This window comes from Natrinema versiforme JCM 10478, assembly GCF_000337195.1.
In the GTDB taxonomy this organism is placed as follows: Archaea; Halobacteriota; Halobacteria; order Halobacteriales; family Natrialbaceae; genus Natrinema; species Natrinema versiforme.
In genome coordinates this window covers 1-56,385 of the sequence record NZ_AOID01000011.1, presented here as the reverse complement: position 1 = coordinate 56,385, position 56,385 = coordinate 1, and the positions used below count along the sequence as shown (strand labels likewise).

The following is a 56,385-nucleotide window of genomic DNA, read 5'->3' as shown; positions in this document are numbered from 1 at the left end:
CTCGCGCAGCGCCTCGAGTGCCTCCTCGACGGCCGCGTCGTCCCGATCGGCTTTCACGTCCTCGAGTCGCCCGAGCTGGCGCTCGGCCGTGGTCTCGTCGATCTGGAGGATGTCCGGACTGGTGTCCTCCTCGAGCGTGTACTCGTTGACGCCGACGACCACCTCTTCGCCCCGTTCGACGCGTTCCTGGTACTCGTAGGAGGCGTCCTGGATCTCCCGGAGGAAGAAGCCGTCCTCGATGCCCGCCAGAATGCCGTCGCGGACCGAANTAGGAGGCGTCCTGGATCTCCCGGAGGAAGAAGCCGTCCTCGATGCCCGCCAGAATGCCGTCGCGGACCGAACCGTCGCCCATCTCCCGGATTTCCTCGATATAGCGCATCGTCCGCTCCTCGATCTCGTTGGTGAGCGTCTCGACCGCGAAGGAGCCGCCCATGGGGTCGACGATGTCGGCCGCGCCGGACTCCTCGGCGATGATCTGCTGGGTCCGCAAGGCAACCCTGACCGCCTTCTCGCCCGGCAGTGCCAGCGCCTCGTCGAAGCTGTTGGTGTGCAGCGACTGGGTCCCGCCGATGACGCCGGCGAGCGCTTGGATCGTCACCCGAGCGACGTTGTTCAGGGGCTGTTGGGCCGTCAGCGATTGGCCCGCGGTCTGGGTGTGGAACTTGAGCCGTTTCGACTCGTCGGCCTCGGCACCGTACCACTCGTCCATCACCCGGGCGTAGATCCGGCGAGCCGCCCGGAACTTCGCGATCTCCTCGAAGAAGGAGTTGTGACAGTTGAAGAAAAAGGAGAGCCGCGGCGCGAACTCGTCGACCTCGAGCCCCCGATCCATCGCGTCTTCGACGTAGCCGAAGCCGTCCGCGAGGGTGAAGGCGAGCTCTTGGACCGCCGTCGAGCCCGCCTCGCGGATGTGATAGCCCGAGACCGAGATCGGGTGGAATTTCGGCGTTTCGGCCGTGCTGAACTCGAGGACGTCCGTCACGAGATCCAGCGAGGGTTCGGGTGGAATTACCCACTCCTTCTGGGCGATGAACTCCTTGAACATGTCGTTCTGGAGGGTCCCGCGCAGCTTCTCGCGGTCGACGCCCCGCCGGTCGGCCAGCGCGACGTACATCGCGTAGATCACCGGCGCAGAGGGGTTGATCGTAAACGAGGTCGAAATTTCCTCGAGATCGATCCCGTCGAAGAGGATCTCCATGTCCCGGAGCGTGTCGACCGCGACGCCCTCCTTGCCGATCTCGCCCTCGCTCATGGGGTCGTCCGAGTCCAGTCCCATCAGCGAGGGCATGTCGAAGGCCACCGAAAGCCCGGTCTGGCCCTCGTCGATCAGGTAGTGAAACCGCTCGTTGGTCTCCTCCGCGGTGCCGAAGCCGGCGAACTGCCGCATCGTCCACGTCCGCCCGCGGTACATCGTGGGGTACGGCCCACGGGTGTACGGCTCCTCGCCCGGGAAGCCGAGATCTTCGAGGTAGTCGAGATCCGAGACGTCGTCGGGGGTATAGAGGCGGTCGACTTCGTGGTTCGACACGGTTGCGAACCGGTCCCGACGCTCGCCGTGACGGTCGAGGGCCGGCTCAAGGCGCTCGGCCTCCCACTGCTCGCCGGCCTCCCGGATCTCCTCGAGGTCCTCGTCGTCGTACATGGTCGTAATATTTGCCGACAGCCAATGAAGGTTCGGGGGGCGTTCAATCGTCTGCAAACGGGGCGCGAACGCCCGTTAGCGTACCTCAGATCCGGCTTCGCTCGCGGGGGACCGTAAGCGAGTCGTCGGCCCAGTCGATGTCGATGAGGCGTTTCGGCGTCCCGGAGAGCCCGTCACGGCTGACGATTTCGATCGTCCGATTGCGCGCGTCGGGCGTGAACGGCGACGCGGCCATGATCCGCGCCACGTCGGCTCGCGGAATCGCCCCCGAGACGGAATCGCCGCCTTCACCCACGAGCACCTCACCGCTCGGCGGGGCGTTCGTGAGTTTTCCGGGGCGAACGATCGTGTATCCGACCCCCGCCCGGCGCAGCGAGGTCTCGGCGTCGCGTTTGGCCCGCAGCGAGCCCCGGATCACGAGCCGCGCCGGCAGCGACAGTCCCGCCCTCGAGTTTCCGACGCCGATCGCGCTCTCGAAGACGAAATAGGAGACCTCCGCCGCCACGGCGGCGGTGATAAGGTTGATCACGCCGGTCCGGTCGACCAATTTGCCGCCGGTCGCGTGTCGCAGACACGGCGGCGTCCCAAGCGCACAGTAGACGATGTCACAGCCCTCGACCGCTCGCACGGCATCGGCAGACTCGAAGAAATCGGCGATGATTACCTCGTCGGCCCCGTGTCGCTCGAGCGTGTCCGCGGCCGCGTACGACCGCGTGGTCGCGCGAACGGTCAGTTCGGTCGGTCGAAGGACAGACAGTAGTTCGTGTCCGGTGTCGCCGCTGGCACCGGCGATGAGAACGCGATCGGGTGTGCGAGGTTCAGCCATCGAGCGAGGTACTGCGCCGACACGGAAAACGCTCACCAGCGGTCGGTCCGACTGACTATCCGCTCTCGCCGACTATGAGAACCCAGCCCACAATTTGCCCACGCCCTACTCGTCTCCCTCTCCGTCGTCTCCGCCGTCGGACTGGAGTCGCTTGGTCGTCTGGACCAACGGGTGGCGCGCGTAATCGACGACCTCGATATCATCGATCCGCTCTAAGTTCTCCTTCTCGGCGGTGCGTGCCATCCCCAGTTCGATCTCGTGATCGATGACGATGACGTAGGCGTCCATCTCGTCGATCGAGAGCTGATCCGCTGCGAGCACGCGGTGATGGCCGTCTGCCAGCAACAGCGTGCCGCCGTTGTCGATGACGACCAGCGGTTCGGCGAGCCCGCGCTCGAGTTCGTATCGCCGCCCCTCGAGTTCGTCGGCGTAGACCCGGCCCTGCGTCGGGGTGAGTTCCGAGAGCGGGACGGTCCGACGTTCCTCGGTCAGGTCGATCTCGTGGATCTGCTCTAAGGTCCGCATCAGTTTGCCCACCTTTTCCGGGGTCGCACGCTCGATCTGGCTGCGGATGACGTCGGCGTTCGAGATGATCCCGACGAGATTGCCCGCGTCGTCGACGACCGGGAGCTTCTGGATGCCCGAGCGGAGGATGACGCGCGCGGCATCGTTTACCTTCATATCGGGGTGGGCGACCAGCAGATCGGTCGCCATGACCTTGAAAATCGGGTCGTCGTCCTCGGCGAGCAGCAGGTCGCGGGCGCTGATAAAGCCCTCGACGCGCCGTCGATCCGTGACGGGAAACCCGCTGTGTTCCTCGCTCTCGGCGATCCGCGTCGCGACCTCGCCGACGGTTTCGTCGGGCGACACCGTCGCCACGTCCCGCGTCATGTAGTCCTTGACCTTGGGCTTCGTCCGGCCCGACACGACCTCCATACCCGGTCACACGGGAGCCGCGCGCAAAAGTACTGTTACTGACGATCGCGTTCGTCTCCTCGCCCTCGAGTTTCACGCGGACTCGCCGTCTTCGGGCTCGCCCCGCTGGGTGAACAGCCACTCGCTGGTCTGGGTGTAGGCTCCGACTGGGACTCCCGGCCGCGTCTCAATCGCCTCGAAAAAGCGGTTCGTGATGACCTCCTCGACGACGCTGACGATCGACTCGACTTCCTCCTCGTCGTCGGCGCTGCCCAGAATGCCGATCTCGAGTTGCGCGCCGGCCATGTCGGCGTGACCGCCGGCGCTCCCGATCCGGTCGAACGCGTCCCGCAGGGTCTCCCCCAAGTCGACGTCGGCGGCCCGCGACCGAGCCGAGAGGTAGACCATCTCGTCGTTGAACCCGAAGACGAGCGTCGTGTCGACGCCCTCCATCGCGAGCAACTGATCGGCCGCTTGGGGCAGCGCGTCCCGATCGCTGATCCGACCGACGCTGGCGACGGCGACCGACTCGCGTTGCACCCGGTTCTTGATCGCCCGCGCGATCGTCTCGAGGGTATCGCCCTCGAGCGAGGGTTGTTCGATCTGGCGCAAGAGCGACGTGTCGACGTGGGGCCACAGCCGCGATGCCGCCCGGAAGTCGGCGGGCGACACCTCCCGCGTGAAGTCGTTCGTGTCGACCCGAATGCCGTACAGCAGCGCCGTGGCTATCGCCGAATCGAAGTCGAGGTCGAACCGCTCGATGTACTCGGTCAGGACGGTACTGGTCGCGCCCGCTCCCTGCCGGAGGTCGACGAACTCGCCGGGGACCGGCCCGCGGGGCGGATGGTGGTCGATGACGATATCGACGTGGAGGTCCGACGGGAGCTGATCGTTGACGCCGGGTCGGGAGTGATCGACCAGCGCGAACGCCGCGTACTCCGAGATCGGCTGGTCGCGGTCTAAGTTCCGCAGATTCAGTCCGAGCAAGTTGACCATCGCGCGGTTCTCTTGATGGGATATCTCGCCGAAATAACAGGCGTCGGCGTCGACGCCGACGGACTCGGCGACGGCGACCAGCGCGACCGCGCTCGCGATCGCGTCCGGATCGGGATTGTCGTGTGCGAGGACCGCCAGCCGACCGTCGATCCCCGCGAGGTGCTCTCGGAGTTCGATCGCCGCTTCGGCCGACGCGCTCGCCGCGCCGTCGAGGACCCGATCGGCCATGACGCTCGACGGATCGACGACGGCATCCGCTAACGCATCGAACCGATCGCGGTCCGCTGCGGTCGCGTTCCCGCCCAGATACGCCACGATCGAGGCCTCGGGGAACCGCTCTCGCGCCGCCTCGAGTGCGGCCCGGTTGGTATCGGTGCGGTCGCTCCCGACGAAAATCACGTCCGGCGGATCGACGTTCGCAATCGCGTCGGGGTCGGCCGGATCGGCGCTGCGGGCCGGCACGCTCTCGTCGCGCAGCGTTTCGACGACGCTCTCGTCATCGGTGATCGCGAGCAGTCGGTCGCCGTCGTGCTCGGACAGTCGCTCCGTGACCTGTCGGCAGACGGTCCCGCAGCCGAGCACGAGCCGGAAAACCATTTGTCGCGGCTTGCGACCCCGACGGGTAAAAGCTACCGGGTCGTCGCTCGATTCAGGCGACGACGGCGGCGGCCGCCTCGAGCGCGGCGTCGGCGACCGGCCCGAACGCGGGCAGGACGACGACCGTGAGGACGGCCGCGGCGATGATCGCCGCGTAGAGCCCGGTCGGCTGGGCGAGGCGGTCCCGTTCGAGGATCGGCTCCTCGATCCAGAGCGCCTTGACCAGTCGCGAGTAGTAGTACAGCGAGAGCGCGCTGTTGACCACGAGCGCGGCGGCGAGGACTAAGAGGATCGTGTTGTCCGCGGCCGCGTTGATCGTCTGGGTGTAGAGCAGATACTTGCTCCAGAAGCCGCCGAACGGCGGGACTCCCGCGAGGCTGAACATGAACACGGCCATCGCGGCGCAGGCGAACGGCGCTTGCTTCGAGAGACCGTTGTAGTCCTCGAAGGTCCGGCCGACGCCCCAGTACTCCGCGAGGGCGACGAACAGGAACGCGCCCGTGTTCATGAAGCCGTAGACCAGCAGGTGCATCATGGCCGCGCCCATGACGAGTTCGCCGCCCTCGGCCGAGAGGGCCGCGAGCCCGATCAGCACGTAGCCGGCGTGGCCGATCGAGGAGTAGGCGAGCATCCGTTTGACGTTCTCCTGGGTCGCCGCCGCGAAGTTCCCGACCGTCATCGTCACGATCGCGAGGATGACGAAGGCAAGCGTCCAGTCGACGCCGATGACCTCCGTCGTCGCGGCGACCGGGAACGCCGTCGTGAACACGCGGAAGGCGAGCACGAAGCCGGCGGCCTTCGAGGCCGACGAGAGGAACGCCGAGATCGGCGCGGGCGCGCCCTCGTAGGCCTCGGGGGCCCAGAAGTGGAACGGCACGCTCGCGGTCTTGAACGCGATGCCGCCGATCAGCATTAAGATGCCAAGCCCGAGCAGGCCGCCCATCTCGCCGGCGACATCGAGGTTCGTTGCGATATCCTCGAGTTGCAGGGAGCCGGTCGCGCCGTAGACCAGCGAGACGCCGTAGACGAAGATCGCCGAGGACAGCGCCCCGATCAGGAAGTACTTCAGCCCGGCCTCGACGCTGCCGCGGTTGTCCTTGAGGATCGCGACCAGCGCGTACGACGGCAGGCTCGTCAGCTCGAGTGCGATGAAGATCGTCACGAGGCTGTTCGAGGCGGCCATCATCGACATCCCGGTCGCCGCGAGGAGGATCAGCGAGTAGTACTCGGCCTGATAGGTGTGATCCCGCAGGTAGTCGTGGCTCGCGACCGTGACGAGGGCGGTGACGATCGCGATGATGATCATGAAGTACAGCGCGAGCTGATCGACGATGAACTGACCGCCCATCAGGTCGATGACGCCGTAGTTCTCGATCCCCGTCGCGCCGACGCCGGCGGCGGTAAACCAGACGGCGACGGCGAGCGACGACAGCGAGCCGAGGACGGCGACGCCGGCGAACAGCGTGCGGTTCGTCGAGCGCGGGTTGATGCTATCGAGCAGGAACAACACGAGCGCCGTCCCCGCAAGGAGCAGTGCCGGCGCGAGTGCCATCCACTCCGGAAGCTCGAGGACCGCCATCAGAGGTCACCTCCGTACTGGATGATCGGGTCGATTGCGTCAGTTATCATGTCGAAGATCAGGTCGGGGGCCACGCCCAGCAGGATGATGAGTCCCAGCAACACGACCATCGGTGCGATGTCGTGGAGTGGCGCACGGCCCACCTCGTAGTCGGTTTCGAGTCGATACGGGCCGAACACCGTCCGCTGGAGCGCAAAGAGCAGGTAGCCCGCGACGATGACGATGCCGAACATCGCCGCCGCGGTAAACAGCGGCGAGTAGTCGAGCAGGTCGGAGCCGAAGGCTCCAAAGAAGATCGTGAACTCGCCGTAGAACCCGCTCATCAGGGGCAGTCCCATGTAGCCGAACGCACCGGCGATGAGAATGCCGACCGCGATCGGCATTCGATCGGCCAGCCCGGACATGTCGGTGACCATCCGGGTGTGGGTGGCGTTGTAGATGACGCCGACGGCCATGAACATCAGCCCGGAGATCAGGCCGTGAGAGACCATCTGGAAGGTCGCACCGCCGACACCGAACTGGGTGTAGGCGACCAGTCCGAGGATGACATAGCCCATCGACGAGACCGACGAGTAGGCGACGATCCGTTTGAGGTCGGTCTGGGCGAGCGCCAGCATCGCGCCGTAGATGACGCTGATAACGGCGATCGCCGCGATCGGAACCGCATACATTTCGACCTGTTCCGGGAACATCGTGAAGTTGAACCGGAGCAGCGCGTAGGTCCCCATCTTCAGCAGGACCCCCGCCAGCAGCACCGACGCCGGCGTCGGGGCTTCGACGTGAGCGTCCGGAAGCCACGTGTGGAACGGGACGATAGGCACCTTCACCGCGAACCCGAGGAACATCGCGACGAAGACGACCGACGCGAGCGTCGTCCCCTCGAGGCCGAAGAAGCCTTCCGGGCCGCCGTCGAGCATCGCACCCGCGATTTCGGGCAGCGCAAAGGAGGTGACCGAGTCACCGAGCCCGAAGACGAGCGCGATGAAGGCACCGAACATCACGAGCGACGCGACGTTCGTGTAGACGAAGAACTTGATCGCGGCGTACTTGCGGCGCGGGCCGCCCCAGATCCCGATCAGCAGATACATCGGGATCAGAACCGCCTCCCAGAAGACGAACCAGAGGAAGAAATCGAGCGCCGAGAAGACGCCGATCAGGTTCGCCTCGATGAAGAGGATCAGGCCGTAGAACTGGGACTCGCGCTCGTCGATCGGCGTCCACGAGCTCACGATCGCCAGCGTACAGAGGATCGTCGTCAGGACCACCAGCGGCAGGCTGATCCCGTCGAGGCCGACGAACCACGAGATCGAGTACTCGCCGATCTCGATCCACGCGGCCTGCGATTCGAACGCCAGTTCGCCGCCGCGCAAGGCGTTGCCGCTGCCGTCGAAGGCGGCGAACAGCCACAGCGACAGCGCCGCCGGCACGAGGCTGATCGCGAACGCGAGTTTCCCGGCGATTCGGTTCGGCGCGACGAACGTCACCAGCGCGCCGAGCAGTGCGACCGCGATAAGCGCTTCTATCATCATGCGAACCACCCTCCGATATAGCCGAGGACGAGTAGCAAGCCGATGAACCCGCCCACCAACAGCGCCGCGTAGTTAGTTACGATACCCGTCTGCAGCCGTTTGACCGCGTTACTGCCGGACAGACTGATCCGCGAGGTGCCGTTGACGACCCCGTCGATCACCGTCTGGTCGAACCGATCGGCGGCTCGAGCCAGCGGCAGCGTCAGGCCCTCCGCGAGCCAGACCTGGTACTCGTCCTGGTAGTAGTTACGCTTCAGGACGCGGTACGCGCCGCCGAGCTTCCGCGTGTGCCGGGCCGGTTCGGGCACGTTGTACAGCGTGTGCGCCGTGAACGCGCCGGCCAGCGCGAGCCCGAGCGACAGGCCCGCACTCAGCAGCATCGTCGTCGTCTCCGAACCGATATAGCCCTCTTCGAAGGCCACGGTCTCGTGGTACGCGTGGTAGGTCAGCCCCTCGACGTAGCCGTACTCGCCGTCGAGCCAGAACTCGAGGAAGGTGATGTCGGCCCCGAGCAGGTTGGCGACGGGCGCGAGGTTCGCGAAGCCGGCGACGGCCGCGAGCGTCCCGAGCGCGATCAGCGGGACCTTAACCGCCCAGCCGACCGCGTGGGGCTCCTCGGCCGTCTCGGAGCGGGGTTCGCCGTGGAAGGTCAGGAAGACCATCCGGAAGGTGTAGAACCCGGTGAAGAAGACGGCGATCAGTCCCATCGCGTAGGCCGCGAGGATGACCGGCTGTTCCAGACCGACGGCCAGGGCATCGAACAGCACCTCGTCTTTCGACCAGAAGCCGGAGAACGGAACGATCCCCGCGAGCGCGAGCGCGCCGGCGAGGAACGTGTAGTAGACGACGGGCGCTTTGTCCTTCAGCCCGCCCATCTTCCACATGTCCTGCTCGTGGTGCATCAGGATGATGACGGCCCCGGCACCGAGGAACAGGAGCGCCTTGAAGAAGGCGTGGTTCATCAGGTGGAAGACGCCGGCGACGTAGCCGCCGACGCCGAGGCCGAGCATCATGTAGCCGTACTGGCTGATCGTCGAGTACGCCAGCACCTGTTTGATGTCGTCTTTGACGACGGCCATCGTTGCGGCAAAGAGTGCGGTGAACCCACCGACAAAGGCGATGATCGCCAGCGCGGTCGGGCTCAGTGCGTAGTAGCCGAACATCCGCGCGACCAGATAGACGCCGGCCGCGACCATCGTCGCGGCGTGAATCAGCGCGGAAACGGTGGTCGGACCTTCCATGGCGTCGGGCAGCCACGTGTGGAAGGGGAACTGCGCGGACTTGCCGAGCACGCCGCCCAGCACGAGCAAACCGGTAATCGTCACCCACGTCTCGGCGTCGAAGCCGAACAGGGTCGTGCCGTTGTCAATCGCCGTCTCGGCGGCAGTGACGAACGACTCCTCGCCGGCGAAGCCGACGGTGCCGAACGTCGCCGCGATGGCGACGACCCCGACGAGGAAGAAATAGTCACCGAAGCGGGTGACCAAAAAGGCCTTCTTCGCGGCCGAGGGGGCCGATTTCGTGCGGAACCAGAACCCGATCAGCAGGTACGAACACAGCCCGACGAGTTCGAAGAACATGAACGCCATCAGCAGGTTGTCCGCGAAGACGAAGGCGAGCATGCTGAACGTAAAGAGGCCGAGTTCGGCGTAGTACCGCGGGAGCCCCGTTTCGCCTTCGGCGTTCATGTAGCCGAGACTGAACACGTGGACGAGCAGGGCCACGGTCGAGACGATCACCAGCATGAGCGCCGAGAGGGGATCGATGAGGACCCCGAAGGAGAACGAAATCGTCTCCGCGCCCGTCTCGCTCATCGCCGCGCCGGCCGTCCACTCGTACAGTTCCGTGTGATGTGCGTTGCCGCCCGCGACCGCCGCGACCATCACGAGCGAGACGAGAAGCGACCCCGCCGTCGCGATGATACCCGGGAGCGCGCCTTTCTTCGGCAGGTGTCTCCCGAACAGCAGCGTGATCACGAACGCCACGAGCGGGAACACTGCGATCGCCGGTGCGAATCCGAACGGTCCTGTTGCTGTTGCTGCCATCTTACCACCTCATCGTCGTCGGTACCGTGACGTCGACGTCACGGAAGTTGCGGTACAGCACCAGAATGATCCCGAGTCCGACCGCGACCTCCGCGGCAGCCAGCGCCATCGTAAACAGCGCGAACAACTGCCCGGTGAGGTTGCCGTGATAGAACGCGAACGCGATCAGATTGATATTCGCCGCGTTCAGCATTAGCTCGACGGACATCAGGAACAACAGTGCGTTGCGACGCGTCAGCACGCCGAAGAGCCCGATACAGAACACCGCCATCGACAGCAGCACGTAGTACTGCACGTCGACGGTCATCGGTTCTCACCACCGGCGTCTGCGGACTGGTCGGCCGTCTCGGCGCTCCCGCCGTCGGCGACGGCCGGCGCTGCACCCTCACTGCTACTCGAGGAGTCGCCGGTGCTCGAGAGCGCGGCGACGGGTTCGCCGCCCTCCTCGCGTTTCGCGAGGACGAGCGAGGCGTCGAGTGCAGCGTCGAGTGCGATCGCGACGAGCAAGACGGCGGCGAGGAACGGTTCGGTGCCGCCGATCTGCTGGAGCGAGTCGAAGCCGAACAGCGCGTAGCCGAGTTCGGCTGTGATCGAGATGTCGTCTGGGAAGCCGGCTCCGGCGGCCGCGGTCATCGGCTCGAAAGAGGCGTTCAGCGTGATGAGCGCCATCACGGCGAACAGTCCGACGGCGAGAAGCCCCGGAACCAACGTCTTGCCGAGTCGGAGTTTCGGACCGGTCGTCATGCCTGTACCACCTCGTCTGCGTCGGCGTCGGTCTCGTCGCGCTGGGTCAGCATGACGGCGAACGTGATGAGGACGAGGACCCCGCCGACGTAGACGAGGACCTGCATCATGGCGACGAATTCGGCCGCCAACATCACGTAGTGGGCCGCGACGCTGAGCAGCGCCACACCGAGCAGGAGCGCGGAATGCCACGGGTCCTGCATGAGCACGACGCCCACCGCGCTGGAAAGCGTCACGGCGGCGAACAGCGCGAACGCGATCAGCTCGTAGTTCATGTTTGTTGAGAGTGCCCGTTTGCGGGACGGGCGGACCCGTTACTGGTAGTCAACCTCTCCGTCGCCTTCGCCGACCCACGCACCCCGGTCGGGTTCGCGGGCGGCGAGCGGATCGATATCCTTGTACCACGGTACCGCTTTCAACTGCTCTTTGTTGTAGACGAAATCGTGTTTCGTGTCCGCGGTGAACTCGAAGTTCTCGGTGAGCAGGATGGCGTCGACGGGGCAGACCTCCTCGCAGAGCCGGCAGTAGATACACTGGCCGATGTGGAGGTTGTACTGCTCGCCCTGCCGCTGATCGTTCGTGACGATCTGGATCGTGTCGTTCGGACAGACGTTTTCACACTGGCGACACCAGATACACCGCTCCTGACTGAACTTGTGGACGCCGCGGAATCGCGGCGACACGTCGGGTGCGGTCTCCGGGTACTCCACCGTGAAGGTAGAGCCGTCCAGTGCGTGTTTCATCGTCGTTGCCATCGATTTGAGTATCCCGATCATGCTATCAGCCCCACGATTACCGCGGTCAAGATGAGATTGGCGAAGGCCAGCACGAGCAGTCCCTTCCAGCCGATCTCGATCAGTTGGTCGATTCGAACGCGCGGCACGGCCGAGCGCAGCCACTGCGTCGCGAAGAACACCGCCCAGATCTTGATGATGAACCAGACGATGCCGGGCAGGACGGGGCCGGCCGGGCCGCCGAGGAAGATCGTCGCGATGATCGCACCGCCGAGGAAGATGTGGAGGAACTCCCCGAGGTAGATCAGAACGAAGTAGACCGAGGAGTACTCGGTCTGGTAGCCCGCGACGATTTCGGTCGGTGCCTCCGGCGTGTCGAAGGGGTTGCGGCCGACCTCCGCGAAGTTCGCCACCAAAAAGAGGACAAAGGCGAAGGGGTTGACCAGCGCGTACCACGACGGAATCGAGATTCCTGCGATCGTGACGAATGGTTCTGCCTGCGCCGAAACGATCTCACCCATCTGGAGGGTGCCGGCGAAGATCACGACCGACATCCCGGTGACGACTAGCGGAATCTCGTAGGCGACGTTCTGTGCGACCGCGCGGAGTCCGCCGAGCAGCGAGTACTTGTTCGCCGACGCGTAGCCGGCCATCACCAGTCCGAGGCTCGCGATCCCCGAGACGGCAAAAACGTATGCCAGTCCGACTTCGGGGTCTGCGAGATGGATCCCGTTGCCCATCGGGATGACGGCGAACCCTAAAAGCGCCGACGACGCGACGACGATCGGCGCGAGGTCGTAGGCCGGTCGGTCCGCGTTCTCGGGCACGACCAGTTCCTTCGACAGGAGCCGCACCGCGTCGGCGATAATGATGAACAGTCCGGCCGGACCGAGTCGGTTGACCGCGATCCGGTCCGTGAACGCGGCCGTGATCTTCCGCTTCGCCCACGGCCCCGCGACGCCGGTCATCGCGAGCATCAGGTTGCCGATGAGGAAGGCGGCGAGGAAGGTCGCGAGCAACTCGCCGCCGAGCCCGAACCCGTCGAGACCGGTCAGTTCGCCGATCCGCTCGGGGAGTAAGACCGTCTCCTGCAACGGTACCGCCGGAAACGCGGCCGTCCCGGCGGTCGCGCCTGCGATCTGGCCGGGCATACTACCGGTCCACCTCTCCGAGCACGATATCGAGGCTGCCCAGCGACGCGATCAGGTCCGGTACGTACTCCCCTTCGGACATCTCGGGCAGCGCCGAGAGGTTGTGGAAGCACGGACTCCGGATCTTGAACCGGCCCGGCTTGTCGGTGCCGTCCGAGCGGATGTAAATGCCGAGTTCGCCCTTCGCACCTTCGACGGCGCGGTAGATCTCCGTGTCCGCGTCCGGCTTGAGCGTCCGCGGCACGTTGCTCTGGACCGTGCGCTCGTCTTCGGGCCAGTCCTCGAGCAAGTCGAGACACTGCTCGATGATCTTCGCGGATTCCTCGACCTCCTGCATGCGCACGAGGACGCGGCTGTAGTTGTCACAGCCGTCCTCGGTGACGACGTCCCACTCGAGGTTGTCGTAGTAGCCGTAGGGGTCGTCACGACGGAGGTCGTAGTCGATGCCGGAGCCGCGTGCGACGGGCCCGGTACAGCCGTACTGTTTGGCGACCTCGGGCTCTAAGATCCCGGTGTCGTGGGTCCGGATCTGGAAGATCTCGTTGCCGGTCAGCAGGTCGTTGTATTCGTCGACCTTCGCGGGGAGTTCGTCGAGGAAGTCCCGCGTCTTCTCGATGAACTCCTCGCGGGGTTCGGGCAGGTCCCACGCGACGCCGCCGAGTCGGAAGTAATTGAACATGAGCCGCTGGCCGGTCAGATCCTCCAAGATGTCCTGGACGACCTCGCGGTCGCGCATGCCGTATTGGAAGATGGCGGTGAAGTCGCCGTAGACGTCCAGCGCGAACGTCGCCAGCGCGAGCATGTGGGAGGCGATCCGGCAGAGCTCTGCGCCCATTGTCCGGATGACCTGTGCGTACTCGGGGACCTCGATGTCCGCGAGGTCCTCGGCCGTTCGCGCGTAGGCCCACTCGTTCAACAGGCCCGCCGAGACGTAGTCCCAGCGGTCCGGGTACGGCATGATCTGGTGTCGGTAGGTTCCCTGCTGGCACATCTGCTCCTCGCAGCGGTGCAGGTAGCCGATGTCGGGATCGACGTCAACGACCGTCTCGCCGTCCAGTACCGTCTCGATGTGGAGCACGCCGTGGGTCGCCGGATGGTGGGGACCGATGTTCAGGAACATCGTGTCCGACTCGTCGTCGTGGTGGTCCGGCTGGACCGGGTTGGCGTGTTCGGTCAGGGTCACCAGCTGCGGTTTCTCCTGATCGTAGCCCCGCGAGAGCGGGTGGCCCTGCCACGTTTCGGGCAGGAGGATTCGTCGCGGATCAGGGTGGCCCTCGTAGTCGATGCCGACGAGGTCGAAGGCCTCCCGCTCGTGCCAGTCGGCGGTCCGGAAGACCGGTTCGGCGCTCTGGCTGACCGGGTCGTCGGTCGTCGTCGGCACGACGACCGACACCTCTTGGGTCGGATCGTCGTACTTCCGGAGGTGGTAGATCGATTCGTACCGGTCGGCGTACTCCTGTGCCGTGAGGTTCGCGAGGTGATCGAACCCGGCCTCGTCGCGCAGGTCCGTGAGGACCGATTGGACGTCGTCCGGTCGGATGACGAACCCGGGTGCGTTCATGTGATCGTCGCGTGCGAGCGCGCGATCACCGATCAGCGCCTCGAGGTCGTCTTCCGTGACTTCGATCGGCGGCTGGCCGCCGCGTTCGAGTCCCGTGCTCATGGCGAATCAGCCCAGTTATAGCGCATGACCAGATCCTCCTCGTCGATGTCGTCCGCGAGCTTCTGGACGAGTTCGTCCTGTGGCAGGTCGCCGAACTCCTCGAGTTCGTACGGTTTGACGACGACGGGCGTCGACTCGCCGTTGCGGATCCGCTCCTGGAGTTTGGCGATGCCGTAGACCAGCGCTTCCGGCCGCGGCGGGCAGCCGGGAACGTGGATGTCGATGGGAATTATCTCCTCGGCTCCCTTGACGACGTTGTAGCCCTCTTGGAAGGGGCCGCCGGAGATCGTACACGACCCCATGCCGACGACGAACTTGGGTTCGGGCATCTGGTCGTAGACGCGCTTCATGCGGGGGCCGAACTTGGAGACGATCGTCCCGGGGACGATCATCACGTCGGCCTGTCGCGGTGAGGCCCGCGGGACCCCGGCCCCGAAGCGGTCGAGGTCGTGTTTGATCGCGTACGTGTGCATCATCTCGATGCTGCAACACGCGATCCCGAACTGGAGCATGAACATGGAGTTGCCCCGCACCCAGTTCATGAACTTGTCGAACTTCGTGAGGATGAACGGCGTCGAGCCGAACGCCTCTCGAAGCTTGGAGTTGAAGCGGTCGTCGGCACCCTCACCGATTCGCGAGTCCCGGGTGTCCGTCGACGGTGCGGTGCTGTCGTAGATTTGCTGGCGTGGTTGTTCGCTACTCATGATCTATCCGTTTCCAGCTGACGCGATGTCTGTGCCCACTGTACTGCACCCGTACGCCACGCCCACGCGAGTCCGACGAGCAGGATGGCGACGAACAGCAACATTGGCCCGAGTGCGCTAACGAGCGAGATTTCGTCCGCCGCGAGCGCATCCTGATAGGCGACCGCCCACGGAAACAAGAGGACGGTCTCGATATCGAAGACGACGAACAGCAGCGCAACCATGTAATACTGAATATTGAACCGGATGCGCGTCCCGCCGGTCGGAATCTCGCCACTCTCGTAGGTGGCGCGTTTGCTCGTTTCGGGCACGGTGGGTCGCAGGAGATACGATACCGCCATCATCCCGAACGGTATCAGTACTCCGACGAGCGCCAGCGCCCCGATGGCGATCCAATCATTCATCTCGGTAACGTCCGAGGCTTCAAACCGCACGCACATAAGGGTTGATTCTTCATTTTTCGGGGAAGCACGGGCCGAGGCGCGACTTCTGTGGAAACGACTCTCGTGAATAATCACGAGAAATCACCCCCGATCGCGGCGGCCGCGGACGGAGCGGTAACACGGGATTATCGGCGCCCGATATCAGACGAGAGGAGGGCTGCAAGCGACCGATAGGTTTTGCCGAACCAGTTCGACAGGGGAGAGGGTACTGTGACGGAAACCGGTCTGAGTCCGTGTCCGGTCATGTGAAAACAAAGGGGAAGCCCACTGCGATCGCGGCGAATCCGAGACGCCGTTAGCCGTTACCGATCGCGGTCTCGGAACGCCGGCGTGCCGTCGTCGTGGAGTTCTCGAGAGACGTCCCCGACGCCGTCGCGCAGGTCCTCGTGGTACGCGACCAGTCGGTCACGGACTTCCTCGTGCTGGCGGGCGAGAATCTGGGCCGCCGACAGCGCCGCGTTAAACGACTTCCCGGCGTCGACCGCGACCAGCGGCGCGCCCGTCGGCATGCCGATGACGCTGTCGACGGATTTCTCCTGGACCGGCACGCCGATGACCGGCAGCGGGTACGCGATCGACGCGGTCATGTTCGGGAGGTCCGCGGACTTCCCGCCCGCGCCGGCGATGATGACCTCGAGGCCGCGTTCCTCGGCGGTCTCGGCGTAAGCCGTCATTAAGTCGGGGGTGCGATGAGCCGAGGTGACGTAGGTCTCGAACGTGAACTGGGCGTCGGGCGCGCTCTCGTAGTCGGTCTGTTCGGCGAAGCCGAGTTCGTCCACGAAGGCGTCGTACGCGCCGCGGCGTTTCCCGCCGGTCATCATCGTCTCGAGGTCGGAGTCGCTGCCCATGACGATCCCCACGTCGGGCGTCTCCGCGGGCGGCCGATCCTGTGCGGCCTCGTCGTGCAAACGGTCGATCAGGTCGGAAACGCTGTCGCTCATGGGTGACTGTGATCGGGCGGGCGACTTGAAACGGTGGCAAACGGGCCGGACGCGAGCGCCCGTCTCGCTATTCGTCCGTTCGGAACGTCACAGAACGCTCGAGGTCGCGCGCACGTTCGAGCAGGTCCTCGACCGACGCGTCCTCGTCGCCCGCCGAGAGCGTCACGTGGCCCAACTTCCGCAGGGGGCGGGCCTGCCGTTTGCCGTACCAGTGGAGGTTCGCACCGGGGGTCTCGAGGATGCGGTCGATGTCACCGAGTTCGGCCTCGCGTTCCTCGTCGACGTCGCCGAGCAGGTTCGTCATCACGGTCGGCGAGCGGAGTTTCGTCGACCCGAGCGGCCAGCCGAGCACGGCTCGAGCGTGCTGTTCGAACTGGGAACTCGCGGCCCCCTCGATCGTCCAGTGGCCGGAGTTGTGCGGGCGCGGCGCGATCTCGTTGAGCAGGATCTCGCCCTCGCGCGTTTCAAACAACTCGATTCCGTACACGCCGCGTCCCTCCATCACTTCGAGCACGTCGCGTGCGACCGCGTGGGCGCGATCGGTAACGGTCTCGCTCGAGCGCGCGGGAACGATCGTTTCGCGGAGGATCTCGTCCTCGTGGACGTTCTCGCCGATGGGGAACGTCGCGGTCTCGTCATCATCGCGAGGAGTATCCTCGCGATTCGCCGAACTTCGTTCGGCGGCTCCCTTGACGGCGATGACCGAGACCTCGCGCTCGAAGTCGACGAACGACTCGACCATCGCGGGGCCGGCGACCGACTCGAGGGCGTCCGCGGCGTCGGCTTTCGACTCGACGGGGACGTTGCCCCGGCCGTCGTAGCCGCCGGTGCGCGCTTTGAGCATCACCGGCGCGCCGTAGTCGTCGATGGCCGCGCGGACGTCGTCGGCGTCCTCGACCCCGCGGAACGGCGGCACCGGAACCCCGGCGGCCTCGAGTTCCCGCTTCTGGACGATTTTGTCGTGAATCGTCTCGAGCGTCGACGGCTTCGGGTGAACGGGCGTGCCCGTCTCCTCGCTTACGCGCTCCATCACGTCCTGGTCCGCGAGTTCGATTTCGAACGTGAGCACGTCGGCGCGCGCGGCGAGTTCGCGGATCCCCGCCTCGTCGTCGAACTCGGCGACGATCTGGTCGCGGGCCACGAGCGCCGCCGGGCAGTCCGGCGTCGGATCGAGCACGACCACTTCGATGCCCAGCGGCGCGGCCGCCTCCGCGAGCATCCGCCCGAGCTGTCCCCCGCCGACCACGCCGATCGTCGGTCCCGGCGTCCGTAGCGTCGTCATTGCGCGGCGGTTCTCGTCGGCCGCGCTTAAGAATTCGCAAATTGGCCGTCGCTCAAGGCCAGAGCCAATCACGATTCGCACGTTCCGGCCGAGTCGGGCGAGGCTGCTTTTCCCATAAAAATCTTCGTCCCGAGAACCCGCGTCGGAAACCGGCCGCCGGTCTATAGGACGCTGGCAGCCGACGGCTACGATATGCGATCAGACGTTTCGCGACGCCGGCTGCTCGGCGGGGGTGCCCTCGGTGCGCTCGCGTCGCTCGCCGGCTGTCTCGCCACCGGACGGGGGGAAACGGAGACGGCGACGGAGACGTACGACTCGGACGACATCAGTGCGGTCTCGCTCGCGGCCGAGAACGGCGCGGTCACCGTCGATGGGACTGGGAACGGCGCGCTCGAGGTTCGCGGCCACAAAGCGGCCCCGACGGAGGGCTCCCTCGAGTCGCTGTCCCTCGAGACCGATCGCGACGACGACCACCTCGAGGTCGAGACCGATCAGGAAGACGTGTCGTTCCTGTTCGGTCCCGATCCGAAACTGGACCTCGAGGCCACGGTTCCCGGAGACATTCANCGACGACCACCTCGAGGTCGAGACCGATCAGGAAGACGTGTCGTTCCTGTTCGGTCCCGATCCGAAACTGGACCTCGAGGCCACGGTTCCCGGAGACATTCGGGTGGACCATGTGGCGACGGAAAACGGCGATATCGATGTCCACGACGCGACCGGCCCGTTGGAAGCCGACACGGCGAACGGCGAGATCGACGCGCGAGGCGTTGACGGGGACGTGGTCGCCGAGAGTACCAACGGCGCAGTCTCCGTCGCCGGAGCGAGCGGTGACGTGCGCGCGGAGACGACCAACGGCAGTATCGATATCACGGCTGCCGCCGGCGGCGATCTGACCGCCGAGAGCACGAACGGCACGGTGACCGTCCGCGCACCGCCGACGCTCGACGCCGAACTCACGCTCTCGACGACGAACGGTGAGGTGTCCCTCAAGGGGTTCGGTGACGCGGACGCCACGAGCGAGGACTCGATCGAGGTCACCCTCGGCGACGGCTCCCGACGCATCCGGGCCGAAACGACCAACGGCACCGTCACGGTTCGCAGCGAAACCGGGGAGTGAGCGCGCTACTCGGCCAGCGAGTCGGACCGCACTCGAGAGGGCGCTCGGCCGATCCGCCGACAGCGGCTCGGCGTGTGGCCACCGGAGAACGGTACCTCTTTTACCTGTCCTCCCTACCGCTCGCGTATGACCACGCTCGGACTGGTGGTCGCGGAATTCAACCGTCCGATCACCGAGCAGATGGAGCAGGAAGCGCTCGAGGCGGCCACCGCCGCGGGCGCGGCGGTGTCCGAGACGGTCCGCGTTCCGGGGGCGTACGACGCGCCGCTGGCGGCGGACCGGCTCGCACGCTGTGACGATGTCGACGCCGTGGCCGTCATCGGAACCGTCATCACCGGTGACACGGACCACGATCAGGTGATCACCGACGCCACCGCCCAGCGGCTCTCCGACGTGAGTCTCGAGCGCGACACGCCCGTGACACTCGGCGTCACCGGCCCCGGCATGTCGGCCGCCGAAGCGCGCGAGCGCGTCGAAAACGCGGCGAAGGCCGTCGACGGTGCGCTCGATCTCGTCGACGAACTACCCGACCCCAGTCTCGCTGCCGATTCCGACTAGATCCAGATCCACAATGACGATGGAATTCACCGACCGCGTCAGCCGAGTCGAACCGTCCGCAACGCTCGCCATTTCCGCGCTCGCCACCGAACTCGAGGCCGAGGGCGCAGACGTCGTCGACCTGAGCGTCGGCGAACCCGACTTCCCCACGCCCGAGAACATCGTCGAGGCGGGCCAGGACGCGATGGACGCCGGCCACACCGGCTACACCACCTCCGCGGGCATCCTCGAACTCCGCGAGGCCATCGCCGATAAACTCGCCGACGACGGCCTCGATCACAGCACGGACGAGATCATCGTCACGCCCGGCGCGAAGCAGGCGCTGTACGAGATCGTCCAGGCGCTCGTCGAGGACGGCGACGAGGTCGCCCTCCTCGACCCCGCGTGGGTCTCCTACGAGGCGATGGTCAAGATGGCCGGCGGCGACCTGACCCGCGTCGACCTCTCCGAGACCGACTTCCAGCTCGAGCCCGCCCTCGACGACCTCGCCGACGCGGTGTCGGACGAGACCGAACTACTGATCGTCAACTCGCCGTCGAACCCCACCGGCGCGGTCTACTCCGACGACGCGCTCGAGGGCGTCCGCGATCTGGCCGTCGAACACGACATCACCGTCATCTCCGACGAGATCTACAAGGAAATTACCTACGGCGTCGAGCCCACGAGCCTCGGCACGCTCGAGGGGATGGCCGACCGCACCGTCACCGTCAACGGGTTCTCGAAGGCCTACTCGATGACCGGCTGGCGGCTGGGTTACTTCGCCGGCCCTGAGGACCTGATCGATCAGGCCGGCAAGCTTCACAGCCACTCCGTCTCCTCGGCCGTCAACTTCGTCCAGCACGCCGGCCTCGAGGCCCTCGAGACCGAAACCGCCGTCACCGAAATGGTCGACGCCTTCGAAGAGCGCCGCGATCTGGTCGTCGACCTGCTCGCCGACCACGGCGTCGACGTCGCCGTCCCCGAGGGCGCGTTCTATATGATGCTCCCCGTTGATGACGACGATCAGGCGTGGTGTGAGGGCGCGATCGAGGACGCCCACGTCGCGACCGTCCCCGGCAGCGCGTTCGGCACGCCCGGCTACGCCCGCATCTCGTATGCGGCGAGTGAGGAACGACTCGAGGAAGGGATCGAACGGCTGGCCGAAGAAGGCTACCTGTAGTCGGTTTCTCGCAGGGAGTCTCCCGCAAGCGGTCTCGTTCGTCTTCTTTCCGGTACTGAGCGCAGCATCTCGTCGCCCTTGTGAGCGGCCTCGAGTTTATACCCGATAACGAGACCAGTCACCGCATGGACTGCCCGACGTGTGGCAAATCGCTCTCGACGGAGCAGGGCATGCGACAACACCATACCAAAGTCCACGGTGATCCGCTGCCGAACCGCACCTGCAGCGGGTGTGGCACCGAGTTCTACGACCCGAAGGCCCGCCTCGAGTTCTGCGACGAGTGCAACCCAAACGGCGGGACACACAACGGGAACTGGAAGGGCGGGAAGGAGACTGCATCGTGTACGTGCTGTGGCGCTCGGTTCGAATACTATCCGTCGGACAAACAGGGCGTTTACTGTTCGGACTGCATCGACGATGCGCAGGGATTGCTACCCGATAATCCGTCAACGAAAGGAGAACGGGTCGTCGTCGGCTGCGAAGCCTGCGGTGCCGATCTCGAGGTGCGCCCGGCGAGACTCGACGAACAGGAACGGGGGTTCTTCTGTACGCTCGACTGCTACGGCGACTGGCTGTCAGAGCACGTCGTCGGGCCGGCCCACCACCAGTGGGACGGCGGCCCGATCGACTACGGCCGCACGTGGTGGCGGATTCGGCGGCAAGCCCTCGAGCGAGACGAGTACGAGTGTCAACACTGCGGGGCGGAGAAAGCAACTCTCGGTCGGAATCCGGACGTACATCACGTCCGTCCCGTTCGGTCGTTCGACGACCCCGAGGCGGCCCATACGATGGCAAACGTCGTTACGCTCTGTCGGCCCTGTCATCGACGCGCCGAGGACGGACAGATAGCCGTTTCTCCTCGAGACGAAAAGTAACACTATTGTGCCGCCGTCCGCTATCTCGAAGCACGAAGTCCCGTGATGGTGAGCAGTTCCGCTGGAACTGCAACCGGCATGTGGCTTCGAGCGAAGTGAGAAGTCCCGTGGTGTAGTGGCCAATCATATGGGCCTTTGGACGTGTCCGGTTCATGCCGTCACGGAAGTGAGCCCATGACGGCGGTTCGAATCCGCCCGGGACTATTTTTACGGTAGCGCACCTCTGTGGCCTGGATTTTGCCGCTACGGCGAGAACAGAGCACGGGTGACGTCGACAACCCGTAAGGCGAAACCGTCCAGAACTCCCGTACCGAGTTCTCATCCGCGGATCGGACGAAACGTCGCGACCCTACAGCCTCGAGACTCGGTCCCATCGCCAGTATCGACCACGGCTCCCAGTCGCCGGGAATGCGGGGCAGTCTTAGGAGCGCGCTCGAGCAAGCAGTCGTATGGCGCTCTCGTCCGACCGGCAGTCACGATTGCAGCGGCCGCCGTCGACGGTCACCGATCGCGAGGGGCGAACGGTGACGGTCAGTGCGTACGCGGGCGATTCCGAGCCGCTCGTGGAGATGTACGCCCACTTCGACGACGAATCGCGGTCCCAGGGACTGCCACCGCGCGGGGAGTCCCGGCAACGCGAGTGGCTCGAGGGCCTCCTCGAGGACGGACTGAACGTCGTCGTCCGGCATCAAGGTGACGTGGTCGGACACGCGGTGTTGATTCCCTACGACGACACTGCAGAGTTGGCGATTTTCGTCCGCCCGGACTATCAGTTGGCGGGTATCGGGACGGAACTCATTCGATGCTTGCTCGGTCACGGACAGGAACACGGGCTGGAGCACGTCTGGCTGACCGTCGCTCGAACCAATCGGATCGCGATGAACCTCTACCGATCGGCCGGATTCGAAACGACGGCGCACAAACGCGGCGAACACGAGATGGAACGGGACCTGTAACTCCCGACCGGTCGCGAGGCGCACCCATTCGGGTGACTCGACACGCCTCGAGACCACGCTTGCTGGATTCTGACTCGTGTGCCGTTCTCGCGGATATCTCCGACCTTCGTCGACCCACCAACTAGCAGTGGGTTTCGTCTCGGTTGCGCGGCGGTAGTCCGAACTCTCGAGTTCGCTCCTGAAGCGTGGAGAGAATCTCATCGCGACGATCGGACCGAGAACCGACTGTACCGGATTGGGTGACCGAACACGGTGGTCAATCACTCCGGACTACCGCCTCGAGCGCGTCGGACTGGCAGACGTCGCCATCGAGTACGCGCCGGGCGGCGTCTCCCGGACGGCAAACGAGCAGGTCGATTTCGGACGCCGTCGGGTCGACTTGGCTCGAGGTGTGCTGCTTGCCGTTCCAGCCATCACGTGCGGGGACGAGTGATTTCATTACGCCATCCTTTCGCTGTTCGGCGGTTTACTATACGGACGTAAAACCGTTGTAGCTGCTGCAATCGTCCGCGATGACGATCGAACGCCGGTCTGAGACGTGACTCGAGGTTCCCCGGTCCGCCGCCGAGATAGGCGGAGCGAAGTGTGCAGCAAACGGCCCTGGTATCAGGAATTTGATACAATCGCTGAGTTCACGGATACGGCTCGGCCCCCGGCTCAGGCGTCCGGCGCTCGAGGAACTCGAGGACGGGTTCAGTCGCGGCCAGTCGAATCCCGAGCCGCGTGAGTCGGTCCCGGACCGCGGCGGGGACGAGCGTCCCGTACAGCGAGCCCAGCAGCGGCACCGGGCCGACGCGGTAGTGCGTGTCGGGATTCCGGGCGGTCGCGGCCTCGCGGATCGTCGCGGCGACTCGGTCGGGGTCGTTGATCAGCGGGCCGCCGCCGTCGACGGCACGGAGTCGTCGGAGAACGCGGTAGAGGTCGGTGTAGTCCGACGGCCTGACGACGGTCGAACGCGCCGCCGAGGCACCCGCCGCGTCGGTGTCCGAACCGCCGCCGAGGGCTCGAGACGGGGACTGTGCGCTCGCGGCCGCGTCGTCGACCGCCGCGACGGCGCGGTCGTAGAACGGCGTTCGAACGATTCCGGGTTGCACGACGACGACCTCGACGCCGGAGCCGACCAGTTCCTGTCGGAGCGCGTCGCTGAGGCTCGCGATCGCCCACTTCGATGCGGTATACCCGCCGATCCCGGCAAGCGCGAGGCGGTCCGCGGCGCTGGTGACAGTGACTATCCGTCCACGCCCGCGCTCGCGCATGCCGGGCAACACCGCCCGCATCAGTCGGTGCGGGCCGAAGCAGTGGACGGCGAACTGTCGCTCGAGCAGGTCCGTCGACACGTCTTCAACCGGGCCGAACTGCCCGTAGCCGGCGTTGTTGACGAGGCAATCGACGCCGCCGGCCTCCTCGCGGATGCGATCGACGACGCGGTCGATATCGTCGGGTTCGGTCAGGTCCAGCGCCGCGATATCGGCCCCGCGGTCGGCCAATTTCTCGAGGCCGACCCGGTCGCGGTCTCGAGCGGTCGCGTAGACGCGCCAGTCGTCGGCCAGCAACTGGCGGGCGGTTTCGTAGCCGATTCCGGAGGAGCAGCCGGTAACGAGTGCGGTCGAAGGCATGGTGGTGTATACGACGGCACCGAAAAAGGCGGTGTCCGTCAGTCGGGTTCGAAGACAGTCACGGCAACCGGAGGGGTCGGAACGCGGTCGAATCGCGAGCGGCGGTCACTCGTCGAACGGACCGGCGTCGTCGGGCGGTCCGCGTTCGTCGTCCGATGGTCCAGCATCATCCGGTGGGCCGGCGTCGTCCGGCGGACCGCGCTCGTCGTCGGCCGAGTCGTCTTCGTCGTCGGCCAGTCCGGCTTGCTCAAGCGCCCACTCGAGGGCGCTGAGGTCGCTGGAATCGTCTGTCTCGTCCGCCACTTCTTCCTCTTCCTCATCTGCTTCGGCCGTCTCGTCCGCCGCTTCTTCCTCATCCTCATCCGCTTCGGCCGCCTCGTCGGCGGCCGGCGGGTCCGATTCGGTGACCGAGTCCTCGACTGCGGATTCAGCCGCAGCGTCCGCAGTTGTGGCGTCGTCGTCCGCCGAGTCGGCGGGCGGATCGTCCTCGGCCGCGGACTCCGGCTGCGACGGCGCGTCGTCGGCCGAGTCGCTTCGTTCGATATCGGTCTCGGTGACGCTCTCGGTCGCGTTGGCCGTCGCGTTCGCGTCGGTTGTTGCGTTCGATTCGTTCGTCAGCGCGTCGTTGCTCTCGAGTGCAGTGTCAGTCGGGTTCGTTTCGCCGGCCGTCAGGTCCGGGCCGAAGACCGATGCGAGCAGCCCGAACGCGAGCAAGACGGCCGCGATCGTGACGAGTAGCGTGACCGCCGATGGGAGGTCATCGCGAAAGCGGGACATTCGACGGATCGTTCGTAGGCGGCCATCCTGCTTTGTTAATCTCAGCCCACAGTCCGACCGCCGGTTCGCCGATCGGGGGTCAGGTGTCACCGACTCAAGAACCTGGGCTCGAGGAAAACTGCGGTCGCGACGGGGGAAATCCGCCGCGCGTGGCCGAACAATGATATAGCCGGCCCACCGAGTGGGTGACAACGGACCTCGCCGACAATGACGAGTCATTACGATCACGCGCAGGTACAGGAGTTTTGGCAGTACGTCTGGGAGCGCGACGACGTCTACGCGCTCGATGCCGACGCCGCCGATCCGACCTACGTCCTCGGCATGTTTCCCTACACGTCGGGCACGCTCCACATGGGGCACGTCCGCAACTACGCGATCACCGACGCCTACTCGCGCTATCGTCGCATGCAGGGCGACGACGTCCTCCACCCGATGGGGTGGGACGCGTTCGGGTTACCGGCCGAAAACGCGGCCTTCGAGCGCAAGACAGACCCGGAATCGTGGACCCAGGCCTGTATCCGGCGCATGCGCGAGGAACTCGAGACCATGGGCTTCGGGTACGACTGGTCTCGAGAGATTACCACCAGTGAACCCGACTACTACCGGTGGAACCAGTGGCTGTTCAAGCGGCTCTACGAGGCCGGCCTCGTCGAGTACGAGGCGGCGGCGGTCAACTGGTGTCCGGACTGCGAGACGGTGCTCGCCGACGCGCAGGTCGTCGAGCGCGAGGACGAACACAGTGAGCCCTCGGATCAGGGGAGCGGCGAAGCCGCGAGCAGCGATGGGACCCGCGTTTGCTGGCGGTGTGACACCCCCGTCGGGCGGCGCGAGCTCGACCAGTGGTTCTTCACGATCACCGACTACGCCGAGGAACTCCACGACGGACTGGACGACCTCGAGGGGTGGCCCGACGGCGTCCGGGAGATCCAGCGCAACTGGATCGGCCGGCAGGAAGGGGCCCGGATCACGTTCGAAATGGAAGCCTACAGCGGCGACCGCGGTGATATCGGAGACGGCGACGGACCCGAAACCGTCGACGTGTTCACCACCCGGCCGGAGACGGTCTACGGCGCGACCTACCTCGCGGTCTCCCCCGGTCACGACCTCGCCCGCGCGCTCGCCGAGTCGGACGACGATGTCGCCGACTACGTCGACACCGTCCGCGAGCGAGACCCCGAGTCGGTCGGCTTCTCCGGCGTCGAAACCGACGCGACCGCGATCCACCCGCTGACCGGCGCGGAACTCCCCGTCTACGTCGCCGGCTACGTCCTCGAGGATGTCGGCACCGGGGCCGTGATGGGCGTTCCCGGGCACAACGAGCGGGGTCACTCCTTCGCGCGCGAACACGACCTGCCGATCGAGCGCGTGATCGACCCTGAGGGATCGGACGAACAGGATGTCGAAACCGAGGCCTACACCGGCGACGGCGTCCTCGAGGGAAGCGGCGAGTACGACGGCCTCGCGAGCGAGGCGGCCGGCGACCGGATCGTCGCGGACCACGACGCGCTCGAAGACGACGTGACTTACCGGCTCCGGGACTGGCTCATCTCCCGGCAGCGCTACTGGGGGACGCCGATCCCGATGGTCCACTGCGACGACTGCGGCCGCGTCCCCGTGCCCGACGAGGAGCTGCCCGTCGAACTCCCGGAGTTCGTCCGGACTACGGGCAATCCGCTCGACGCCGCCGAGGAGTGGAACGAGACGACCTGTCCCGACTGTGGCGGCCCCGCCCGCCGCGAGACGGACACGATGGACACCTTCGTCGACTCCTCGTGGTACTACCTGCGCTTCCTCTCGCCCGATCTGGCCGACGCCCCCTTCGACACCGACCTCGCGGACGACTGGCTCCCGATCGACGTCTACGTCGGCGGCGACGAACATGCCATCCTGCACCTGCTCTACACCCGCTTTTTCACGAAGGCGCTTGCCGACCTCGGCCTGCTCGAGCGGCGGGAGCCGATCCGGGAACTGCTGAGCCAGGGGACGGTGCTCTACGACGGCGAGAAGATGTCCAGTTCGAAGGGCAACGTCGTCGCACCCGAGGAGTACGGCGCGGAGACGACTCGGCTGTTCGTGCTCTCGGCGGCCCACCCCGAACAGGACTTCGAGTGGACCGCCAACAACGTCCGCGGGGCCTACGACCTCCAGCAGACCCTCTACCGGATGGCGACCGACTTCGTCGAGGAGGGCGACGCCCGCGTCGAGCGCCGCGATCACGACGACTACGTCGCTCGGGAGATCGACCGGACGATCGCCGCGGTCACCGAGGAGTACGAGCGGTTCCGGTTCCACCGAGCCGCCACCGAAATTCAGGAACTCGCGCGCCTGCTCCGGCGCTACCGCGAGTACGACGGCCCACACGGCGACGTCTACCGGCGTGGGCTGTTGACGCTGGCCGCGCTGATCGCCCCGATGGCACCGCACCTCGGCGAGGAACTCTGGAACAAGCTCCGCGGCGAGGGCCTCGCCGTCGAAGCCGACTGGCCCGAGCCCGAACGTGAGGTCTCGGCGGTCCAACTCGAGCGCCGGCTCGTCGACCGCACGCTCGAGGACGTCCGGGACATCGTCGACGTCGCCGCGATCGACGAAGCCGAGCGGATCGAACTGGTCGTCGCCCCCGATTGGAAGTACCGGACCGCGGAGTTGCTCAGTCAGACTGCAGCGACCGGCGATGGCACGGTCAGCGACGTCGATTCGGTCGTCGAGCAGGTCCTCGCGGACGACTCCCTCGAGGGGGCGGTCGACCGCGAGCGGGTCGGGGCATTCGTCGCGGACCTCCTCGAGCGCGACGGCGGAACGGAACGCGATCAGTTGCTCGCGGCCGACCGCGAGCGGGCGATCCTCGAGCGCGCGTCGTGGCTCGTCACCGACGAGTTCGGTGCGGGGGTCACTGTCAGCCGGGCGTCGGCCGACGACGAGCAGGCGGCCAAGGCCCGGCCCGGCAAACCCGCGATCCACATCAGCTAACGACTGAGTCGGTGTTCGGATGATCGGGATCCGTCGTCCCCGTTCTCGAGTGCGTGCGGTCACTGTTGTCCGTCACTACTCGCTGTATCCCGCCGATAACTCCCGTTCCGGTGTCGGAATTGACCCTCGCTATCCGCGTCGGTTCATTGGCGTCCCACGTTCACGTCCCCCGTTCAGTCACCCGGTGTGTCGCGATCGGACCGTGAGGTCGGGAAGGACAGTTTTATTCAACGGGGTTCAGAAGGAGAGAGACGATGGGTGAGGGTGGCGGTAGCGTCGGCGCATCGTCTCGGCGGGCACCGAGCCAAGCGGTTATCGAAGCGGTCGCCGAGGCGGAAGACGTGTCGCCGACGGATGTCTCGCCGCCGACGTACGAACCGCTCCACGCGGTCGTCGATCCGACGGCACTCGACGCGCTCTTCGCGGATCGACCGAACGGCATGCGGAGGTCCCGCGGAAACGTCTCCTTTCGGTTCTGTGGCTACGACGTGACCGTCTCTCACGACGGACGCGTCCTGCTCGAGGACCCGACCGAACCGACCGAGTGAGCCCGTTCTCTGCGGAGTGACCGAGTGACGGTACTCCTACTGAACTCGAGTGAGTGACGACGACCGCGAGCGATGCAGGGAGAAAGACTCTTTTCGGCCAAGGAACGAATGGGTTCATCGTGGAGCGCCACTACGACGTCCTGGGGCTATCGCCGGACGCCGACGAGCGGGCGGTTCGGCGAGCCTACCGGACGCTTCTGAAGACCCATCATCCGGATCAGGGCGGCTCTCGAGAGCAATTTCTGCAGATCAAGGACGCCTACGAGGCGATCCTCGGCGAGCGGGTACCCAACGAACGCGAAACGGACGGCGGTGCCATTACGCGGGGCGGCGACGGCTCCCAACCCCGACAGCAACCGACTTACGACCCGGACGGGCGCGAGGGACGCGACCGCGACCGGACCCACGAACTGACCGTCAGCAGCGAGTACCTCACGCTCGCGCTCGCAGGCCTGGTCCACGACGTCGACCTCGCGTCGCTGGTCGACGGTCCCGTCACGGCGGCGACGACGCGGACGGTCGCGTTCTTCCGCGTCCACAACACGAGTTCCCAGTCGCTCCCGTGGCGGGGGAAGACGAACACGAGCTTCATCGGGGACGACGGCTTCCTCTACGAGGGCTCGAGCATCGTCGCCCCCCACGCCACCGACCTGCCGGAGCGGTGGGTCGGAACCGATATCACCCTCGAGCCGGGGCGAGCGCTGGACGCGGTCGTCATCGCACAGGAGATGCCCGACGACGTGGCCGTCGAGCAGGTCATGTACGCCCAACACGTTCCCGACGAGGAGGGCGACGACATTGCCGACACCGAGCGCTACCTCTTCGAGCTGAAACCCCTCGTTCGCGAGCGGCTCAATCGGCTTCCCTTCGAACGGGACTGAGCCACGAGGCCGGCGACGGCGTCCCCGCGGTCGATACCGGAACAGCAAGCGTGATACGGCGGTGCTCCGAAGGACCGCTAATGGCAACCGCTGACGCGAGACGGCGGCTCCGCGAGCGGCCGATGGGCGTAACGATTCTCCTGACGATCATCGGGTACGCGCTGGTCATCGGGACCTTCCTCCTCGATATCCCGATCTATCCCGACCTGACGAACGCACAGGTCGATCTGCTGTCGCACGTGATCGCGGTCATCAACACGACCGCAACGGTGGTGTTGACACTCGGCTGGTACTGGATCCGCGCCGGCGAGGTCGAGAAACACCGGCTCGCGATGATCAGCGGGTTCGTGTTGATCCTCGGCTTTCTGGTCGTCTACCTGCTCAAGGTCGGCGGCGGCGGGACGAAGGAGTTCGTCGGGCCCCAGGGGGTCTACTACGCCTACCTCGTGATGCTGGCGATCCACATCATCCTCTCGATCGTCTCGGTTCCGGTCGTCCTCTACGCGCTGGTCCTCGGCCTGAGCCACACGCCCGCCGAACTCCGGCAGACGCCACACGCCCGCGTCGGCCGAATCGCCGCCGGCGCGTGGATCCTGAGCCTCTTCCTCGGGGTCGTCACGTACGCCCTGCTCAACCACGTCTTCACCTACGAGTTCGCGTCGCTCGTCGCGCCGGTCGTCTTCTAAGCCGAACGCGTCCGGTTCGATCCGCGTCGGCCCCGCGCTCGAGTCGGCCCCGCCGATCGGACCGATAAGTTATCCCGTCGGCCGCCCGTAGCCTCCGGCAACGAATGCAATTCGCCGAAGAAATCGTCGTGGACGAGTTCCTCCCGACCATCCGGTCGCTGCTCGCCGGCGATCTGCGGGACCGGGGGCTCACGCAGAGCGAGGTCGCCGACGTGCTCGGGATCAGCCAGAGCGCCGTTTCGAAGTACGCCCACGGCGACGTGACCGTCAACGATCGCATCGCCGAGGACGACCGGATTCGTGACCTCGTCGACGAACTCGGAAGCGGGCTGGCGACCGGCGACATTTCGCCCGTCCAGGCGCTGATCGAGATCGAGGTCCTGATCCGCGAACTCGAGTCCGGCGGGGACCTGCTTGCCCAACTCCACGAGGAGGCCGTGCCGGAACTCGCCGATCACGGCTCGAGTTTCCGGGTGCACGACCCCGAGAGCGACCTCCGGACCAGCGAGCGCGTGCTCTCCTCGCTCCGGCGCGGACTGGGCATGCTTGAGACCGCGAGCGGATTCACAGGTCTGATTCCCGCAGTCGGCTCGAATCTGGTGGCCTGTACGCCGGACGCAGAGACCGTCGACGATGTCGCGGGCGTCCCCGGCCGGATCTTCGACGTGAAAGGGCAGGCGACGGTCCCCGCGGACCCCGAGTTCGGCGTCTCCGAACACGTCGCACGGGTGCTGCTGGCCGCGCGCCGCCACGGCGCGGACGTCTCGGCGGCGATCAACATCACGTACGACTCCGAACTGATCGACGAACTGACCGAGCAGGGCCACGTCGCCGCCGAGTTCGACGAGTCCGGCGACGTCGCCTCGAGCGTCGGCGCGGCGATCGAGGACGAGCCCGAAGCGACGGTGCTCTACCAGACCGGCGGCATGGGAATCGAGCCGCTGATCTACGTCCTCGACACCGACGCGGAGTCGATCGCGGAGACGATCCGCTCGCTCATCTGACCGCCCGGACCCCGAACTGCTCTTCATGACGACCGAATCAGCACAGGAGTTCTACGGTCGCTGGGCGCGTCTCTACGACCTCATCGCGCGCCGAACGCCGGGAATCGCCGGACTTCGACAACGCGCAGCCGCCGCCTGCCGCCTCGAGCCCGGCGACACCGTCGTCGAGATGGGCTGTGGCACCGGCGCGAACCTGCCGTTCCTCCGCGAGCGGGTCGGCCCCGCGGGGACCGTCATCGGGATCGATTTCACGCGGCCCGTCCTCGAGCGGGCCCGCGAGGCCACCGCGGCGTACGACAACGTCCACGTTCTGCAGGGGGACGCGACGCAGCCGCCGGTCGGGAGCGGCGGGGGCGGCGAGGGCAGCGAGAGCGGGACGCTACAGGGGGTTGTGGAGGGTGACGCGATCGACGCCGTCCTCGGGACGTTCGTCGTCGGCATGCTCGCGGACCCGGCCGGCGCGGTCGACGACTGGTGCGATCTCGTCGGCCCCGACGGTACCGTCGTCCTCGCCAACGCAGCCCGGAGCCGGGAGTGGTACGCGCCGCCGGTCAACGCCGTCTTCCGGGCGATCGTCGTCCTCTCGACGCCGCCGACGACGCGGCTCCGATACGAGAACGATCCGCACCTCCAACTCGACGAAAAGATCGATACCGCACACGCCCAGCTCCGTGAGCGATCGGTCGCCATCGCGGACGAAACGCACGTCTTCGGCGTCGTTCGGCTCACTGCCGGGCGACTCGAGTGAGGCGACCGACTGTCAACTGCCGGGCGATCAGGCCGCCGCCTCGAGTTCCTCGCGGTTCCGGATGCGCTGGGCCATCGGGTCCGGGATCGAACTCGGTCGCCTCGTCTCGGGATCGATGTGGACCATCGTCGTCTCGGCGGTCGCCGCGATGTCGCCGTCGACGCGGATCTCGTATGCCATGGTACAACTCGAGTCCCCGAGCCGCGAGACGGAGACCGCGACCGTGGGGTCGTCGCCCATCGTGATCGGCCGCTCGTAGGAGATTTCGAGGTTTGCGAGGACGAAAGAGATGTCCTCGGCAGCTACGTCGACGACCTCCTCGAGATACGCGGTTCGGGCGACCTCGAGGTAGCTCGCGTAGACGGCGTGGTTGACGTGGTTCAGCGGATCGAGATCGCGATAGCGGACGGAAACGTCGACGGTAAACTCAGCACTCATTGTAGGTTGTCGGAGGCGATCGGGACAAAAATACGCACCGGTCGCATGATCAGGGTGCGTAGCGCCGCGCGTGGTCGCTGCAGAAGGCGGGTTCTCGGAGTTGGGCGTCGATCAGCTCCTCGTGGTAGTGCGCGTTGTATAGCCGGCAGCCCTCCCGATCGCAGAACGCCTCGCCCGTCTCGAGGAAGTGATAGCCCTGCAGGACGTACCCCTTCAGCGCGTCGGTGGTTCGCGGATCGTCCTCGATCAGGAACTCGCCCTCGACCTGGTTCTCGAGGACTTCCCGCGGCGGCGTCTCCCCCGACAAGAGGGCGTGGCGCTGTTTCTCCTCGTAATAGGCCTCGGGCTTTGCGGGTGCCTCGTAGAGGCCGGGAACCGAGACGAGCGCCGGCTGTCCGAGGACGTTCACGCGCTTGTGCCAACGGCCGTCGTGGTCGCCCCACGTTCCGATCGCCCGATCGAGAACGGGGACATGCAGCGTCTCGAGGCCCCGTTGATCGGCCGGAAGCGCGTCGTTGAGCGCGCGCTGGACCGCCGTGCCGTCGTAGAGCACGCCGCCCTCGCGCTCGGGGTTCTCGAGGGCGCGTTCCTCGTAGCGGATCGTCCCGAGCATCGTGTTGCCCGTCTCGCGGTCGGACGACGAGGGGACCCGCGCCTCGGCGAACCGCTCGGCGAGGTCGTCCGTGCGGTGGACATCGAGGAAGCGGTCCCGGACGGTCACGTCGGCGTCGATCCGCGCTCGCAGCCAGTCGGCGATCTCCTTGACCGAGGCGACCGTCGACGGCGCGCGGTAGCAGATGAGTCGATCGACCATACAGCGGGGTCCGCGGTCAGTCGTCGGCCGGGGCCGCACGCGAGGTCAGTTCGACGGGGTCGGCGTCGACCTCGAGTTCGTCGAGTGCGACCTGTGCGGCGCGTTTGCCCGAGACGAGCATGGCTCCGAAGGTCGGCCCCATCCGCGGGAGGCCGTAGGTCGTCGCGGTCGCCATCCCGGTCGCGATGAGGCCGTCGTGGACGAGGCCGGTGTGCTCGACGACGGCGTCCTCGCTCTCGCCAACCCACATCGAGTCGTGGCCGGGCGAGTCGTGGCCGGGCGCGCCGTAGGTGTCGTCGCCGGTGCTGTCCATGCCGGTCGCGTTTTCCTCGGCATCGGCGATACCGGGCGCGTCGAGGACGCCGCGCTCGTCGAGTTTCTTGACCGCCATCGCGTCGTGGCCGGTCGCGTCGATGACCAGATCGGCCTCGACCGCGATCGGATCGACGCAGGTGATCTCGCGGGGCAGCGCGTGGACCGGCGTCCAGTTCATGACGATGCCGCCGACGCGGTGGTCCTCGCGAATGACGATGTCGGTGAACTCGGTCATGTTCTGCATCTTTGCCCCCGCGTCGCAGGCGGCCTTGATCAGCCCGGAACAGGCTTCAGGACCGTTCGCGACGTAGAGCCCCTCGCTGTCCTGGGACTGCTTGTAGTCGACCTCGAGTTCGTCGAGGACTTTCTGGGCCGGGTCCCGGACCGTGACCTTGTTCATCAGGAATCCGCCGAGCCAGAAGCCCCCGCCGAGGTAGTTGTTCTTCTCGACGACCATCACCTTGACACCGCGCTCTGCGAGTTCCTTCGCCGCCGTGAGCCCCGAGGGGCCGCCGCCGACGATGATGACGTCCGAGTCCGAGAAGTCCATGAACTCCTCGGTCCACTCCTGTCCGATCGCGCGGGTGACATCGGCTTCGCCCACCTGACTGAACTGCTCGAATTGGCTCATACAACCTAGTGATACTACCGAGTAGTATTAAGTCTGTCGTCGCTGCGATCGCCCGTCGACACCCGCCGTGAGCGGCTCTCGAGACAGGAGCGTCGTCGCGAGACCTGCAGTCGTCGTGGTTGTTCGCCAGCAGCTATCGGCTCGCGGCCAGTGCGAGCAGCCGAGTCGTGACCGGGCAGCGATCAGCCAGCGGTCGTACACGGTCCACGCGCACGCGACGCGGCACGCACGTAACGCGACCGCACGCACACCCGCGCTGTCGGCCGGTTTCGGCGAAAACGTTATCAGATGCTCACTCGTACCGAGCCACAATGACCGACACTCGCCCGCGGGGACGGCGACCCGCTCGAGGATCGCGAGGTGATCCCCGGTGGAGCTGATCATCACGGAGAAGGACAACGCCGCCCGGCGGATCGCCGACATTCTGAGCGGCGGGACCTACGACTCGAGTCGCGAGAACGGCGTCAACGTCTACGAGTGGGGCGGCAAGCGCTGCGTGGGGCTGTCGGGCCACGTCGTCGGCGTCGACTTCCCCTCGGAGTACTCCGACTGGCGGGACGTCGAGCCGGTCGAACTGATCGACGCGAGCGTCGAGAAGACGGCGACGAAAGAGAACATCGTCGCGACGCTGCGATTGCTGTCCCGTCGTGCCAACCGTGTGACGATCGCGACTGACTACGACCGCGAGGGCGAACTGATCGGCAAGGAGGCCTACGACATCGTCCGGAACGTCGACGAGGACGTGCCGATTCGCCGGGTGCGGTTCTCCTCGATCACGGAAAACGAGGTCCAGAGCGCGTTCGACGAGCCCGACGAACTCGACTTCGATCTCGCGGCGGCCGGGGAGGCCCGACAGATCATCGACCTCGTCTGGGGGGCCGCGCTCACCCGCTATCTCTCCCTCTCCGCGGGCCAACTGGGCAACGACTTCATCTCCGTCGGCCGGGTCCAGTCGCCGACGCTGAAGCTGATCGTCGACCGCGAGCGCGAGATTCAGGCCTTCGATCCCGAGGACTACTGGGAACTCTTCGCGGACCTCGAAAAGGACGAGATGTCCTTCGGCACGCAGTACTTCTACCGCGACGAGGACGACAACGAGGCCGAACGCATCTGGGAGGAGGCCACGGCAGACGAGGTTTACGAGACCCTCGCCGACCGCGACGCGGCAACCGTCGTCGATGTCAACCGGCGGACCCGTACCGACACGCCACCGGAGCCGTTCAACACCACCCAGTTCATCCGCGCGGCGGGGGCCATCGGCTACTCGGCCAAGCGGGCGATGTCGATCGCCGAGGACCTCTACACCGCCGGCTACATCACCTACCCGCGGACCGACAACACCGTCTACCCCGACGATCTCGACCCCGAGGACCTCTTGGACGAGTTCGTCGGCCATCCCTCGCTCGGCGAGAGCGCCGAGTCGCTGCTCGAGGCCGATGACATCGTCCCCACCGAGGGCGACGAGGAGACGACCGACCACCCGCCCATTCATCCCACGGGCGAGATTCCGACCCGCGGCGACGTGAGCGACGACGAGTGGGAGGTCTTCGAACTCGTCGTGCGTCGCTTCTACGCGACGGTCGCCGACGCCGCGGAGTGGGAACACCTCAAGGTCGTCGCGGAAGTCGAGGATCACCGGCTCAAATCGAACGGCAAGCGGCTGGTCGAACCCGGCTACCACGACGTCTATCCCTACTTCTCCACGACGGAGAACTTCGTCCCCGACGTCGACGAGGGCGAGGAACTTGGGCTCTCCGGCGTCGAACTCGAGGACAAACAGACCCAGCCGCCGCGTCGATACGGCCAGTCGCGGCTCATCGAGACCATGGAGGAGATGGGGATCGGCACGAAGTCCACCCGGCACAACACCCTCGAGAAGCTCTACGATCGGGGCTACATCGAGAGCGATCCGCCGCGGCCGACGAAGCTCGCGATGGCCGTCGTGGACGCGGCCGAGAACTATGCCGACCGGATCGTCAGCGAAGAGATGACGGCCCAGCTCGAGGCCGACATGGACGCCATCGCGAACGGCGAGGCCACCCTGGACGACGTGACTGACGAGTCCCGCGAGATGCTCGAGGAAATCTTCGAGAACCTCGCCGAATCCAGAGACGAGATCGGCGACCACCTCCGCAAGTCGCTCAAAGACGACAAGCGGCTCGGCCCGTGTCCCGAGTGCGGCGAGGACCTGCTGGTCCGCCGGAGCCGCCACGGCTCCTATTTCATCGGCTGTGACGGCTATCCCGACTGCGAGAACACGCTCCCGCTGCCCTCGACCGGCAAACCGCTCATCCTCGAGGACGAGTGCGAGAAACACGGCTTAAACGAGGTCAAGATGCTCGCGGGCCGCCAGACCTTCGTCCACGGCTGCCCGCTCTGTAAGGCCGAAGACGCCGGCGAGGGGCCGGTGCTGGGCGACTGTCCCGACTGCGGTTCGGAACACGGCGGCGAACTCGCCGTCAAAACCCTCGAGAGCGGCTCGCGGCTCGTCGGCTGTACGCGCTACCCCGACTGCGAGTACTCGCTGCCGCTGCCCCGCCGGGGTGACATCGAAGTTACCGACGAACACTGCGAGGAGCACGAGCTACCCGAACTCGTCGTCCACAGCGGCGACGAACCGTGGGAACTGGGCTGTCCGATCTGTAACTATCAGGAGTTCCAGGCCCGCGAGAGCGACTCGGGCTCGGACCTCGAGGCGATCGACGGCGTTGGCGCGAAGACCGTCGAGAAGCTCGCCGACGCGGGGATCGAGGACCTCGAGGACCTGACCGACGCCGATCCCGACGCGGTCGCGGACGACGTTGAGGGCGTCAGCGCCGATCGACTCCGAAGCTGGCAGGCGAAGGCGTAGATCGGCGGTCGGCTCCGTCGGTTCACGCGGATCGCGACGTTGAATCTCGTTTTGCCGGAGGTAGAATTAACTGGGTGCGTCTATATGTTCAACTATCAACGCGATTGCGTGTACCGAAATCACGCACGCCGTGAGACAGGGACCACTATGTCAGAACCAAATAATATAGCGAACAGAGCGGGCGACGGAGAGGGGACGGAGTCGAAGTCACCGTGGGTATCGATCAATTAGAGGAGTTCCTCACGGCCGACGATCCCGAAGTCAGGGAGTACGCGGCCAAGACGCTGGCCAACGAGGGTCGGGCCGACCGGCGAACGTTCGGTCCGCGGTGGCGTCGCTCACCGACTGCCTCGAGGACGATCCGGCGATCAGATCGCACGCGGCGGCGGCGCTGTCGGCCGTCGCGGCCGCCTATCCCAGGGAGACGCGGGACGCCGTCCCGGCGCTGACCGACCGGCTCGAGGGATCGACCGCGGTGCGAGGGGACGCGGCCGACGCGCTCGCGTCGATCGCCGTCGACTCGGCGACCGCCGTCGCCGACTCCGCGGCGGAACTCGCGGCCTACGTCACGGACGAGCAAGAGCGGGTTCGAGTGCGGACGACGGACGCGCTCGCGGCGATCGCCGACGCCGACCCCGAGCGGGTCGTGTCGATCGCCGACGCGGTCGCGGCCGCGACCGACGACGAGACCGCGACGGTCCGGGAGAACGCGACGGCGATCCTCGCAGTCGTCGCGGCGCAGGATCCCGATGCCGTCATCGACGCGATCGATCGACTCGTCGACCGGCTCGAGGACGAGCCCGCTATCAGGGAACACGCCGCTCGAGCGATCCGCTCGATCGCGGCCGAGCGGCCCTCGGACGTGACGACGGGAGTCGACCCCCTCGGGACGGGACTAACCGACGACCGCGACGCCGTCCGCGCCGACGCCGCGGCAGCGCTCGCGGCCGTCGCGGCGGAGCGGCCGGAACCCGTCAGCGAGGTCGTCGACTCGCTGGCCGCCAGCCTCGACGGCGAGGCCGCCGTCCGGCGGGAGACGGTCAGCGCGCTCCGAGCCGTTACCGGGAGCGCTCCCAACGCAGTCGAACCAGCCGTCAACCCGCTGGTCGATCGGCTCGCGGACGACCTCGAGTCGGTTCGGATCGACGCGGCCGCCGCGCTGGCGACGCTGGCGGCGGAGCGGCCCGACGCGGTCGCACCGGCCGTCGAACCGCTCGCGGGGCGACTCGACGGCGACGAGCCCGCTGTCCGGAGCCACGGCGTCGCGGCGATCGCCGCCGTCGGGGACGCGACGCCCGAGGCAGTCGCTCCCGTCGTCGACGAACTCGCCGGCGTGCTCGCGGATGAGGACGACGACGTGCGGTTCGAAGCCGCCCGCGCTATCGCGGCGGTCGCAGCAGTTCGACCTGACGCTATCCGACCAGTCGTCTCCCGGCTCGCCGATCGGCTCGACGATCCGCACGAACCGGTCCGCCGCCGCGCAGCCGACGCGCTGGGCGAACTCGCGCTCGCGGACGCCGACGACGAGGACGCCGTCTCGGCGCTGGTCGACCGACTCGAGGACGGCGACGAGTGGGTTCGCGGCCACGCCGCTCGCCGGCTGGCCGAAATCGCCGAATCGCGGGTCGCCGACGCGCATCCGGCGGTCCGATCGCTGTGCCGGCGGCTCGAGCACGATGACGCGGCAGTCCGGCGGTCGGCCGCCAGAGACCTCGTCCCGATCGCCGCCGAACGGCCCCGAGAAGCCCGCGAGGCCGTTTCACCCCTCGGCGACCGGCTCGCGGACGACGACGCGAGCGTTCGGAACAACGCCGCGCTCGCGCTCTCCCGGCTCGCCGGAACCGACCCGGACGAGGTCCGGCCGGCGCTGGTCGGGCTCTTCGGCGCAGTCGACGATCCGGACCGTAGCGTCCGCGCCACGGTCCGAGAGACCCTCGCCGCGGTCGCGCCCGTCTCGCGCAGCGACTGCCGGCCGCCGGTCGCGCTCGCCGTCGCGGAGACCGACGCCGACGAGGAGGCGGTCCGTATCGCCGCCTGCGAGGCGCTTGCCGCACTCGATCTCGAGACGGGAGCCGAAACGGAGGCCGCCGTCGAGGCCGTCTGCGACCTGCTCGTCGAGCCGACGACGAGGGTGCACACGGCTGCACTCGAGACGCTCGAGTCGCTTCTCGAAGCGCCCGGCGAGACCGAGCCGACGGCAGTCGAGGCCCTTACCGAGATCATCGCAGCTGACGACGAGCGCGCGACCGCGGCGGCGACGGCGCTCGCCGACATCGCGCGGGCGAATACGGACCCGATCGCGGAAGCGGCGACCCCGCTGGTCGAGCGGTTTCGGGCGGCGACGGGCGACCGGCGGCGGGCGCTCGGCCGCGTCCTGGCTGCGGTCGTCGCGGAAACCGACCGCAGACCGGTCACGGCGCTGTTACTCGACGACCTCGAGTCGGCCGAGACCGGCCGGGCGTCGATCGCGGGCGAAATCGCCCGACTGGCGGCCGCGTCCCCGGACGACGCCGCGGCGAGTCGGGACCGGCTGGTCGCCGTGCTCGACGACGAGAGCGAGGCGGTCCGCGGCTACGCCGCGCTGGCGCTCGGGACGCTCGCGCTCGCGGGCCGGGACGACGGCTCTGCGCTGGGGGACAATCTCGACAGCGTCGACGACCGGCTGCTCGACGCCGCCTCGCTCGTCGGCGGCGGCGAGACGCCGAGTCACACCGACGGGATCAACAACCAGCTCTCCGGGCTGGGCAACCGGCTCGAGGACGACCCGTGGGCGGCCGGGCTCTCCGTGCTCGCGCTCGGGGTGCTCGCCGACGAGTCGGACAGCCTGCGGCCGACCGGCGTCTCAAAGGTCGCGGCCGGGCTCGCCGTCGAGAGCCCGATCGTCCGAGCCACCGCCGGACGGACGCTGGCGACGATGGCCGCGGACGATCCGCAGGGGCTCGAGGCGGCGACCGACGAGCTGTCTGCGGCGCTGTCGGATCCGGACGCCGACGTTCGGGCCGCCGCTGCCGGCACGCTGGCCGACGTCGCCGAGTCCACCGACGAACTCGAGGCCGAGGCGGATTGCGTCGCGGCCGAACTCCGTCCGCTCCTCGCCGATCCGGATGGCCGCGTTCGAGCCCGCGCGATCCGGGCACTGACCGCGCTCGAGGCCGGCGACTCCCCCTCCGCGATTCGGGCGCTGGTCGACGACCCGGTCCCGGCGGTCTCGAGCGCGGCGACGACCGCGATGGACCGTCTCGAGGACGACGACGGGAGCGACGAGTTCGACTGGCCGATGGCCCGCGCGGGGGCGGCGGGGGCCGGCTCGGTCGGCCGCGGCGACGCGCTCGGCGGGCAGCCGACCAAACAGTGGCGCGTCGAGACCGTCGGCACCGTCGACGCCCCGCCGGCGCTGGTCGGCGACACCGTCTTCGCAACGAGCGACGACGGCTCCGTCACCGCACTGGCGCTCGAGGACGGAGACGAACGCTGGCGGTTCGAGACCGACGCACCGATCGGGACGACGCCCGCCGTGGTCGGTGACACCGTCTACGTCGGCGGCGACGCCGCGGTCTACGCGCTCGACATCGAGACGGGCGAGCGGCGGTGGCGGTATCGGATGGATGCCACGGTCCGTACGTCGCCGGTCGTCGCCGACGGGACGGTCTACGTCGGCAGCGACACCCTCCACGCGATCGACGCCGACACCGGCCACCCGCGCTGGACGGCCCCGCTCGCCGACTCGCTCGTCGGCGTCGCCGTCGCCGACGGTGTCGCCTACGCCGCCTGTTCGGAACGCGTCGTCGCGATCGCGGCCGACGGGAGCCGCCGCTGGGAGACACCCCTCGAACTCGACGGGACGGTTCGTACGCCACCCGCGGTCGCGAACGGGAGCGTCTACGTCGGCTGCGGAGGCACGCTCCGTGCGCTGTCGACCGCCGACGGCTCGCGGTCGTTCCGATTCGACACCGGCGGCCGGTTTGCCGCATCACCGGCGATCGCGGACGGGACTGTCTACGCCGCCAGCACCGACGGAAGCGTGTACGCGGTCGACGCGGGGACGGGCGCGGAACGCTGGCGGGTCGACGCCGGCGAGGCGACGACCGATCCGGTCGTCATCGACGACACCGTCTGTCTGGGTACCGGCGACGGCCACGTCACCGCGCTGGGTACCGGCAACGGCTCCCCGCAGTGGGAGCTCGCGGTAGACGGCGTACCGGCGGTAACGGCGATCGCCGTCGCGAGCGAACGGCTCTGTCTCGTCGGCCCGGACGGCATCACCGCGATCGGGGACGCACAGTCGTCGTGGAAGGAGTCGATTTCGGGGCTGTTCACCCGGTTCGGCAACGGCTCGTCGTAGTTCGGTTGTCTGCTCTCGAGCCGAACAGGGCCGCGCAGTCGGTCAGTCGCCCGCCGACGCCTCGCTGGTCTCGTTTTCGGCGGCCGACGCCGTCTCTCTGTCGCTCGACTCGAGCACGGATTCGACGGCCGCGACGATATCTTCAGCGGGTGTTACCCCGAGCGTTTCCCATCGTTTCTCGCCCTGGTCGTCGACGACGGCGGTGACGGGGTAGCCGACAATTCCGTAATTCGCCGCGAGCGTCGCGTTCGAGTCGTAGCCGACGGTCCAGTTACCGCTGTGGGCGCGCCACCAGTCGCGGAGTTCGTCCGCGGGCATGCTATCGAACGACTGGTAGGTGACTGACAGGAAAGTGAGGTCGTCTCCGTAGTCTTCGACGAGGCGAGACCGCGCGTCGGCGAGTCTGGGCAGGTGCGCCTGACACTTGCCACAGCCGGTGACGAGGAACATGGCGACCGTAACGTCGTCGTTGGGAACGGTCATCGTCCCGGCCTCGCTCCCTCGAGCGTTGATGGTCTCCACTTCGATCCGGCCGTCCGTCTCTCCGCCCGCCTCGGATGCGGCGCGGTCGGTCCCGAAGGAGGGGACGCCGCCAAGGACGATCCCGGTTGCCCCGGCGAGGACGCCGACGCTACCGACCCCGGCGATCAGCTCGCGCCGTCTCACGGTCGTGTCACAGCCATCGGGCAAGTAGACGGCATGTCGTGTGATCCGTATGGGACGCGACGCCAAAGGCTTCACTGGTTCGTCCGTCGAACCGACCGTCTGAGGGCGGACACAGTCGAACAGCCCTGTTCGGTGCCCGACAGTTAAGCGTCGCCCGGCCGACGATAACCCCGTGAGCGACGACCGCGAGCGATGGAACGACCGGTACGAACAGGCCGACTACGACCCCAACGACGCTCCCGTTCCCGCCCTCGAGCGACGCATATCGACGCTTCCGGACGGACGCGCACTCGACGTCGCGACCGGGGCCGGGCGGAACGCGCTCTTTCTCGCCGAACGTGGCTACGACGTGGACGCGGTGGATGTCTCCGACGCCGCACTCGAGCGCGCTCGCGACCGCGCCGCCGAACGGGGAGTCGACGCGAACTGGATCCGCGCCGATCTGGCCGACTTCGATCCCGGCCGCGAGCGCTACGACGTGATCGTCGTGAGCTTCTTCGCCGCCCTCGAGCACCTGCCGGCGCTCAAAGACGCGCTCGCTCCCGGCGGGGTACTGATCTACGAACACCACCTCCGCTCGAGCGACCCGGTCGCCGGCCCCTCGACCGATCGCTACCGATACCGGTCGAACGACCTACTCCGGGCTTGTCTGGACCTGATGATCCTCGCCTACGAGGAGCGGCGGCGACCGGTCGGCGACGGGACTGGCGACGATGCAGACGAGGACGAGAGTGCGGACGGCAACGATAGCACTGTCGCAGTCGCGACGCTCGTCGCGCGGCGCTCGAGCGGCGGGACGCAGTCGTATCCGGTGCTCTCGACGGACGATGACGGATAGGAGTGGGTCTGGCCGTCGATTCGCAATCAGACGGCGAGCTAACTCTCCCAGGACGCGACCGTTTCGCTCGTATTGTCGCCCGTTCGGTTGTCGCCGTCCTGTGTCGTTTCACCGCCCTCGAGTGCGTCTCTGGCAGTGCCGAAGATGGCCCCGCTCGTCGAGGATCGGTCTCGCCACTGCACCGCGCCGGTTCCGTCGACGGTCAGCATCGTCGGGAACCCATCGATCTCGTAGTACTCGTTACAGACTCCGGTCTCATCCCGGCCGATCGGCCAGTTGCCGCCGTTCTCGTCGAACCACGCCGCGAGTTCCTCGTCGGACGGATCGGGGCCGCGGGTCCCGTTCGTGATCGAACAAAAGCGAATCTCGGGGTCGTCGCCGTCGACGGTGTAGCCCTCCTCTGCGAGAGCCACCTTCACGTCGGCGATCCGCGAGAGTTGTGCGCGACTGGTCGGGCACTCGGTTCGGGTGAAGTTGAGCACCATCACTCGACCGGATTGAGGAACCCGAACAGTGCCAGCCTCGCTCCCCGAGGCGTCGATCGTGGCGATCTCGAACGGCGGCTCAGTCGGTTCGTCGGGTTCGGTTTCGCCCTCGTCGGTACCGCCGTCGAGGCAGCCGACCAGCGCCGGCATGGCGACGGTCGACGCGAGCAGTGTTCGACGATTCATCGCGTTCCCGTCCCGGCCGGCGACTGGTCGCTCGAGTCGCGACCGGGCGGGCGACCGCCACCCGTCAGGACAGCCGCTCGAGGCTCGTTCATGCGTGCTATTGAGTGCCACACGGCAAAGAATCAGCGGTACCAGCAGTTTGCGCGCCGGGTTCGACGCTGCGACACGGAGGTGTGGTGACCACGGACGCGATCGCGCTCCTGCGAGAGACACGGTCCGGACGCTTAATTATACTATATGGGAGTGAAGTCCCGTTGGACGGGTTAGCCCGGCTCCGCGGTCTCCCGGGCCGAATTCGCGATTCTTTTCACGGCAGCACACTCACTTGCAACCGAGAACACGTGGCTTCACTCGTCGTGACAGTGCTGGCCGGCGTGGTCTTCGGGCTCGCGCTCGCGGCACCGCCGGGGCCGATGAACGCGATCATCGCCGAGGAGAGCGTCGTCCGCGGCTGGCCGGCCGGCTTTCGAGCCGGACTCGGTGCGATGCTCGCCGACGCGATCTTCTTCGTCCTTACGCTCGCCGGCATCGTCGCCGTGATCGACCGCATTCCGGCGGTTAGACCCGCGCTCTATCTAGCCGGCGGCTGTCTCATGTTGTACTTCGCGATCGGTGCGATCGACGAGGCCAGAACGGCGACGTCGTTTACCGACGCCGGCCGCGCCGCCGCCACGGGGTTCCGGAAGACGTTCGTCCTCTCGCTGACCAACCCCTACCAGATCGGCTTCTGGCTCACCGTCGGCGTTGGCCTCCTCGAGCCGGGGACCCTCGACGTGCTCGCACACGCCCCGGCAGTGGGACAGGCCCTCGCGGGAACGCTGGTCGTCCAGACCGGGTCGCCGGCGCTGCTGATCGGCTTCTTCGGTGGGATCGCCCTGTGGATCGTCGCCTATCCGGCGGCGCTGGCCGCGGCCGGCAAGCGCGTCGACGCGTTCGCCCCCGCGGTCGCCGCGCTGAGCGCCGTCGTCCTCGTTGGCTTCGGACTGCTCTTTCTGGCGATGGGCACGCTCCGGTTTCTCTGAGCGCCGCTCGAAACGCGTCTTATTCGATTTCTCGAGCCGTGGCTCGAGCGTTCAGACTCGAGGCAAGCGGGTTAGCACCTGAGCAGCTCGAAGCGGCCGTCGGATTCCGTCGCCGCACCGTCGCTACGTGTGCCGGTCCCCTCGCCGTCGGACTGGTCCTCATCGGATTGGGACGGCTCCGCGCCGAGCCCCGTCGTTGCGTTCTCAAGCATCGGGAGCTGGAAGTCGAATCCGCTGACGAGATCGATCGAGTCGGCGGGGCTCGTGAGCAGGTCGCGGAGCCCGTCGCCGACGTACTGGAATCCGGCGATGACCTCGACGATCGACGAGCCGCCGGTCGAGCCGACGAGTTCGGCACCGACCGAGCCGCCGGAGTCGGTCAGCATCGCCGCGTGGAATCGAACCCAGATGTGCGTGCCGTTCTCGGAACCGATCGTCAACTCGGTTCCCGACCCGGTGAAACACGTCGAAATCGATTGGCCGCTTGAGTCGGCACCGTTCCCGACCGGAGCCGGAGACTGCTGGGCGACCGTCGCGGCGGGGACTGTGGCGAGGAAGACGAGACAGCAGAGGACGAGAACTGAGACGGTGCTCGGTCGGCGTGGGAATTGCATTACACTCGTCTCGAGAGCAGACCAGTATGAACGCACCGGCCGATTCGGTCGGCCGTGGGCCCTGCCGACCGATCGGGAGACGGCGGTCTCGAGGTCATCACAGAGTGAGGACTCGAGCGGGCGAGGCCGCTACCGGCACCGGACCCGTTTAGTTACCCATCGCGGCGATCTCGTCCTCGAGCCACTCGCTGAACCACTTGACGCGTTTCAGGCGCTGGTGGGCGATGCCCTCGGCGGTGTCGCTCTGGACGCGGGAGGCGGCGTCGTAGCCGCGCTCGAGGACGCGCTCGACCATCTCGTCGCAGTCCATATGGGTGCGGGCCTCGTAGCCCATCCGGAGCAACATCAGGGCAGTGCCGTTCGCGCCGACCTTATCGAGCAGGTCGGCTTCGATGAGACACTGGGTCTCCAGTGCGAGATCGGTCAGGTCGCCCTGATAGGAGTGGTGTTCGATCGCGCGACACACCTGCTGGATGAACGATTCGGGGTACTCGGCGCGGGACTCGAGGTACTCGCGGGCGACGCGAGCGCCGGCCTCGGCGTGGAGTTCCTGATCGGTCTCGAGTTTGGCGACGTCGTGAAAGAGGGCGGCGACGCGGGTGACGTCGACGTCCGCGCCCTCCTCTTCGGCGATGTCGGTCGCGAGATCGACGACGTTGAGGATGTGGTTGTGCCGGTATTCGGCGGAGTGCCACGGGTACCAGCGCATGCGACCGCCTTCCTCCTCCTTCTCGACGCTTGCCGCGAGGTACTCGAAGACGAAGCCTTTCATCTCCTCGAACTCGGCGTCGGGCACTCGCGTTTCCTTTATTTCAACGCCCACGATAGATCCCTCCGCAGTAGACGAACGATAGTCATTAGCGGAATGTTCGGTCGTTTCGTTCTTTAGCCTTTGGTTCGGGCCGATTCCGTTGAGACGTGACACTAACGGAACAATATATGCGTCGAGCACGTGTCGATCGATCGGTGGGTCACCCGCGAGCGGCGACCCGTCTTCACCTCGCAACTTCCACCATCTTCCGTTAAAGTCAAACAGTCGGCTCGGGAAGGTGTGTGTATGAGCAGCGAACAGGAAGCGGAGTCGATCCGGTGTCTCGTCGCCAAAGTCGGTCTCGACGGCCACGACCGCGGTGCTCACGTCGTCGCGCGCGCGTTCCGGGACGCCGGGTTCGAAGTCATCTATTCCGGACTTCACAAGTCCCCCGAGGAGATCGTACAGGCGGCCGTCCAAGAGGACGTCGATGTCCTCGGCATTTCCATCCTCTCGGGGGCACACGACACGCTCGTCCCGAAGATCATGGACGGCCTCGAGGAGTACGGGGCGAAAGATGACACCCTCGTCCTCGCCGGCGGCGTCATCCCCGACGAGGACCGCGAGGGGCTCAAAGACGCGGGCGTCGCCGCCATCTTCGGCCCCGGCACGTCGATCGAGGAGACCATCGAGTTCGTCCGCGAGAACGCGCCCCAGCGATGACCATGGACGCCGACGACGAATCGCTGCTCGAGGACCTGCTGGCAGGGAAACACCGCGCGCTGGCCCGGACCATCTCGAAGATCGAGAACCGGTCACCGGGCTATCGGGATCTCGTCTCCGAACTGTACGCGCACACGGGCGACGCGGACGTGATCGGCATCACCGGCTCGCCGGGCGCGGGCAAGTCGACGCTGGTCGACAAACTCGCCGAGACCTACCGCGACCGGGGCGAGACGGTCGGCGTCATCGCGATCGATCCTTCCTCGCCGTTCACCGGCGGGGCCGTTCTCGGTGATCGCATCCGAATGGCCTCCACCGTGGGCGATATGGACGTGTTCGTCCGCTCGATGAGCGCCCGCGGGACCCTCGGCGGGCTCTCGACGGCGACCGCGGACGCCGTCAAGGCGATGGACGCCTTCGGCAAGGACAAGATCATCATCGAGACCGTCGGTGCGGGCCAGAACGAGATCGACATCGTCCGGACCGCCGACACGGTCGCCGTCCTCGTCCCGCCGGGTTCGGGCGACGACATCCAGACGCTGAAAGCCGGCATCCTCGAGATCGCGGACGTGTTCGTCGTGAACAAGGCCGACCGCGACGGGGCGGACCGCACGGTGCAGGAACTCCGCGACATGGTCCAGCTCGGCGACGAGAGCGGGGCCGCCGGTGGCGGTGGCCACCACAGTCAGGAGGTGATCGACGCCCACGACGACTGGGACGGCGAGACCGACGCGGACGGCGACGAGGCAGAGGACTGGACGCCACCCATCGTCGAGACCGTCGCCACGAAGGGCACCGGCGTCGAGACCTTCATCGACGAACTCGCGAACCACCGCGCGTACCTCGTCGAGTCCGGCACTCGGGCCGAGAAGGTCCGCCAGCGCTACGCCGAGGAGATCCGCACGCTGCTCCGCGAGGACGTCCACGCCCTGCTCGAGGACGAACTCGACGCCAGCGGCGGGATCAACGGCCTCGCCGACGCGGTGCGCCGGGGCGAGACCGACCCGTATTCGATCGCGAACGACGTGCTCGCGCCCGTCGAGGCCTGCGTCGAGAACCTCGAGACCGAGCCGGACGAGGACGGCTCGAGCCGGGAGTAGCGACCGCGCCATCTGAGAAACCCATACCGCCGCAGCAGGTTCTGAACCGAGACCTGAAGTCTAAGGCCGTTGCCCTCCAACGACCCGGTATGAAAGCCCGAACAGTCCTCGGTGCAGCTCTCGGAACCATCGGTGGGGCAGTCCTCGGCAACCGCCTCCTCAAGCGACGCGCGGGCGACCTCGAGAACCCGCTGATCGGCGTCGAGCGGACGTATCGCTGGCGGGGAATCGAGACGAGTTATACCGTCGCGGGCGATCCGAACGACCCCGACATGCTCCTGCTTCACGGGATCTACGCGGGCTCGAGCAGCCACGAGTTCGAGCCGATCGTCGAGCAACTGGCCGAGGACTACCACGTGTACGCGGTCGACCTTCCCGGGTTCGGCCGGTCCGAGCGGCCGCCGTTGGTCTACTCCGCGACGCTGTACGCCGAGTTCGTCCGCGACTTCGCGGCCGAGGTGACCGACGAGCCGATCGTCGTCGCCTCGTCGCTGTCCGGCACCTTCGCCGTCGACGCTGCCGACGAGACCGACTTCGAGCGACTGGTGTTGATCTGTCCGACCGACGAAACCGGCGACGAGCGGCCGTGGCTCCGCACCCTCATTCGGACGCCGATCGTCGGTACGACGCTGTACAACCTGCTCGCGAGCAAGCCCTCGATCCGGTACTTCTACGACCGAGACGGCTACTACGATTCCGACCGGATCGACGCCGACGAGGTCGGGTACGCGTGGAATAGCGCCCACCAGCCCGGCGCACGCTACGCGACCGCCTCCTTCGCCGCGGGTACGCTCGACCCCGATTTCGACCTCGCGACGGAGCTGGCGGCCCTCGAGACGCCCACGACGCTGATCTGGGGCCGGGATGCCGAACTCGTCCCGCTCCGAGAAGGCAGAGATCTCGCCGAGGCGGCCGACCTCGATCTGGTCGTCATCGACTACGCGACGCAGTTGCCCCACGCCGAGCACCCCGACAAGTTCGTCGAGTACCTGAGCGCCGAACTGCCGCGTGCGAATCTCGGCGGCGACGAGTAGTCGAGCAGTCGAACAGTCGATAAAACCTGTCTTCGCCTCGAAATCCGACTCGCCGCCGAATTACGTCGTTCGAAGCCGAAAAACCGCTACGCCGGACGGAGTCCGATCACGCGTTCGCCCGTCGTCTCCGAAACCGTGATCTCGAGTTCGACCGAGAGCCCGGTTTCGACATCGTCGGGATCGATCCCGACGACCTGTCCGGTCAGCCGAACGGAGCCGAAGTCGACGACGGCCGTCGCGTAGGGGGCGTCCTCCTCGAATGCCGGCGTCGGGACGTGGGTGACGGTAAACGTCTGAATCTCGCCGGTCTCGGGCAGGTCGACCTCGGCGAGGTCGGTCGACCCGCAGTCGGGACAGACCCGCCGCGGCGGCAGGGAACCGTGGCCGTTGGCACACTCGAGGTAATAGGCGGTCCCCTCCTCAGCGGCCGCGAGCCAGTCGTCGAAGCCGGCGTCGTGAACCTCGGAGTCGCTCATCAGTTCGTCACCTCCAGGATGTGAACGGTCGCGCTCGCGACGGTGCCACCCGCGTTGTGGGCGACACCGGTCGTCGCGTCCGCGACGTACTCGCTGTTGGGATGCTCGCCGGCCAGCAGATCGGTGACCTCGGCGATCTGGGACGCACCGGTCGCCCCGACCGGGTGGCCCTTGGCCTTCAGCCCGCCCGAGAGATTGATCGGCGTCTCGCCGTCCGCAGTCGTTCGCCCGTTCCGGGCCGCCGAAATTCCCTCGCCGATCGGCTCGAGGTCCAAGGCCTCGAGCGCGAGCACTTCGGCGATCGTAAAGCAGTCGTGGACTTCCGCGAAGTCCACGTCGCCGGCGTCGACGCCGGCGTCGGCGTAGGCCTCCGCGCCGGCCTCGCGGGCCGCGGGCGAGCGGGCGAGGTGCTCGCGGTCGTGGAGGGCCATTCGGTCGCCGCCTTGTCCCGTGCCCGTGATCGCGACCGGGGCCTCGAGGTCGTGCTCTTCGGCGTAGGACTCGCTCGTCAGGACGAGCGCGGACGCGCCGTCGGAGATCGGACAGGCGTCGTAGAGGCCGAGCGGTTCGGAGACCGGCGGGGCCTCGAGGACGTCCGCGACCTCGATCGCGCTCTGGTACTGGGCCTTCTCATTGGTGAGGGCGTTCTCGTGGTTTTTCACCGCGATGTGGGCCAGGTCCTCGTGTTCGCCGCCGAACTCGTCGAAGTAGGCCTGTGCCATCAGCGCGTACGCACCGGGGAAGGTCACCCCGGCCCGCACCTCCCAGAGGTCGTCCGCGGCGATCGCGAGCGCCTCGGTCGCGCCCGCGGTGCCGAGGTTGGTCATGCGTTCCGCGCCGCCGACGAGCAACACGTCGTTCTCGCCGTTGCGGATCCGTGTGACCGCCTCGCGGACCGCGACGCCGCTCGAGGCACACGCGGACTCGTAGCGGGTCGCGGGAGCTTGTACCCCCGCCGCTTCGGCCATCAGCGGGCCCTGATGGCCCTGATGTTCGGAGAGTTCGCCCATGAAGTTACCGTAGAGGACGGCCTCGACATCGTCTCGAGGAACGCCGCTTTCCTCGAAGGCAGCGATGCTCGCTTCGGCGAAGAGGTCTCGGCCGGTCCGTTCGGGACTGTTCCCGAACGACGTCAGCCCTGTGCCCGCAACACGTACGTCACTCATATACACACGGGTAGTGGACGGATCCGTTAATACTCCGCGGTTACGACCGGGGACACTCATCGGAAGCGGACTGTTCGACGGCCGGAGCGGCGCTTGCACTCCACCGGTCAGCCCTCGCTCCTTTCCACGACCTTATATCACATGGCGTCACACGTACGATCATGACAACCGTTCCGTTCGATCTATCCCTCCTGACGGAGCTGACGGAGACGAGTGGCGTCCCCGGCTACGAGGATCGCGTTCGCGAACTCGTCGTCCGGGAGTTCGAGGACTCGGTCGACCGCGTGCGTACCGACGCGATGGGCAACGTCGTCGGCACGCTCGAGGGCGAGAGCGACTACTCGGTGGCCGTCGCGGCACACATGGACGAGATCGGCTTCATGGTGCGCCACGTCCGCGGCGACGACGACGGCTACGGCTTCGTCGAACTCGACGCGCTCGGCGGCTGGGACGCGAGGGTGTTGAAGGCCCAGCGGGTGACGATCCACGGCGAAAACGGGGACATCCCCGCGGTCATCGGCTCGCCGCCGCCCCACACGTTAGACGAGAGCGAGCGGGAGAAGCCCCCCGAGGTCGAGGACGTCGTCGTCGACCCCGGCCTCCCCTACGAGGAACTCACCGAGCGCGTCTCGCCCGGCGACCTCGTCACGATGGCCCAGACCACCGAGCGCGTCGGCGAGACGATCACCGGGAAGGCGTTAGACGACCGGGTCTGTCTGTTCGCCATGCTCGAGGCGGCCCGCCGGCTGACCGATCCCGAGGTGACGGTTCACTTCTGTGCGACCGCCCAGGAGGAGGTCGGCCTCCGCGGCGCTCGTGCCCTCGGCGTCGATATCGACCCCGACCTCGCGATCGCGCTGGACGTCACCGTCGCCAACGACATCCCCGGCTTCGACGCCGGCTCGCACGTCACCGAACTCGGCGACGGCACCGCGATCAAACTCAAGGACTCGAGCGTCATCACCAACCCGAAGCTCCACGGCCGGCTCCAGTCGCTCGCCGAGGACGAGGAGATCGAGCACCAACTCGAGATCCTGCCCGCCGGCGGCACCGACACCGCCGGCTTCCAGCAGTCCTCGGGCGCGAAACCCGTCGGCGCGATCTCCGTCCCGACCCGCTATCTCCACACCGTGACCGAGACCGCCCACGTCGACGACATCGCGGCGACGATCGACCTGCTCGAGACCTTCCTCGCGACCGAAGACGGCGAATACGACTACACGCTCTGACCCGCGGTCTCATTCGGGGCGAATGGCGGCACGTGATCGCGACTCCCGACGAAGCACATTTCAACGACGGCTCTCATTTCACTCGTACTGACTCTCATGGTCGCGTCCGACGTTCCCGATCTCGACGGCATTTCGCCGCGTGCGTGGCGGCTTCTCCGGGTCGCCGCCGGATACGACCAACGCGCGGTCGAACGGGAAGTCGACGAACTCATGCAGGCCCACATCTCGATGCTCGAGAGCGGCAGTCGATCCCTCTCTCGAACGCGGCGGGAGACGCTCTTGGAACTCTACTGTGCAGAACTCACCGACGACCAGCTGTGGGCTATCGTCGATCACTTCTAATCGGAGCAAGGGGAACGTCGCTGCGCTCGCTGGGATTCCCCGTCGTCCACGAGAGGGGTAGCAGACGCCGCTCGAAGCGGGTGAGCGTACCGCCCACTCTCGCGGATGAAAAGGCTTAATAACAATAATGATTATCAACGCCTGTATCAATGATACACGGTCTATTGGGTGGGTTAAACAAGCGATTAGTACAATTTCTCCTTGCGGGGATCGGGATGGTTGCCATCGCAGCTGCCCCGTCCCCGGCCGGACTCTCGGTGACGGGCCAGTACGCCATCGCGACGATGTTCTTCGCCGGCTTCCTCTGGGTGACCGGTGCGCTGCCGCTCGCGGTCACCGCACTGACGATCCCCGTATTGCTGACCGGAACCGGCGTCTACGACTCGATGGACACCGCACTCGTCGGGTTCGCGGACCACATCATCTTCCTGTTTCTGGCCGGGTTCATGCTCGCGAACGCGATTCAGAAGTACGATATCGACCGGCGGATCGCGCTGTACTCCATCGCCAAGATGGGCAGTTCGCCGCGACGGTTGATCTTCGCGATCATGGTCGTGACCGCCGTGTTGTCGATGTGGGTCTCGAACACCGCAACGGCCGCGATGATGACCCCCATCGCGGTCGGGGTCCTCACGCAGGTCCTCGACCGCGACGACCTCGCGTCGTCGGCGGCCGAGGCTCAAAGCGCTGACGTCTCCGAAGAACCGGCCGCCGACGGCGGGGTCGCCGAATCGACGGCCGCGTTCACGAACCTCCAGATCTCGATGCTCCTCGGAACCGCCTACGCCGCCAGCGTCGGCGGCGTCGGGACGATCATCGGCACGCCGCCCAACGCCATCCTCGTGGGCCAGCTCAACGCCATTCTGGACTACGAGATCGGGTTCACCGACTGGTTCCTCGTCGGCTTCCCGGTCGTCGTCGTGACGCTTCCGCTCGTCTGGTTCATCCTCACCTACGTGCTGTATCCGCCGGAGGTTCCCGACGTCGGAGCCGCTCGAGCCAGCGCTCGAGAGCAACTCGCGGCGGAGGGCGACCTTGATCCCCGCGGTAAGCGCGTGGCCATCATCTTCGCCGCCACGGCTGGTCTCTGGATGCTTGGTGGGCTCGGCGAGTTCTTCGAGCCGTACCTCTCGAGCGCCTGGATGACGACTCTCTTCGGCGGCGAGGGGATGACGGTTTTCGGCGTCGAGGGCCATCAGGGACTGCTCTATTACGTGATGGTCGGCGTCGCCGCGGTGCCGGCGCTGGTGCTGGCCGACACGATGGAGTGGGAGGAACTGGTCGACATCGACTGGGGGACGCTGTTGCTGTTCGGCGGCGGCATCTCGCTTGCGAACGCGCTCGCTGACACGGGCGCGACGGAGTGGATCGCGAACACGGTGTTCAGCGGACTCGTCGGCGCACCCATCGTCCTCGTCATCGGCGCGGTCGTGTTGCTGGTCATCTTCCTGACCGAGATGACGTCGAACTCCGCGACGACCAGCATCATCGTCCCCATCCTGATCAGCCTCGGGAGCGTCTTCTCGGCGACGCTCGGGCTGACCGACTTCTCGACCGCGCTCTTTCTCTCGGTCGCCGGCGCGATCGCCGCGAGCTTCGCCTTCGCGCTCCCGGTCGCGACGCCGCCCAACGCCATCGTCTTCGGTAGCGGCTACGTCGAGCAACGCCACATGCTCCGGGCAGGGCTCGTGCTGAACGCAATTATGACCGTCGTCCTAACCGGGCTCATCTGGGTGCTGTTCACGTTCGTCTGGCCGCACCTGCTCTGGTGAGAGCGCGGTGTGGCTCGGTCGGTGAGAGGGTCTCGAGCCACACCGAAGATCGGCTGCGGAATTCCTGTTCTTCTCGATATCGGCTCTCGAAGCCGTCGTGTGCTCGGCCGCGGGACGCCACGCTCGAGGTCGGAACTGGCTGATCGATAGCGCTCATTTCTCCGCGGCCCACCAGTTCGTGGTTCGGCCATCGTCTCGAGATGCCGTCCGATCAGCAGTAACGGGTACTCCGGATCGACTGTACGGACTCGAGGGGGATTAAGTGACAACTATTTTCCCCGATCGCGCGGCGTGCGGTCGGGTGTACTCGATGGTCAACAGATGCGAAGAGCGTTACCGAGAGCGAGACTCACCGATCGTCGTCTGAAAAGGGGTCGCGTGCCCGTACCCTGAGAATCACACGCCGGCTCAAAACGCCAGCGCGTCCACGAGGATCGCGACCAGCACGGCCCCGAGGAACGCGTTCGAGGCGTGGAACGCACGGAACGCGGCGGTCTCGGTCTGCTCGAAGTGGAGTCGGACGGCGGCCCAGAGGAAGAGCCCGCCGAAGACGACGACCGTTGCGGCGTACAGTACGCCGAGATCGGTGAGCCACGCCAGCGCGATCGAACTCACGAGCGTCGCGGCGATGTAGTAGATGATCTGCTTTCGCGTCTCCGTCTCGCCGCGGACGACTGGCATCATGGGGAAGCCGCCGCGGGCGTAGTCGTCCTTGTAGGCCAGCGCGAGGTTGTAGAAGTGCGCCGGCGTCCAGAGGAAGATGACGCCCGCGAGCGCGAGGCCGGGCCAGCCGATCTCGTTCGTGACGGCGGCCCAGCCGATGAGCGCGGGCAGCGCGCCCGCAGCGCCGCCGATGACCGTATTCTGGACCGTGTTCGGTTTGAGGAGGAGCGTGTAGACCACGCTGTAGAAGATGATCGCGGCCAGCCCGAGGGCCGCGGCCAGCCGGTTGATCGTCAGGAACGCGGCCAGCGACGCGACGGTCAGCCCGGCACCGAACAACAAGGCGTTGCGAACCGGGATCAGATCGACCGCCAGCGGCCGGTCGGCCGTGCGCGACATCTTCTGGTCGACATCACGCTCGAGGACGTGGTTGAAGGTCCCCGAGGCACCGATGGCGAGGACGCCGCCGCCGAGCGTCGCGATGATCGTGGGTATCTCGAGGCCGGGGCCGGCGGCCAGCGCCATCCCCGCGGCGGCGACGAGACAGAGCAGCCACATCAGCCGCGGTTTCATCATCTGGAAGTACGCGAAGGCGGTGAGCCGAGCGCGAGCGAGGCGACTCGATGGGAGCGTGCGTTCCGAGGCGGTCGGCACCGATTCCTCGAGGTCCGCGAGCGGTTCGGGCGAGTCGATGCCGTCCTCGTCCTCGCTGCCGGTCGCGAGTTCGAGGTCCCATGCAAGCGCGAGGACGATCCCCGAGAAGATCACGAGGCCGAGTCCGAGGTGGAGCCCGGGCAGAATCGCCGCGGGGCCGGTCGTGGCGGTGACGGCACCGACGCCGATCTGGACGACGTAGAGCGCGGCGGCGACGACGAGCGTCGTCCGGATACGACTCGAGGTGTCGCCACGGACCGCAGCGACGGCGGTCGCGGCGACGAGCAGTCCGACGACGACCGCCGTGAGTCGGTGGGCCCACGCGATCGCGAGTTCGGTCTGACTCAAGGGGTCGACGGGCGCGTGACAGGTCGGCCACGTTGAACACGACGCGGCCGCGTTCGTCAGCGACGTCGTCGCGCCGACGATCAGGAGCAGGTAGACGCCGAGCGCGGTCGCTGCGAGCAGTGCGGAGAAGCGGCGTCGCGTGCCGATCGGGCGGGGAAACGACTCTGTTGCCACGGCTATTCTCGTCTACACCCTTCGACTCCGCGTATTTAGGGCTCCCGCTTTTTCCCATCAGCAGGGGCGAGTTTCCGGGCGTCTGTCGGCCGACGACGCAGTCCTCGAGAGGCGACCGAAGAACGATGGGGCAGGTTCTCGTAGCCAGTTCCGTGTCCAGCGAATCGCGTGGTCGCGCACCCGCTGTCGATGCCCCCGCCGTAGCGACTGCGTCCGACGGTGAATTCGAGGACAATGATCACAGCGGCGAGCCGCCCGCGCGCTGTCCGTACTGCGACCGGCCGTTCCGACGAACGCGATACGAGCGGCTCCACCGCGGCCTCGAGCACCCCGGTCGGCTCTCCGATCGCGAGTGCGCAACCGTCGAGCGGGCGGTTCGCGAGGAAGACACGGCACTGCGGCGCTTTCAGCTATACGCCCTCGGCGTGCTCGTTCTGCTTTATTTCGGGCTGTTGATCCTCGCGGCGTTCGTCGTCTGAGCTACATGCCCATATCTTCGGCCGCCTCCGGGATCGGGAGGTCGTGGGGCGAGACGCCGAGCAGTTCCCCGACGTGATCGAGCGCCATGTCGAACCCGTAGTAGCGCTCGAGTTCGTCGCCATCGGCCGTCGGCCGCACTTTCAGCATGGCGTACCCCTCGCGGTTCTGTGCGATCGCGGCCGTGCCGCCCGCCGCCCGCTCGAACGCGAGGACGCGCTCCGTCTCCGTCTCGTTGTAGGTGGCCGTGATGCCGTCGGCTTCGGCCGTCCGATCGTCGGTCATGGTCGGTCCTCGTGGATCGACCACCGGGAAACTGTCGGTTCCGGCCGAGTCGCGGTCCGAACATCGACACCGATTTTTCGGTGGCCCGCAAGTCTCGCGTCGTGAGCCGTTCGGATCACGTCCCGACCCGTCGATCGATCGCGACGTTTCGACTCACGCGATCGGTCGCCCTGCAGTGGCTCGTCGTCTCCGCGGTGGGGTTTTTCGGCTTCGCCTACGCGTTCGGTCACGTCCTCGCGTGGCTTCGGGGTACGTCGCTCGAGCCGATCGTGATCGCGCCGTCCTCGCCGCCGACGGTGCTCG

At 66.8% G+C, this 56,385-nt stretch carries 53 protein-coding genes, 1 tRNA gene and 2 pseudogenes (1 of these 56 only partly in view); 24 read left to right on the top strand and 32 right to left on the bottom strand.

Going from position 1 to position 56,385, the window contains the following annotated elements; genetic code table 11:
• The 18 genes and pseudogenes from C489_RS02945 to C489_RS22045 form a co-directional block, all read right to left on the bottom strand.
• A pseudogene (locus C489_RS02945) lies at window positions 1-1,642 on the bottom strand (methylmalonyl-CoA mutase family protein) (it extends 132 nt beyond the left edge of the window).
• 85 nt (window positions 1,643-1,727) lie between these two features.
• Window positions 1,728-2,468: an NAD(P)-binding oxidoreductase gene (locus tag C489_RS02940; protein ID WP_006429644.1), complete on the bottom strand. Its 741-nt coding sequence runs from the start codon at window positions 2,466-2,468 to the stop codon at window positions 1,728-1,730.
• A gap of 105 nt (window positions 2,469-2,573) precedes the next feature.
• Window positions 2,574-3,404, bottom strand: coding sequence for a CBS domain-containing protein (locus tag C489_RS02935; RefSeq protein WP_006429641.1), 831 nt, complete (start codon window positions 3,402-3,404; stop codon window positions 2,574-2,576).
• A gap of 72 nt (window positions 3,405-3,476) precedes the next feature.
• Window positions 3,477-4,976 carry a DHH family phosphoesterase gene (locus tag C489_RS02930; RefSeq protein WP_006429639.1) on the bottom strand — a complete coding sequence of 500 codons (1,500 nt, stop codon included), beginning with the start codon at window positions 4,974-4,976 and terminating at the stop codon, window positions 3,477-3,479.
• A 52-nt stretch (window positions 4,977-5,028) separates the two neighbouring features.
• Window positions 5,029-6,555, bottom strand: coding sequence for an NADH-quinone oxidoreductase subunit N (locus C489_RS02925; RefSeq protein WP_006429637.1), 1,527 nt, complete (start codon window positions 6,553-6,555; stop codon window positions 5,029-5,031).
• The gene (locus C489_RS02920; RefSeq protein WP_006429635.1) at window positions 6,555-8,084 is read right to left on the bottom strand and encodes a complex I subunit 4 family protein; all 1,530 of its coding nucleotides are present in this window, start codon (window positions 8,082-8,084) and stop codon (window positions 6,555-6,557) included. Before C489_RS02920 ends, C489_RS02925 begins: the two co-directional genes overlap by 1 nt.
• Window positions 8,081-10,129, bottom strand: a complete 2,049-nt coding sequence (gene nuoL / locus C489_RS02915) for an NADH-quinone oxidoreductase subunit L (protein WP_049890527.1) — start codon at window positions 10,127-10,129, stop codon at window positions 8,081-8,083. The genes C489_RS02920 and nuoL overlap by 4 nt, the downstream gene beginning before the upstream one ends.
• 1 nt (window position 10,130) lies before the next feature.
• Window positions 10,131-10,436, bottom strand: coding sequence for an NADH-quinone oxidoreductase subunit NuoK (nuoK, locus tag C489_RS02910; protein ID WP_006181260.1), 306 nt, complete (start codon window positions 10,434-10,436; stop codon window positions 10,131-10,133).
• On the bottom strand, window positions 10,433-10,873 hold the full coding sequence (locus C489_RS02905; protein ID WP_006429630.1) for a hypothetical protein: 441 nt from the start codon (window positions 10,871-10,873) through the stop codon (window positions 10,433-10,435). The genes nuoK and C489_RS02905 overlap by 4 nt, the downstream gene beginning before the upstream one ends.
• Entirely contained in the window at window positions 10,870-11,148 is a 279-nt protein-coding gene (locus C489_RS02900; protein WP_006429629.1) for an NADH-quinone oxidoreductase subunit J, read from the bottom strand. The genes C489_RS02905 and C489_RS02900 overlap by 4 nt, the downstream gene beginning before the upstream one ends.
• A 39-nt stretch (window positions 11,149-11,187) precedes the next feature.
• The gene (locus C489_RS02895; protein ID WP_006429628.1) at window positions 11,188-11,649 is read right to left on the bottom strand and encodes a NuoI/complex I 23 kDa subunit family protein; all 462 of its coding nucleotides are present in this window, start codon (window positions 11,647-11,649) and stop codon (window positions 11,188-11,190) included.
• Entirely contained in the window at window positions 11,646-12,758 is a 1,113-nt protein-coding gene (locus C489_RS02890; RefSeq protein ID WP_006429627.1) for a complex I subunit 1/NuoH family protein, read from the bottom strand. Before C489_RS02890 ends, C489_RS02895 begins: the two co-directional genes overlap by 4 nt.
• Before the next feature lies 1 nt (window position 12,759).
• Complete coding sequence (locus tag C489_RS02885; RefSeq protein ID WP_006429626.1) at window positions 12,760-14,421, bottom strand: NADH-quinone oxidoreductase subunit D; 1,662 nt, start codon at window positions 14,419-14,421, stop codon at window positions 12,760-12,762.
• Complete coding sequence (locus C489_RS02880; protein ID WP_006429625.1) at window positions 14,418-15,125, bottom strand: NADH-quinone oxidoreductase subunit B; 708 nt, start codon at window positions 15,123-15,125, stop codon at window positions 14,418-14,420. The genes C489_RS02885 and C489_RS02880 overlap by 4 nt, the downstream gene beginning before the upstream one ends.
• Complete coding sequence (locus C489_RS02875) at window positions 15,122-15,529, bottom strand: NADH-quinone oxidoreductase subunit A (protein ID WP_006429624.1); 408 nt, start codon at window positions 15,527-15,529, stop codon at window positions 15,122-15,124. Before C489_RS02875 ends, C489_RS02880 begins: the two co-directional genes overlap by 4 nt.
• Before the next feature lie 341 nt (window positions 15,530-15,870).
• Window positions 15,871-16,509, bottom strand: a complete 639-nt coding sequence (purE, locus tag C489_RS02870) for a 5-(carboxyamino)imidazole ribonucleotide mutase (protein WP_006429623.1) — start codon at window positions 16,507-16,509, stop codon at window positions 15,871-15,873.
• A 67-nt stretch (window positions 16,510-16,576) separates the two neighbouring features.
• On the bottom strand, window positions 16,577-17,791 hold the full coding sequence (locus C489_RS02865) for a 5-(carboxyamino)imidazole ribonucleotide synthase (protein WP_006429622.1): 1,215 nt from the start codon (window positions 17,789-17,791) through the stop codon (window positions 16,577-16,579).
• 198 nt (window positions 17,792-17,989) lie between these two features.
• Window positions 17,990-18,265 carry a hypothetical protein gene (locus C489_RS22045; protein ID WP_006429621.1) on the bottom strand — a complete coding sequence of 92 codons (276 nt, stop codon included), beginning with the start codon at window positions 18,263-18,265 and terminating at the stop codon, window positions 17,990-17,992.
• A 130-nt stretch (window positions 18,266-18,395) separates the two neighbouring features.
• Between C489_RS22045 and C489_RS02855 the strand changes: the two genes are divergently transcribed.
• The 6 genes from C489_RS02855 to C489_RS02830 all read left to right on the top strand — a co-directional run bounded on the left by C489_RS02855 (window position 18,396) and on the right by C489_RS02830 (window position 22,459).
• Window positions 18,396-18,911 (top strand): DUF4097 family beta strand repeat-containing protein, encoded by a 516-nt coding sequence (locus tag C489_RS02855; protein WP_006429620.1) that lies wholly within the window; start codon window positions 18,396-18,398, stop codon window positions 18,909-18,911.
• A 126-nt stretch (window positions 18,912-19,037) separates the two neighbouring features.
• On the top strand, window positions 19,038-19,469 hold the full coding sequence (gene ribH, locus C489_RS02850) for a 6,7-dimethyl-8-ribityllumazine synthase (RefSeq protein WP_006429619.1): 432 nt from the start codon (window positions 19,038-19,040) through the stop codon (window positions 19,467-19,469).
• A 13-nt stretch (window positions 19,470-19,482) separates the two neighbouring features.
• Window positions 19,483-20,628, top strand: a complete 1,146-nt coding sequence (locus C489_RS02845) for a pyridoxal phosphate-dependent aminotransferase (RefSeq protein ID WP_006429618.1) — start codon at window positions 19,483-19,485, stop codon at window positions 20,626-20,628.
• Between the two features lie 125 nt (window positions 20,629-20,753).
• A complete protein-coding gene (locus C489_RS02840; protein WP_006429617.1) occupies window positions 20,754-21,503 on the top strand; it encodes an HNH endonuclease in 750 nt (249 codons plus the stop codon).
• Window positions 21,504-21,604: 101 nt separating this feature from the next.
• Window positions 21,605-21,707: transfer RNA gene (locus tag C489_RS02835), tRNA-Gln, on the top strand.
• Between the two features lie 245 nt (window positions 21,708-21,952).
• Window positions 21,953-22,459 (top strand): GNAT family N-acetyltransferase, encoded by a 507-nt coding sequence (locus C489_RS02830; RefSeq protein WP_006429616.1) that lies wholly within the window; start codon window positions 21,953-21,955, stop codon window positions 22,457-22,459.
• 256 nt (window positions 22,460-22,715) lie between these two features.
• Here C489_RS02830 and C489_RS22040 read toward each other — a convergent pair whose 3' ends face one another.
• From C489_RS22040 to C489_RS02815, 3 genes are all read right to left on the bottom strand, one after another.
• Window positions 22,716-22,898: a hypothetical protein gene (locus C489_RS22040; RefSeq protein WP_006429615.1), complete on the bottom strand. Its 183-nt coding sequence runs from the start codon at window positions 22,896-22,898 to the stop codon at window positions 22,716-22,718.
• A 193-nt stretch (window positions 22,899-23,091) separates the two neighbouring features.
• Window positions 23,092-24,075 carry an SDR family oxidoreductase gene (locus tag C489_RS02820; protein WP_006429614.1) on the bottom strand — a complete coding sequence of 328 codons (984 nt, stop codon included), beginning with the start codon at window positions 24,073-24,075 and terminating at the stop codon, window positions 23,092-23,094.
• Window positions 24,076-24,180: 105 nt separating this feature from the next.
• Window positions 24,181-24,852, bottom strand: a complete 672-nt coding sequence (locus C489_RS02815; RefSeq protein WP_006429613.1) for a hypothetical protein — start codon at window positions 24,850-24,852, stop codon at window positions 24,181-24,183.
• 207 nt (window positions 24,853-25,059) lie between these two features.
• Here C489_RS02815 and leuS point away from each other — a divergent pair, with 207 nt between their 5' ends.
• From leuS to C489_RS02785, 6 genes are all read left to right on the top strand, one after another.
• Window positions 25,060-27,819, top strand: a complete 2,760-nt coding sequence (gene leuS, locus C489_RS02810) for a leucine--tRNA ligase (protein WP_006429612.1) — start codon at window positions 25,060-25,062, stop codon at window positions 27,817-27,819.
• A gap of 254 nt (window positions 27,820-28,073) precedes the next feature.
• The gene (locus C489_RS02805) at window positions 28,074-28,367 is read left to right on the top strand and encodes a HalOD1 output domain-containing protein (protein ID WP_006429611.1); all 294 of its coding nucleotides are present in this window, start codon (window positions 28,074-28,076) and stop codon (window positions 28,365-28,367) included.
• Between the two features lie 119 nt (window positions 28,368-28,486).
• The gene (locus C489_RS02800) at window positions 28,487-29,248 is read left to right on the top strand and encodes a J domain-containing protein (RefSeq protein WP_006429610.1); all 762 of its coding nucleotides are present in this window, start codon (window positions 28,487-28,489) and stop codon (window positions 29,246-29,248) included.
• 80 nt (window positions 29,249-29,328) lie between these two features.
• Window positions 29,329-29,934 carry a DUF420 domain-containing protein gene (locus C489_RS02795; RefSeq protein WP_006429609.1) on the top strand — a complete coding sequence of 202 codons (606 nt, stop codon included), beginning with the start codon at window positions 29,329-29,331 and terminating at the stop codon, window positions 29,932-29,934.
• A gap of 104 nt (window positions 29,935-30,038) precedes the next feature.
• Complete coding sequence (locus C489_RS02790) at window positions 30,039-30,938, top strand: thiamine-phosphate synthase family protein (protein ID WP_006429608.1); 900 nt, start codon at window positions 30,039-30,041, stop codon at window positions 30,936-30,938.
• Window positions 30,939-30,963: 25 nt separating this feature from the next.
• Window positions 30,964-31,686 (top strand): class I SAM-dependent methyltransferase, encoded by a 723-nt coding sequence (locus C489_RS02785; RefSeq protein WP_006429607.1) that lies wholly within the window; start codon window positions 30,964-30,966, stop codon window positions 31,684-31,686.
• A gap of 27 nt (window positions 31,687-31,713) precedes the next feature.
• On the opposite strand, the gene C489_RS02780 is transcribed toward C489_RS02785, so the two are convergent.
• From C489_RS02780 to C489_RS02770, 3 genes are read right to left on the bottom strand one after another with little or no spacing between them, the layout of a single operon-like run.
• On the bottom strand, window positions 31,714-32,124 hold the full coding sequence (locus C489_RS02780) for an acyl-CoA thioesterase (protein ID WP_006429606.1): 411 nt from the start codon (window positions 32,122-32,124) through the stop codon (window positions 31,714-31,716).
• Between the two features lie 49 nt (window positions 32,125-32,173).
• Window positions 32,174-32,938, bottom strand: a complete 765-nt coding sequence (locus C489_RS02775) for a DUF7001 family protein (RefSeq protein ID WP_049890526.1) — start codon at window positions 32,936-32,938, stop codon at window positions 32,174-32,176.
• 16 nt (window positions 32,939-32,954) lie between these two features.
• The gene (locus C489_RS02770; RefSeq protein ID WP_006429604.1) at window positions 32,955-33,884 is read right to left on the bottom strand and encodes a sulfide-dependent adenosine diphosphate thiazole synthase; all 930 of its coding nucleotides are present in this window, start codon (window positions 33,882-33,884) and stop codon (window positions 32,955-32,957) included.
• 370 nt (window positions 33,885-34,254) lie between these two features.
• On the opposite strand from C489_RS02770, the gene C489_RS02765 reads away from it, so the two are divergent.
• Together C489_RS02765 and C489_RS02760 are read left to right on the top strand one after the other, a co-directional pair.
• Entirely contained in the window at window positions 34,255-36,735 is a 2,481-nt protein-coding gene (locus C489_RS02765) for a DNA topoisomerase I (RefSeq protein WP_006429603.1), read from the top strand.
• 328 nt (window positions 36,736-37,063) lie between these two features.
• Window positions 37,064-41,077 carry a sister chromatid cohesion protein PDS5 gene (locus tag C489_RS02760; RefSeq protein ID WP_006429602.1) on the top strand — a complete coding sequence of 1,338 codons (4,014 nt, stop codon included), beginning with the start codon at window positions 37,064-37,066 and terminating at the stop codon, window positions 41,075-41,077.
• Between the two features lie 42 nt (window positions 41,078-41,119).
• Here C489_RS02760 and C489_RS02755 read toward each other — a convergent pair whose 3' ends face one another.
• Window positions 41,120-41,743: a TlpA family protein disulfide reductase gene (locus tag C489_RS02755; RefSeq protein WP_006429601.1), complete on the bottom strand. Its 624-nt coding sequence runs from the start codon at window positions 41,741-41,743 to the stop codon at window positions 41,120-41,122.
• Between the two features lie 172 nt (window positions 41,744-41,915).
• Here C489_RS02755 and C489_RS02750 point away from each other — a divergent pair, with 172 nt between their 5' ends.
• Window positions 41,916-42,581 (top strand): class I SAM-dependent methyltransferase, encoded by a 666-nt coding sequence (locus tag C489_RS02750; protein ID WP_006429600.1) that lies wholly within the window; start codon window positions 41,916-41,918, stop codon window positions 42,579-42,581.
• Window positions 42,582-42,619: 38 nt separating this feature from the next.
• Here the strand turns inward: C489_RS02750 and C489_RS02745 are convergent, their stop codons facing one another.
• The gene (locus tag C489_RS02745) at window positions 42,620-43,252 is read right to left on the bottom strand and encodes a peroxiredoxin family protein (RefSeq protein WP_006429599.1); all 633 of its coding nucleotides are present in this window, start codon (window positions 43,250-43,252) and stop codon (window positions 42,620-42,622) included.
• 341 nt (window positions 43,253-43,593) lie between these two features.
• Between C489_RS02745 and C489_RS02740 the strand changes: the two genes are divergently transcribed.
• Window positions 43,594-44,274, top strand: a complete 681-nt coding sequence (locus C489_RS02740) for a LysE family translocator (RefSeq protein ID WP_049890525.1) — start codon at window positions 43,594-43,596, stop codon at window positions 44,272-44,274.
• Between the two features lie 71 nt (window positions 44,275-44,345).
• Here C489_RS02740 and C489_RS02735 read toward each other — a convergent pair whose 3' ends face one another.
• Window positions 44,346-44,888: a DUF7332 family protein gene (locus tag C489_RS02735; RefSeq protein WP_006429597.1), complete on the bottom strand. Its 543-nt coding sequence runs from the start codon at window positions 44,886-44,888 to the stop codon at window positions 44,346-44,348.
• A 148-nt stretch (window positions 44,889-45,036) separates the two neighbouring features.
• Window positions 45,037-45,711: an HD domain-containing protein gene (locus C489_RS02730; protein WP_083902750.1), complete on the bottom strand. Its 675-nt coding sequence runs from the start codon at window positions 45,709-45,711 to the stop codon at window positions 45,037-45,039.
• Window positions 45,712-45,945: 234 nt separating this feature from the next.
• Here C489_RS02730 and C489_RS02725 point away from each other — a divergent pair, with 234 nt between their 5' ends.
• From C489_RS02725 to C489_RS02715, 3 genes are all read left to right on the top strand, one after another.
• Window positions 45,946-46,362 (top strand): cobalamin B12-binding domain-containing protein, encoded by a 417-nt coding sequence (locus C489_RS02725; RefSeq protein ID WP_006429595.1) that lies wholly within the window; start codon window positions 45,946-45,948, stop codon window positions 46,360-46,362.
• Entirely contained in the window at window positions 46,359-47,462 is a 1,104-nt protein-coding gene (gene meaB, locus C489_RS02720) for a methylmalonyl Co-A mutase-associated GTPase MeaB (protein WP_006429594.1), read from the top strand. The genes C489_RS02725 and meaB overlap by 4 nt, the downstream gene beginning before the upstream one ends.
• A gap of 89 nt (window positions 47,463-47,551) precedes the next feature.
• Complete coding sequence (locus tag C489_RS02715; protein WP_006429593.1) at window positions 47,552-48,496, top strand: alpha/beta fold hydrolase; 945 nt, start codon at window positions 47,552-47,554, stop codon at window positions 48,494-48,496.
• A gap of 86 nt (window positions 48,497-48,582) precedes the next feature.
• Here the strand turns inward: C489_RS02715 and C489_RS02710 are convergent, their stop codons facing one another.
• A complete protein-coding gene (locus C489_RS02710) occupies window positions 48,583-48,972 on the bottom strand; it encodes a Zn-ribbon domain-containing OB-fold protein (protein ID WP_006429592.1) in 390 nt (129 codons plus the stop codon).
• Entirely contained in the window at window positions 48,972-50,138 is a 1,167-nt protein-coding gene (locus C489_RS02705) for a thiolase C-terminal domain-containing protein (protein ID WP_006429591.1), read from the bottom strand. The genes C489_RS02710 and C489_RS02705 overlap by 1 nt, the downstream gene beginning before the upstream one ends.
• A gap of 161 nt (window positions 50,139-50,299) precedes the next feature.
• Here C489_RS02705 and C489_RS02700 point away from each other — a divergent pair, with 161 nt between their 5' ends.
• From C489_RS02700 to C489_RS02690, 3 genes are all read left to right on the top strand, one after another.
• Window positions 50,300-51,367, top strand: a complete 1,068-nt coding sequence (locus C489_RS02700; protein ID WP_006429590.1) for a M42 family metallopeptidase — start codon at window positions 50,300-50,302, stop codon at window positions 51,365-51,367.
• A 96-nt stretch (window positions 51,368-51,463) separates the two neighbouring features.
• The gene (locus tag C489_RS02695; RefSeq protein WP_006429589.1) at window positions 51,464-51,709 is read left to right on the top strand and encodes a hypothetical protein; all 246 of its coding nucleotides are present in this window, start codon (window positions 51,464-51,466) and stop codon (window positions 51,707-51,709) included.
• A 149-nt stretch (window positions 51,710-51,858) separates the two neighbouring features.
• Complete coding sequence (locus C489_RS02690) at window positions 51,859-53,481, top strand: SLC13 family permease (protein WP_083902749.1); 1,623 nt, start codon at window positions 51,859-51,861, stop codon at window positions 53,479-53,481.
• Window positions 53,482-53,889: 408 nt separating this feature from the next.
• Here the strand turns inward: C489_RS02690 and C489_RS02685 are convergent, their stop codons facing one another.
• Window positions 53,890-55,320, bottom strand: coding sequence for a heme o synthase (locus C489_RS02685; protein ID WP_006429587.1), 1,431 nt, complete (start codon window positions 55,318-55,320; stop codon window positions 53,890-53,892).
• 125 nt (window positions 55,321-55,445) lie between these two features.
• On the opposite strand from C489_RS02685, the gene C489_RS02680 reads away from it, so the two are divergent.
• The gene (locus C489_RS02680; protein WP_006429586.1) at window positions 55,446-55,799 is read left to right on the top strand and encodes a DUF7410 domain-containing protein; all 354 of its coding nucleotides are present in this window, start codon (window positions 55,446-55,448) and stop codon (window positions 55,797-55,799) included.
• A 1-nt stretch (window position 55,800) separates the two neighbouring features.
• Here the strand turns inward: C489_RS02680 and C489_RS02675 are convergent, their stop codons facing one another.
• Window positions 55,801-56,082: a DUF7111 family protein gene (locus tag C489_RS02675; RefSeq protein ID WP_006429585.1), complete on the bottom strand. Its 282-nt coding sequence runs from the start codon at window positions 56,080-56,082 to the stop codon at window positions 55,801-55,803.
• A 101-nt stretch (window positions 56,083-56,183) separates the two neighbouring features.
• Here C489_RS02675 and C489_RS02670 point away from each other — a divergent pair.
• Window positions 56,184-56,385, top strand: a pseudogene (locus C489_RS02670) (DUF3267 domain-containing protein); the annotation flags it as partial.

Bases quoted from the DNA above. Each gene is read 5' to 3' on its own strand.
- C489_RS02940 (WP_006429644.1), bottom strand. From the start codon at position 2,468: ATGGCTGAACCTCGCACACCCGATCGCGTTCTCATCGCCGGTGCCAGC.
- C489_RS02935 (WP_006429641.1), bottom strand. From the start codon at position 3,404: ATGGAGGTCGTGTCGGGCCGGACGAAGCCCAAGGTCAAGGACTACATG.
- C489_RS02930 (WP_006429639.1), bottom strand. From the start codon at position 4,976: ATGGTTTTCCGGCTCGTGCTCGGCTGCGGGACCGTCTGCCGACAGGTC.
- C489_RS02925 (WP_006429637.1), bottom strand. From the start codon at position 6,555: ATGGCGGTCCTCGAGCTTCCGGAGTGGATGGCACTCGCGCCGGCACTG.
- C489_RS02920 (WP_006429635.1), bottom strand. From the start codon at position 8,084: ATGATGATAGAAGCGCTTATCGCGGTCGCACTGCTCGGCGCGCTGGTG.
- nuoL (WP_049890527.1), bottom strand. From the start codon at position 10,129: ATGGCAGCAACAGCAACAGGACCGTTCGGATTCGCACCGGCGATCGCA.
- nuoK (WP_006181260.1), bottom strand. From the start codon at position 10,436: ATGACCGTCGACGTGCAGTACTACGTGCTGCTGTCGATGGCGGTGTTC.
- C489_RS02905 (WP_006429630.1), bottom strand. From the start codon at position 10,873: ATGACGACCGGTCCGAAACTCCGACTCGGCAAGACGTTGGTTCCGGGG.
- C489_RS02900 (WP_006429629.1), bottom strand. From the start codon at position 11,148: ATGAACTACGAGCTGATCGCGTTCGCGCTGTTCGCCGCCGTGACGCTT.
- C489_RS02895 (WP_006429628.1), bottom strand. From the start codon at position 11,649: ATGATCGGGATACTCAAATCGATGGCAACGACGATGAAACACGCACTG.
- C489_RS02890 (WP_006429627.1), bottom strand. From the start codon at position 12,758: ATGCCCGGCCAGATCGCAGGCGCGACCGCCGGGACGGCCGCGTTTCCG.
- C489_RS02885 (WP_006429626.1), bottom strand. From the start codon at position 14,421: ATGAGCACGGGACTCGAACGCGGCGGCCAGCCGCCGATCGAAGTCACG.
- C489_RS02880 (WP_006429625.1), bottom strand. From the start codon at position 15,125: ATGAGTAGCGAACAACCACGCCAGCAAATCTACGACAGCACCGCACCG.
- C489_RS02875 (WP_006429624.1), bottom strand. From the start codon at position 15,529: ATGAATGATTGGATCGCCATCGGGGCGCTGGCGCTCGTCGGAGTACTG.
- purE (WP_006429623.1), bottom strand. From the start codon at position 16,509: ATGAGCGACAGCGTTTCCGACCTGATCGACCGTTTGCACGACGAGGCC.
- C489_RS02865 (WP_006429622.1), bottom strand. From the start codon at position 17,791: ATGACGACGCTACGGACGCCGGGACCGACGATCGGCGTGGTCGGCGGG.
- ribH (WP_006429619.1), top strand. From the start codon at position 19,038: ATGACCACGCTCGGACTGGTGGTCGCGGAATTCAACCGTCCGATCACC.
- C489_RS02845 (WP_006429618.1), top strand. From the start codon at position 19,483: ATGACGATGGAATTCACCGACCGCGTCAGCCGAGTCGAACCGTCCGCA.
- C489_RS02840 (WP_006429617.1), top strand. From the start codon at position 20,754: ATGGACTGCCCGACGTGTGGCAAATCGCTCTCGACGGAGCAGGGCATG.
- C489_RS02830 (WP_006429616.1), top strand. From the start codon at position 21,953: ATGGCGCTCTCGTCCGACCGGCAGTCACGATTGCAGCGGCCGCCGTCG.
- C489_RS22040 (WP_006429615.1), bottom strand. From the start codon at position 22,898: ATGAAATCACTCGTCCCCGCACGTGATGGCTGGAACGGCAAGCAGCAC.
- C489_RS02820 (WP_006429614.1), bottom strand. From the start codon at position 24,075: ATGCCTTCGACCGCACTCGTTACCGGCTGCTCCTCCGGAATCGGCTAC.
- C489_RS02815 (WP_006429613.1), bottom strand. From the start codon at position 24,852: ATGTCCCGCTTTCGCGATGACCTCCCATCGGCGGTCACGCTACTCGTC.
- leuS (WP_006429612.1), top strand. From the start codon at position 25,060: ATGACGAGTCATTACGATCACGCGCAGGTACAGGAGTTTTGGCAGTAC.
- C489_RS02805 (WP_006429611.1), top strand. From the start codon at position 28,074: ATGGGTGAGGGTGGCGGTAGCGTCGGCGCATCGTCTCGGCGGGCACCG.
- C489_RS02795 (WP_006429609.1), top strand. From the start codon at position 29,329: ATGGCAACCGCTGACGCGAGACGGCGGCTCCGCGAGCGGCCGATGGGC.
- C489_RS02790 (WP_006429608.1), top strand. From the start codon at position 30,039: ATGCAATTCGCCGAAGAAATCGTCGTGGACGAGTTCCTCCCGACCATC.
- C489_RS02785 (WP_006429607.1), top strand. From the start codon at position 30,964: ATGACGACCGAATCAGCACAGGAGTTCTACGGTCGCTGGGCGCGTCTC.
- C489_RS02780 (WP_006429606.1), bottom strand. From the start codon at position 32,124: ATGAGTGCTGAGTTTACCGTCGACGTTTCCGTCCGCTATCGCGATCTC.
- C489_RS02775 (WP_049890526.1), bottom strand. From the start codon at position 32,938: ATGGTCGATCGACTCATCTGCTACCGCGCGCCGTCGACGGTCGCCTCG.
- C489_RS02770 (WP_006429604.1), bottom strand. From the start codon at position 33,884: ATGAGCCAATTCGAGCAGTTCAGTCAGGTGGGCGAAGCCGATGTCACC.
- C489_RS02745 (WP_006429599.1), bottom strand. From the start codon at position 43,252: ATGAATCGTCGAACACTGCTCGCGTCGACCGTCGCCATGCCGGCGCTG.
- C489_RS02735 (WP_006429597.1), bottom strand. From the start codon at position 44,888: ATGCAATTCCCACGCCGACCGAGCACCGTCTCAGTTCTCGTCCTCTGC.
- C489_RS02725 (WP_006429595.1), top strand. From the start codon at position 45,946: ATGAGCAGCGAACAGGAAGCGGAGTCGATCCGGTGTCTCGTCGCCAAA.
- meaB (WP_006429594.1), top strand. From the start codon at position 46,359: ATGACCATGGACGCCGACGACGAATCGCTGCTCGAGGACCTGCTGGCA.
- C489_RS02715 (WP_006429593.1), top strand. From the start codon at position 47,552: ATGAAAGCCCGAACAGTCCTCGGTGCAGCTCTCGGAACCATCGGTGGG.
- C489_RS02710 (WP_006429592.1), bottom strand. From the start codon at position 48,972: ATGAGCGACTCCGAGGTTCACGACGCCGGCTTCGACGACTGGCTCGCG.
- C489_RS02705 (WP_006429591.1), bottom strand. From the start codon at position 50,138: ATGAGTGACGTACGTGTTGCGGGCACAGGGCTGACGTCGTTCGGGAAC.
- C489_RS02700 (WP_006429590.1), top strand. From the start codon at position 50,300: ATGACAACCGTTCCGTTCGATCTATCCCTCCTGACGGAGCTGACGGAG.
- C489_RS02695 (WP_006429589.1), top strand. From the start codon at position 51,464: ATGGTCGCGTCCGACGTTCCCGATCTCGACGGCATTTCGCCGCGTGCG.
- C489_RS02690 (WP_083902749.1), top strand. From the start codon at position 51,859: ATGATACACGGTCTATTGGGTGGGTTAAACAAGCGATTAGTACAATTT.
- C489_RS02680 (WP_006429586.1), top strand. From the start codon at position 55,446: ATGGGGCAGGTTCTCGTAGCCAGTTCCGTGTCCAGCGAATCGCGTGGT.
- C489_RS02675 (WP_006429585.1), bottom strand. From the start codon at position 56,082: ATGACCGACGATCGGACGGCCGAAGCCGACGGCATCACGGCCACCTAC.